The sequence below is a fragment of the Flagellimonas olearia genome (assembly GCF_009184425.1).
In the GTDB taxonomy this organism is placed as follows: domain Bacteria; phylum Bacteroidota; class Bacteroidia; order Flavobacteriales; family Flavobacteriaceae; genus Flagellimonas; species Flagellimonas olearia.
The window spans coordinates 1,107,212-1,164,882 of the sequence record NZ_WELG01000001.1; the positions used below are offsets into that span (position 1 = coordinate 1,107,212).

At 44.8% G+C, this 57,671-nt stretch carries 45 protein-coding genes (2 of these 45 running past the window's edge); 31 read left to right on the plus strand and 14 right to left on the minus strand.

Translation table 11 applies throughout. From position 1 onward, the window contains the following. Nucleotides 1-2,692 carry the 5' portion of an FAD-binding and (Fe-S)-binding domain-containing protein gene (locus F8C76_RS04735; RefSeq protein WP_152130680.1) on the minus strand. The gene continues 224 nt to the left of window position 1, outside the view, so 2,692 of the gene's 2,916 nt are visible here — the first part of the coding sequence; it begins with the start codon at nt 2,690-2,692; the stop codon falls past the left edge of the window. A gap of 91 nt (nt 2,693-2,783) precedes the next feature. Here F8C76_RS04735 and F8C76_RS04740 point away from each other — a divergent pair, with 91 nt between their 5' ends. Next, nucleotides 2,784-3,281: a hypothetical protein gene (locus F8C76_RS04740; RefSeq protein ID WP_129652484.1), complete on the plus strand. Its 498-nt coding sequence runs from the start codon at nt 2,784-2,786 to the stop codon at nt 3,279-3,281. Nucleotides 3,282-3,382: 101 nt separating this feature from the next. Continuing rightward, a complete protein-coding gene (locus tag F8C76_RS04745) occupies nt 3,383-4,498 on the plus strand; it encodes a TlpA disulfide reductase family protein (protein ID WP_152130681.1) in 1,116 nt (371 codons plus the stop codon). A 56-nt stretch (nt 4,499-4,554) separates the two neighbouring features. Here the strand turns inward: F8C76_RS04745 and F8C76_RS04750 are convergent, their stop codons facing one another. Then, nucleotides 4,555-5,205 carry a rhomboid family intramembrane serine protease gene (locus F8C76_RS04750; protein ID WP_129652486.1) on the minus strand — a complete coding sequence of 217 codons (651 nt, stop codon included), beginning with the start codon at nt 5,203-5,205 and terminating at the stop codon, nt 4,555-4,557. A gap of 53 nt (nt 5,206-5,258) precedes the next feature. Between F8C76_RS04750 and F8C76_RS04755 the strand changes: the two genes are divergently transcribed. From F8C76_RS04755 to F8C76_RS04765, 3 genes are all read left to right on the plus strand, one after another. Beyond that, complete coding sequence (locus tag F8C76_RS04755) at nt 5,259-6,170, plus strand: lysophospholipid acyltransferase family protein (protein ID WP_152130682.1); 912 nt, start codon at nt 5,259-5,261, stop codon at nt 6,168-6,170. Between the two features lie 101 nt (nt 6,171-6,271). After that, the gene (locus tag F8C76_RS04760; protein WP_152130683.1) at nt 6,272-7,261 is read left to right on the plus strand and encodes a sterol desaturase family protein; all 990 of its coding nucleotides are present in this window, start codon (nt 6,272-6,274) and stop codon (nt 7,259-7,261) included. Between the two features lie 117 nt (nt 7,262-7,378). Continuing rightward, nucleotides 7,379-7,918, plus strand: a complete 540-nt coding sequence (locus F8C76_RS04765) for a YybH family protein (protein ID WP_152130684.1) — start codon at nt 7,379-7,381, stop codon at nt 7,916-7,918. On the opposite strand, the gene glmM is transcribed toward F8C76_RS04765, so the two are convergent. Further along, nucleotides 7,915-9,306 carry a phosphoglucosamine mutase gene (gene glmM / locus F8C76_RS04770; protein ID WP_152130685.1) on the minus strand — a complete coding sequence of 464 codons (1,392 nt, stop codon included), beginning with the start codon at nt 9,304-9,306 and terminating at the stop codon, nt 7,915-7,917. The genes F8C76_RS04765 and glmM overlap by 4 nt on opposite strands. Before the next feature lie 90 nt (nt 9,307-9,396). Between glmM and F8C76_RS04775 the strand changes: the two genes are divergently transcribed. Genes F8C76_RS04775 through F8C76_RS04785 form a run of 3 tightly spaced genes read left to right on the plus strand, consistent with a single transcriptional unit; the run spans nt 9,397 to nt 12,587 of the window. Next, nucleotides 9,397-9,990, plus strand: a complete 594-nt coding sequence (locus F8C76_RS04775; protein WP_152131473.1) for an acyl carrier protein phosphodiesterase — start codon at nt 9,397-9,399, stop codon at nt 9,988-9,990. After that, nucleotides 9,978-11,660, plus strand: coding sequence for a gamma-glutamyltransferase (gene ggt, locus F8C76_RS04780; protein WP_152130686.1), 1,683 nt, complete (start codon nt 9,978-9,980; stop codon nt 11,658-11,660). The genes F8C76_RS04775 and ggt overlap by 13 nt, the downstream gene beginning before the upstream one ends. Nucleotides 11,661-11,669: 9 nt before the next feature. Then, a complete protein-coding gene (locus F8C76_RS04785) occupies nt 11,670-12,587 on the plus strand; it encodes an ATP-grasp domain-containing protein (RefSeq protein WP_152130687.1) in 918 nt (305 codons plus the stop codon). A gap of 3 nt (nt 12,588-12,590) precedes the next feature. Here F8C76_RS04785 and F8C76_RS04790 read toward each other — a convergent pair whose 3' ends face one another. Continuing rightward, a complete protein-coding gene (locus tag F8C76_RS04790; RefSeq protein WP_129652493.1) occupies nt 12,591-13,352 on the minus strand; it encodes an XRE family transcriptional regulator in 762 nt (253 codons plus the stop codon). 193 nt (nt 13,353-13,545) lie between these two features. On the opposite strand from F8C76_RS04790, the gene F8C76_RS04795 reads away from it, so the two are divergent. Both F8C76_RS04795 and F8C76_RS04800 read left to right on the plus strand, forming a co-directional pair. Beyond that, entirely contained in the window at nt 13,546-14,808 is a 1,263-nt protein-coding gene (locus F8C76_RS04795) for a putative DNA modification/repair radical SAM protein (protein WP_152130688.1), read from the plus strand. Between the two features lie 160 nt (nt 14,809-14,968). Continuing rightward, the gene (locus tag F8C76_RS04800) at nt 14,969-15,745 is read left to right on the plus strand and encodes a TIGR03915 family putative DNA repair protein (RefSeq protein WP_152130689.1); all 777 of its coding nucleotides are present in this window, start codon (nt 14,969-14,971) and stop codon (nt 15,743-15,745) included. 29 nt (nt 15,746-15,774) lie between these two features. On the opposite strand, the gene F8C76_RS04805 is transcribed toward F8C76_RS04800, so the two are convergent. Continuing rightward, nucleotides 15,775-16,299 (minus strand): DUF8685 domain-containing protein, encoded by a 525-nt coding sequence (locus F8C76_RS04805; protein WP_152130690.1) that lies wholly within the window; start codon nt 16,297-16,299, stop codon nt 15,775-15,777. Nucleotides 16,300-16,382: 83 nt separating this feature from the next. Between F8C76_RS04805 and F8C76_RS04810 the strand changes: the two genes are divergently transcribed. From F8C76_RS04810 to F8C76_RS04835, 6 genes are all read left to right on the plus strand, one after another. Next, the gene (locus F8C76_RS04810; RefSeq protein WP_152130691.1) at nt 16,383-18,131 is read left to right on the plus strand and encodes an APC family permease; all 1,749 of its coding nucleotides are present in this window, start codon (nt 16,383-16,385) and stop codon (nt 18,129-18,131) included. Nucleotides 18,132-18,236: 105 nt separating this feature from the next. Further along, nucleotides 18,237-21,098, plus strand: coding sequence for an excinuclease ABC subunit UvrA (uvrA, locus tag F8C76_RS04815; RefSeq protein WP_152131474.1), 2,862 nt, complete (start codon nt 18,237-18,239; stop codon nt 21,096-21,098). A gap of 15 nt (nt 21,099-21,113) precedes the next feature. Next, on the plus strand, nt 21,114-21,800 hold the full coding sequence (locus F8C76_RS04820) for an LOG family protein (RefSeq protein ID WP_129653325.1): 687 nt from the start codon (nt 21,114-21,116) through the stop codon (nt 21,798-21,800). 128 nt (nt 21,801-21,928) lie between these two features. After that, the gene (locus F8C76_RS04825; protein WP_249042384.1) at nt 21,929-24,643 is read left to right on the plus strand and encodes a gluzincin family metallopeptidase; all 2,715 of its coding nucleotides are present in this window, start codon (nt 21,929-21,931) and stop codon (nt 24,641-24,643) included. Nucleotides 24,644-24,802: 159 nt separating this feature from the next. Next, nucleotides 24,803-27,214: an alpha-ketoacid dehydrogenase subunit alpha/beta gene (locus F8C76_RS04830; RefSeq protein WP_152130693.1), complete on the plus strand. Its 2,412-nt coding sequence runs from the start codon at nt 24,803-24,805 to the stop codon at nt 27,212-27,214. 103 nt (nt 27,215-27,317) lie between these two features. Continuing rightward, nucleotides 27,318-27,695, plus strand: coding sequence for a DoxX family protein (locus F8C76_RS04835; protein WP_129652500.1), 378 nt, complete (start codon nt 27,318-27,320; stop codon nt 27,693-27,695). Between the two features lie 2 nt (nt 27,696-27,697). Here F8C76_RS04835 and holA read toward each other — a convergent pair whose 3' ends face one another. Next, entirely contained in the window at nt 27,698-28,699 is a 1,002-nt protein-coding gene (holA, locus tag F8C76_RS04840; RefSeq protein WP_152130694.1) for a DNA polymerase III subunit delta, read from the minus strand. 27 nt (nt 28,700-28,726) lie between these two features. Between holA and F8C76_RS04845 the strand changes: the two genes are divergently transcribed. The 3 genes from F8C76_RS04845 to F8C76_RS04855 all read left to right on the plus strand — a co-directional run bounded on the left by F8C76_RS04845 (nt 28,727) and on the right by F8C76_RS04855 (nt 31,158). Beyond that, entirely contained in the window at nt 28,727-29,173 is a 447-nt protein-coding gene (locus tag F8C76_RS04845) for a type I restriction enzyme HsdR N-terminal domain-containing protein (RefSeq protein ID WP_152130695.1), read from the plus strand. A 12-nt stretch (nt 29,174-29,185) separates the two neighbouring features. After that, nucleotides 29,186-30,187, plus strand: coding sequence for a glycosyltransferase family 2 protein (locus tag F8C76_RS04850; protein ID WP_152130696.1), 1,002 nt, complete (start codon nt 29,186-29,188; stop codon nt 30,185-30,187). Between the two features lie 98 nt (nt 30,188-30,285). Continuing rightward, nucleotides 30,286-31,158, plus strand: coding sequence for an OmpA/MotB family protein (locus tag F8C76_RS04855; RefSeq protein ID WP_116217782.1), 873 nt, complete (start codon nt 30,286-30,288; stop codon nt 31,156-31,158). Nucleotides 31,159-31,210: 52 nt separating this feature from the next. Here the strand turns inward: F8C76_RS04855 and F8C76_RS04860 are convergent, their stop codons facing one another. Both F8C76_RS04860 and F8C76_RS04865 read right to left on the minus strand, forming a co-directional pair. Further along, entirely contained in the window at nt 31,211-31,831 is a 621-nt protein-coding gene (locus F8C76_RS04860; RefSeq protein ID WP_152130697.1) for an L-threonylcarbamoyladenylate synthase, read from the minus strand. 98 nt (nt 31,832-31,929) lie between these two features. Beyond that, nucleotides 31,930-34,260: an ATP-dependent helicase gene (locus F8C76_RS04865; RefSeq protein WP_152130698.1), complete on the minus strand. Its 2,331-nt coding sequence runs from the start codon at nt 34,258-34,260 to the stop codon at nt 31,930-31,932. A 132-nt stretch (nt 34,261-34,392) separates the two neighbouring features. Between F8C76_RS04865 and F8C76_RS04870 the strand changes: the two genes are divergently transcribed. The 5 genes from F8C76_RS04870 (at nt 34,393) to F8C76_RS04890 (ending at nt 39,207) form a co-directional block, all read left to right on the plus strand. Further along, nucleotides 34,393-34,932 (plus strand): DsrE family protein, encoded by a 540-nt coding sequence (locus tag F8C76_RS04870; RefSeq protein WP_152130699.1) that lies wholly within the window; start codon nt 34,393-34,395, stop codon nt 34,930-34,932. Between the two features lie 11 nt (nt 34,933-34,943). Next, nucleotides 34,944-36,218 carry an amidohydrolase gene (locus F8C76_RS04875; RefSeq protein WP_152130700.1) on the plus strand — a complete coding sequence of 425 codons (1,275 nt, stop codon included), beginning with the start codon at nt 34,944-34,946 and terminating at the stop codon, nt 36,216-36,218. A 3-nt stretch (nt 36,219-36,221) separates the two neighbouring features. Continuing rightward, nucleotides 36,222-37,796, plus strand: a complete 1,575-nt coding sequence (locus F8C76_RS04880) for an FMN-binding glutamate synthase family protein (protein WP_152130701.1) — start codon at nt 36,222-36,224, stop codon at nt 37,794-37,796. Nucleotides 37,797-37,836: 40 nt separating this feature from the next. Beyond that, on the plus strand, nt 37,837-38,610 hold the full coding sequence (locus F8C76_RS04885; protein ID WP_152130702.1) for a coiled-coil domain-containing protein: 774 nt from the start codon (nt 37,837-37,839) through the stop codon (nt 38,608-38,610). Nucleotides 38,611-38,685: 75 nt separating this feature from the next. Further along, the gene (locus F8C76_RS04890) at nt 38,686-39,207 is read left to right on the plus strand and encodes a DUF7935 family protein (protein ID WP_129652510.1); all 522 of its coding nucleotides are present in this window, start codon (nt 38,686-38,688) and stop codon (nt 39,205-39,207) included. Between the two features lies 1 nt (nt 39,208). On the opposite strand, the gene F8C76_RS04895 is transcribed toward F8C76_RS04890, so the two are convergent. Both F8C76_RS04895 and F8C76_RS04900 read right to left on the minus strand, forming a co-directional pair. Continuing rightward, nucleotides 39,209-40,123, minus strand: coding sequence for a patatin-like phospholipase family protein (locus F8C76_RS04895; protein WP_129652511.1), 915 nt, complete (start codon nt 40,121-40,123; stop codon nt 39,209-39,211). Next, a complete protein-coding gene (locus F8C76_RS04900; RefSeq protein WP_152130703.1) occupies nt 40,120-42,210 on the minus strand; it encodes a M1 family metallopeptidase in 2,091 nt (696 codons plus the stop codon). The genes F8C76_RS04895 and F8C76_RS04900 overlap by 4 nt, the downstream gene beginning before the upstream one ends. Before the next feature lie 46 nt (nt 42,211-42,256). Between F8C76_RS04900 and recG the strand changes: the two genes are divergently transcribed. Continuing rightward, nucleotides 42,257-44,362, plus strand: a complete 2,106-nt coding sequence (recG, locus tag F8C76_RS04905; protein WP_152130704.1) for an ATP-dependent DNA helicase RecG — start codon at nt 42,257-42,259, stop codon at nt 44,360-44,362. Between the two features lie 46 nt (nt 44,363-44,408). Here the strand turns inward: recG and F8C76_RS04910 are convergent, their stop codons facing one another. Then, nucleotides 44,409-45,521 (minus strand): DUF2911 domain-containing protein, encoded by a 1,113-nt coding sequence (locus F8C76_RS04910; RefSeq protein WP_152130705.1) that lies wholly within the window; start codon nt 45,519-45,521, stop codon nt 44,409-44,411. Nucleotides 45,522-45,832: 311 nt separating this feature from the next. Here F8C76_RS04910 and leuC point away from each other — a divergent pair, with 311 nt between their 5' ends. The 6 genes from leuC (at nt 45,833) to F8C76_RS04940 (ending at nt 53,191) form a co-directional block, all read left to right on the plus strand. Continuing rightward, a complete protein-coding gene (gene leuC / locus F8C76_RS04915) occupies nt 45,833-47,242 on the plus strand; it encodes a 3-isopropylmalate dehydratase large subunit (RefSeq protein ID WP_129652515.1) in 1,410 nt (469 codons plus the stop codon). 81 nt (nt 47,243-47,323) lie between these two features. Next, a complete protein-coding gene (leuD, locus tag F8C76_RS04920) occupies nt 47,324-47,920 on the plus strand; it encodes a 3-isopropylmalate dehydratase small subunit (protein WP_152130706.1) in 597 nt (198 codons plus the stop codon). Nucleotides 47,921-47,944: 24 nt separating this feature from the next. Continuing rightward, on the plus strand, nt 47,945-49,462 hold the full coding sequence (locus F8C76_RS04925; protein ID WP_152130707.1) for a hydroxymethylglutaryl-CoA lyase-like TIM-barrel protein: 1,518 nt from the start codon (nt 47,945-47,947) through the stop codon (nt 49,460-49,462). A 35-nt stretch (nt 49,463-49,497) separates the two neighbouring features. Further along, nucleotides 49,498-50,553: a 3-isopropylmalate dehydrogenase gene (gene leuB, locus F8C76_RS04930; RefSeq protein ID WP_152130708.1), complete on the plus strand. Its 1,056-nt coding sequence runs from the start codon at nt 49,498-49,500 to the stop codon at nt 50,551-50,553. Between the two features lie 197 nt (nt 50,554-50,750). Further along, a complete protein-coding gene (locus F8C76_RS04935; RefSeq protein ID WP_152130709.1) occupies nt 50,751-51,509 on the plus strand; it encodes a methyltransferase family protein in 759 nt (252 codons plus the stop codon). Nucleotides 51,510-51,955: 446 nt separating this feature from the next. Further along, nucleotides 51,956-53,191, plus strand: a complete 1,236-nt coding sequence (locus tag F8C76_RS04940; RefSeq protein WP_152130710.1) for a hypothetical protein — start codon at nt 51,956-51,958, stop codon at nt 53,189-53,191. A 189-nt stretch (nt 53,192-53,380) separates the two neighbouring features. Here F8C76_RS04940 and F8C76_RS04945 read toward each other — a convergent pair whose 3' ends face one another. The 3 genes from F8C76_RS04945 to ilvC all read right to left on the minus strand — a co-directional run. Continuing rightward, nucleotides 53,381-54,973, minus strand: coding sequence for an NADP-dependent glyceraldehyde-3-phosphate dehydrogenase (locus F8C76_RS04945; protein ID WP_152130711.1), 1,593 nt, complete (start codon nt 54,971-54,973; stop codon nt 53,381-53,383). Between the two features lie 160 nt (nt 54,974-55,133). Further along, complete coding sequence (gene ilvA, locus F8C76_RS04950; RefSeq protein WP_152130712.1) at nt 55,134-56,399, minus strand: threonine ammonia-lyase IlvA; 1,266 nt, start codon at nt 56,397-56,399, stop codon at nt 55,134-55,136. Between the two features lie 17 nt (nt 56,400-56,416). Further along, on the minus strand, nt 56,417-57,671 hold the 3' portion of the coding sequence (ilvC, locus tag F8C76_RS04955; RefSeq protein WP_129652523.1) for a ketol-acid reductoisomerase. 221 nt of this gene lie beyond the right edge of the window; the window shows 1,255 of its 1,476 coding nt (coding positions 222-1,476); its start codon lies off the right edge, out of view; it ends in the stop codon at nt 56,417-56,419.

The following is a 57,671-nucleotide window of genomic DNA, read 5'->3' on the forward strand; positions in this document are numbered from 1 at the left end:
CGATGATGGAAACCTTGTAGTTTTTGGGCAGATTAAGCACATCAAACGTAACCTTTTGGTTACTCAATGCCTTTTGATGGCAATGGCTGTGAATTTTTACCGTTCGCTCTTCTTGGGTGAAACTATCCGAGGTAATATGTCCTGCGGCAATTTCCGAAGCCAAGAATTCCTCTATCAAAAATGACTTGGATGCCAACTTTTCCAAGAGGGGTTTATCTTCGTAAAGTCTTTGGTACTCATCCCGGAACGAGAGAATTGCTGAAGGCTCCAATCCCACAATAGGGATATCCCGGTCCAAAATTCCCCTCAGTCCCTCCATATTTTTTGCCACCAACCTCTTGGCCTGTTTTAAAAAGCCCTTGGATAAATACGTTCTACCGCTTTCCGCATAAAACAACTCCACATCATAGCCTAGTTTACACAACAATTCTATGGCATCCTTGCCCACTTCAATATCCAGATACTTGGTAAACTCATCCAAATACAAAACCACCTTCTTCTTGGAAAGGTCCGTATTTTTCAAGTTGAATTGCTTCAAATGCTTCTCAAAATTGAATCGATATACTTTGGGTAAACTACGCTCTTGGGCCACTCCCGAAGTTTTCTTTATAAATCCTCCGATAAGCTTGGAATCGTACATAGCATTGGTCAAACCGGAGAGTTGACTCCCCAAGGCATTCAGTTTGGTGTTGTAGGCAAACAGCTTGCCGCGCAACGGATATCCGTTGCTTTCTTGATACTGATACAAAAATTCAGCCTTTAATGTTGCCACGTCCACATTACTGGGACATTCGCTGGCACAAGCCTTACAGCTCAAGCAAAGGTCAAAAACTTCTTTGAGTTCTTTTTGATCAAACCGATTGGTTTTCTCCGTATTCGTCAAAAACTCACGTAACGCATTGGCCCTTCCCCGCGTAGTATCTTTTTCATTTTTGGTGGCGTGGAAACTGGGGCACATCCCTCCGGACATATGATGACTCTTTCGACAATCCCCACTTCCATTACATTTTTCCGCCGCCTTTAGGATACCTTCACTATCTGAAAAGTCCATCAAGGTATCCACTTCCGGTTCCTTTCGGTCCACTTTATACCTCAGAGATTCATCCATGGGGTAGGCATCCACAATTTTCCCTGGGTTGAAAATATTATTGGGATCGAACAACGATTTCACCCGTTTGAGCAATTCGTAATTTTGTTCCCCGATCATCAAAGGGATAAACTCGGCACGCACAATACCGTCTCCATGCTCCCCGCTGAAACTTCCTTTATATTTTTTGGTGAGTTTGGCCACATCGGTGGTGATGGAACGAAACAACACCACATCCTCTGACTTTTTCAGGTTGAGAATGGGCCTTAAATGCAGCTCCCCCGCTCCTGCATGGGCATAATACACCGCATCTTGGTTGTATCCTTTCATAATCTGGGAAAATTCGCCAATGAAATCTTTCAAATCTTCCAAGGCCACCGCAGTATCCTCAATACATGCCACCGCTTTGCGGTCCCCTACCATATTCCCCAAAAGCCCCAAGCCCGCTTTGCGGAGCTCAATGGCCTTGTTGATATCATCTCCCATCAAAACAGGGCTGGCATAGCTCAATCCTGATTTTTCTATGGTATCCAATAAACCTTTGAGTTGTTTTTGAAGCTCTTCCTCGGTATGGGCCCTCACCTCCAACATGAGAATGCCTGCCGGATCCCCATCTACAAAAAACCGATTGGCCAACTGCGCCCTGTTATTCTTGGTGCAATCCAAAATAACCTTGTCCATCATCTCACAGGTGTGCAGATTGTGCTGCATTACAGGAGCCACATCACTTAAACAATCCTCCAAAGTACTGTAATGCGTCGCTACCATAGCAGACATTGGCGGAGGTAAGTCATCCACCTGTAGTGTAATCTCTGTGGTGAAAGCCAAAGTACCTTCACTCCCGGACAGTAACTTGCACAAATTAAAGTCTTCCTTAAACTCACCGAACAAGTTGTTTTTCAACAATTCGTCCACTGCGTATCCCGTATTTCTACGGTGAATACTGGCTTTGGGGAATTCTGCCTCAATGTTGTCCCGATTCTGTTTATTGGAAAGTTCTTTCTCCAGATTAGCATGGATGGTCCCTTCCAAAGAATCTTCCTGCTTTTTCTTGTCAAATGTTTCTTTTGAAATTTCAGCAAAAGAAGCTTCACTGCCATCGGATAAGATACAGTTCAAAGCTACTACCTTGTCCCTAGTAACCCCGTATTGAATGGAAGTTGTTCCGGAAGAGTTGTTTCCGACCATCCCTCCGATCATACATCGATTGGAGGTGGATGTGTTAGGCCCAAAAAACAAACCAAATGGTTTTAAAAATTGGTTAAGCTCGTCCCTAACCACCCCAGGCTGCACACGTACTTGCTTCTTTTCCTTGTCCAGATGAAGAATCTGTGTGAAATTCCGCGATACATCCACAACAATACCTTCACCCACACATTGCCCCGCCAATGAGGTTCCTGCGGTTCGAGGAATCAAACCTACATTATGGGTATTGGCAAAATGAATCAAAGCCTTGATATCATCTATATTTTTCGGGTAAGCCACCGCAGTGGGCAATTTTCGGTACACCGAAGCATCCGTGGCATACAAGGCCCTGCTAAGGTCGTCCATCAACAATTCTCCATCCAATTTATCCGACAGAGATTTTAACAAAGATTTATCCAATCTGGAACAATTTTTGGTGACTGAAAGAGTTTCAAAAGTGTCATATAGACACTACAAAATTATTTTAATTTTAATTAAAAAAGAGAACCTCATGAAAATTACCTCATTATTTGCTATGCTTTTTTTATTTGCCGCAACCGCAGTGAGTGCGCAAGATATTGCCAATCACGCCCTTGGACTCCGTTTAGGGGATAGCGACGGCTTTGGGGCAGAAATATCATATCAGAAATCCATTGCGCAGTACAATAGGGCGGAATTTAACTTAGGCTGGAGGGACAGCCGTCATTTTGACGCATTCAAACTCAGTGGTGTATACCAGTGGGTACATCAGTTAGACGGCAACTTTAACTGGTATTACGGTGTTGGTGGCGGACTTGGAAGTGTAGACTTTGACCCAGAACCCAACTTTGACAATGACAACGATGGCGTCTTTGTCTTCGCTGCCGGGGATATTGGGGTGGAATACAACTTTGACATTCCATTGCTCCTTTCGCTGGACTTTAGACCCGAAGTGGGCCTAGTGGGCTACGATGGGTTCAGTGATAACTTTGACTTTGACATTGCGTTAGGTATACGATACCAATTCTAAAAAAGAGAACTTTACAGATATTGACCCTTGGCGCTTTACAAATGCCAAGGGTTTTTTTATGCCATAAGGAATGAATACCTTAGCAGCTTAAACAACAAAACATGAGAAACGCATTAGCAATCTTCCTAGCAGTTTTATTTTTAGCCTCGTGCCAATCGAAACCTAAAGGATATACCCTAAATGTTACCGTAACCGGAGAACCTGAAAATGGGACTACCGTCTTTCTACGAACTACGGACTCCCTTAACCAATTGGTGGACTTGGATACCACCACCATTGAAAATGGAGCTTTCAGCTTTACGGGAACACAAGCCGAACCCAGACTATCCTATATTTTTCTGGAATCTGGAAGAGGAAATGTTCCTTTGATCTTAGAGAATGGGGATATCAAAATCAGGTTTCCAAAAGACAGTATGACCTATGCCAAATTAGAAGGCACACATCAAAATGATCTTTTCATGAACTTCTTGGAAGAGTCCAGGCTATTGTCGGAAAAAGCCATGTCCATGCAAAATGACATGCGGATGGCCGCTCAACAGAGGGATACGGCAACGGTAACGGCCTTACGTGAAGAGTTCATAGAATTTCAAGAAGAGGCCAAAAGTTTCAACGTGGAGTTTGCGAAAAACAATCCAGATGCTTTGATATCGGTATTAATCATTGGTAATTTAATGGCCAGCAAAGCATTGCCCCAAGAAGAGATAAAGGCTATGTTCGAAGGACTTTCCCCAGAAATAAAAGCTTCTGAGCCAGGAAAACAAATTAAAGAACAATTGGACAGGATGAAATCCACGGAAGTTGGCGTGAAGGCTCCCGATTTCTCCGCTCCCACTCCAGATGGGGATGTATTGGCCTTGAGCGATGTAACCGCCAAAGGCAAACTCACTTTGGTCGATTTTTGGGCCGCATGGTGTAGACCTTGCCGTGCCGAAAACCCAAACATTGTTTCTGTATACAACAAGTACAAGGACAAAGGCTTTAATGTAATCGGGGTTTCCCTGGACAATCGTGCAGAAGACTGGAAACAAGCCATTGAGTCCGATGGATTGGCTTGGAACCATATCTCCAACCTAAAGCGGTTTCAAGACCCTATTGCCCAATTGTACAATATCAATGCCATTCCTGCTGCGTTCCTTTTGGATGAAAACGGGGTAATCATTGCCAAAGACCTTCGCGGTCCTGCCTTGGAACAAAAAGTGGCCGAAGTTCTTAACTAAAGAAATACTCCACTCAGATAATAAAAAGGCCCCTGATCAGGGGCCTTTTTATTGGATTATATTTTTCCCAGTTTCTCCAAAATAAAGAGAATCACTATAGGCACGGCCAATAAAACCACGATAAAGGTGTCGGTCACAAAAAGTTCGGGCATAAAGAGCAAGGTAACCAAATAGCCTCCTATGGCCCCTCCAAAGTGTGCGGTGTGCCCTATGTTCCCCAATCTACTTTTCATCCCGTAGATGGAGTACAAGAGATACCCGATCCCCAACACATAGGCCGGCAGTGGAATGGGAATGAACATAATTCCCAACTGCATGTCCGGGTTCAACAAAATTGCGGAATACAGAATTCCTGTGACGGCACCGCTGGCCCCCACGGCACTGTAATAAGGTTCATCCTTATGAAAAAACATGGCCAACAGACTCCCTGCTATCAAACTGATAAAATAAATGATCAAAAATTTTCCGGGACCAAACCACCCGATCACCACATTGGCAAAAAAGTACAGGGTAAACATGTTAAAGAACAAATGGGAAAAGTCCACATGCAAAAAGCCTGAGGTTACAATCCTGTCGCGCTGTCCGGCCCGAATTCCACTGATATTGAACTTATATCGGTCAAAAAAGCCGATATCATTGAATCCCTTAAGGGAAACCATCACATTGGCAGCCATGATGGCAATGGTGGCGATATGTAAATTGAACATGGTTATTAAGGTTTGGGTTCAAATATAGCTATATTTGCACACACGAATCGCCTATGCAATTGACCATATTCATCCTTGCCTATCCCTTGCTCTGGTTGGTCTCCAGACTCCCCTTCAAACTGATTTACTTACTTTCAGATGGTGTGTACGCACTACTGTACCATGTTATTGGATATCGTAAAAAAGTGGTGCGCAGTAACTTAGCCTTGGTTTTTCCAGAAAAGACCCCAGCAGAACGCCTGGTGATAGAAAAAAAGTTCTACAAACATATGTGCGATATGTTTTTGGAAATGATAAAGACCTTGGGCATCAGTAAAAAAGAAATTCAAAAGCGATTTACAGTAAGTAATTTTGAGCTGATCCATGGCCTTGAAGAAAAAGGGACCAACACTATGCTTATGCTTCCCCACTATGCGAGTTGGGAATGGGTTTTGTCGTTAAACCTTCAAATAAAGTCCAAAGGCTATGGAATCTATCAAAAAATAGAGAATAAGTATTTTGATAGACTGATCCGTCAGATTAGGGGGAAATTCAACACCACTTTGATATCAACAAGGGAGTCCAGAAAAATCCTGAAAGCTGCCAAAGAGAGCAATGAGTTGTTGATGGTGGGCATAATCAGTGATCAATCCCCCATGGTCAGCAGGGCAAAATATTGGACTGATTTTATGGGAATTGTGGTTCCTGCCCACGTTGGAGGTGAGGAAATCTGTAAAGCCAATGACATTGTGCCAGTATACCTTAAGGTTAAAAAGAAGAAAAGAGGATATTACGAAGGCACTTTCAAAATACTTTCCGAAAACCCTGCTGAAGTAGAGAATTACAAGATAACAGATGCTTTTTTAAGAGAGACTGAAAAATCCATACGGGAAGCTCCAGAGTACTATTTCTGGACGCATAAACGCTGGAAACACAGAAATAAGGTTCCCTTAGAGTTTCAGAATCAGCAGGTAAGGTCAAAATAACCCTTTGCTCGACGTAGGTGGGATGCAATTTGTTGTTGGTCGAAATTTTATAGAATATTTTTCCTAGTTTTCTACTTTCTAAACCAACTAAACAAACTTTCATGGAATTATTGCAAACACTTTACAACGAGATTGTAGGCTTTCTGGGCATCTCACAGGCATGGGAAATACTGAGTTCAGGCGATTATTCATCGTTCACGACCTATGATGGTATTGTTTCCCTGATCTATCCCATTATTCCCCTTCTGCTTATCCTTGAACTTATCATGGGATTGGTGTACAAGAAACCCCAGGCCAAGGTGTATAAGGTGAATTTTCTGATCTACATCTTCAATCGGGTTGTAGGACGGTTCATTGCCATTGCCATGGTTGCCCTTTGTATTGGCTTGTTCCAGAAATATGCGCCTTTTCAGACCACAATGACCTGGTATTGGTTCATCTACGGATATATCGTTTGGGAATTGGGCCATTTTGTCTATCACTATCTGGGGCATAAGGTTCGATTGTTCTGGTGCCTCCACTCTACGCACCACGCCCCGGAGGACATGAATCTGTCCGTGACCCATGCCCACTTTTTCCTGGAGGCACCCTATGCCGATACCATCCGAACCACCATCTGCATTCTATTGGGTGTACAGCCCGAATTACTGTTTCTGATCATGTTCATTGATGGCACCTATGGTGCTTTCATCCATATTGGGGAGAATTTATTGAAAAATGGTCGATTGGGCTTTTTGAATAAAATCATTCTGACCCCTTCTCACCACAGGGTACACCACGCCAAGAACCCACTTTATATGGATACCAATTTTTGCAACCTGCTCAACATCTGGGACAAGGTATTCAAGACCTATCAGGAAGAACAACACGATATCCAAATTGAGTATGGCATCACCCGTGAAATGGACTCAGGTAACTTTCTGGATGTATATTTTGGTGAGATAGTGGCCTTGGCCAAGGATGTATGGAATGCTCCGGGTATCCTCAACAAGTTTCGCTATCTGGTCATGCCCCCAGGATGGAGCCACACCGGCGACCACAAAACCGCCAAAGTGGTCAGAGGCGCCTATTTGGAGTCGGTACATAGCTAAATCATTTAGAGGCCTGCTCCTTTATTGGACAGCATCCAAAATCATATACTTTTCTTAAAAGAGAACCGCAAGTTGGTTCTCTTTTTTTATATTCAACAATCATTCAATCAACAAAAAATGAAACAGTTAACTGCTATGGTGCTCTTCTGCACTTTTGTGCTGTCTTATGGACAGCGACCTCCTAAAGACATTCCTCAGGAAGTTTTGGAAGCCATTAAAACAGAGGTTTGGATTCCTTTTATGGAAGCCTATGACCAATCTGACTCCCAAAAATTAAAGTCCATCCATACCCAAGATATTTTTAGGGTGACCCAAGATCAAAACCAAATTGAGACCGGGGAAAGTTATTTGGAGGAATTTGGGAATTTTGTGGAAACCGTAAAGGCCCGGGGCAGCCAAATAGGGATTGCCTTTGCCATTCGTTCCACAGCACTCAACGATGCCGGTGACATGGCCTACCAAACAGGATACTATCGTTTCAGCTCCAAAAGAAGTGATGATGAAAGCCTGGTGGTAAGGGGGTATGGTGAATTCAATGTGGGATTGCGCAAGGAAAACGGCACATGGAAAATATGGCTGGATGCGGACAAGCACATCCAGCTATCGCCAGAAGATTTCAATGCGGAGGAAATCGTATACGAGTTGGGGAAATCCTAACTCAATCCTGCCACTTCCTTGATTTCATCAATGATCCTATCGGCAAGACCATCGGCTTCCGCTTGGGATTTGGCCTCCGTATAGATTCGGATTATAGGTTCCGTGTTGGATTTTCGCAAATGCACCCAATTTTCAGGAAAGTCAATCTTTACCCCATCAATAGTGGATACTTCTTCGTCTTTGTACTTGTTGTGCATGGCATCCAGAAGCGCATCCACATCCAACTCGGGAGTAAGCTCTATTTTCTTTTTGCTCATGAAATAGCTAGGGTAATTGGCCCTAAGTTCGGCCACTGTGCCTCCTCTTTCGGACATCAACATTAAAAAGAGGGCTGTGCCCACCAAGGCGTCCCGACCGTAATGGCTTTCAGGATAAATAATCCCTCCATTGCCTTCACCACCAATGATGGCATTATTGGCCTTCATTTTGGTCACCACATTCACCTCTCCTACCGCAGCTGCCTCATAGACACCCCCATGCTTTTCAGTGACATCGCGCAAAGCCCGTGACGAGGATAGATTGGACACCGTATTTCCTTTGGTTTTCCCCAAAACATAATCAGCACAAGCCACCAAGGTATATTCCTCGCCGAACATTTCACCGTCATTGCTGATAAATGCCAAACGGTCCACGTCAGGGTCCACCACAATACCAAAATCGGCTTTTTCCTCAACCACTTTTTTACAGATGTCCCCTAAATGTTCCTTCAAAGGTTCTGGATTATGTGGAAAATGCCCCGTAGGGTCGCAATACAATTTCACCACTTCAACCCCCAGTTCTTCCAACAATTTTGGAATGGCAATACCTCCGGTGGAGTTTACACCATCGACTACCACTTTGAATTTTTTTTCTCTGATGACATCGGCATCCACTAAGGAGAGTTCCAATACTTCATCAATATGAATGTCGATATAGGAATCGTTTTTGGTGATGGTCCCCAAATCATCCACTTCAACAAAGTTGAAATCCTCTTTTTCGGCCAAGGTCAATATTTTCGCACCTTGTTCAGCATCCAAAAACTCACCCCGTTCGTTCAACAACTTTAAGGCGTTCCACTGCTTGGGATTATGACTGGCGGTCAAAATAATACCTCCATCGGCTTTTTCAAGGGGAACTGCAATTTCCACCGTAGGGGTTGTGGAAAGCCCCAAATCAATCACATCAATGCCCAATCCCACCAAGGTAGAGACTACCAAATTTTGGATCATCTCACCGGACAAACGGGCATCCCTACCAATCACCACGGTCAATTTCTCTTTTTGGGAATACGCCTTCAACCATGTGCCATAGGCCGCCGCAAATTTTACGGCATCCACCGGGGTCAGATTCTCATTGGTTCGTCCTCCTATAGTTCCTCGTATTCCAGAAATTGATTTGATCAGTGTCATAGTGTTAAAAAAGTTTTTGCAAATATATAGGGCCCATCCGTATTCCATGTTTGGAATTTGTAAATTTCGATGGAAAAGAAATTTGCCTCGATGAACTTCCTCGCCCACATCTATCTGTCCTTTGATGACAAGGAAATTACCTTGGGAAATTTCTTTGCCGATCATATCCGAGGCAATAAATACAAACACTTCCCGGAACGAATCCAAAAAGGCATCTTGTTGCACCGGGAAATCGATACCTATACGGACTCCCACCCTATTCCCAAACAAAGCAGTAAGCGACTTCATAAGAATTACAGCCACTACAGCCGTGTTATCGTGGATATTTTTTACGACCACTTTTTGGCCAAAAACTGGAGCGATTATTCAGAAGTTTCCCTTGAAGACTATGTGGATAACTTTTATGACCTATTGGAGGACAACTACGACCTGCTTCCACTGGGTACCAAACGGATGATGCCCTATATGATTACGGACAATTGGCTGCTCAATTATGCCAATCTTGCAGGTATTGGGCGAGTCCTCAATGGAATGAACCGCAGGACGCAGAATAGGTCGAAAATGAATTTCGCCATTTTGGACCTCGAAGAACATTATGCTGACTTTGAAACGGAGTTCACCGCTTTTTTTGAAGAATTGATTACCTTTTCCAAGCAAAAATTCATTTCCCTATGCGAAGAATAATACTCCTTGCTCCCCTTTTCCTGTTCTTGAACTGTAAGCAGCAACCTGCGGTCCCTACGGGACTGGTCGCGGAAAAGGCTATTGTGGTCTCGGCCCGTGAAGAAGCCTCGAAAATTGGAACGGACATCATGAAAAAAGGCGGGAATGCCTTTGACGCCATGGTGGCCACAGAACTGGCTCTCGCGGTCGCCTATCCCTTTGCCGGAAATCTCGGCGGCGGTGGTTTTATGGTCTACCGAAAGAACAACGGCGATATCGGTGGTATCGACTATCGTGAAAAAGCCCCGCTTGCCGCCCACAAGGATATGTATCTGGATTCCCTTGGGAATGTGATTCCGAATATGAGCATTGTTGGAGCCACTGCGGTTGGCATCCCCGGAACCGTGGCCGGAGTCATGGAAGTACATAAAAAATTTGGCTCCCTACCCCTGTCCGATATTATGGAACCTGTAATCGCTTTGGCCCAAAAAGGTGTGGTGGTTACCGCAAAACAAGCCAAACGATTGGAAGGTTACAAAGAACGGTTTATAGAAGTTAATGGGGATAGCACCAAATTTGCTGCCAATTTCAAGGAAGGGGACACCATAAAATATCCTGAACTGGCCAATACCCTTAAGAAGATTCTCGATAAAGGAAAAGATGGTTTCTATAAAGGTGAAGTTGCTCAAAAACTGGCTGCCTTTGTACAGGAAAAGGGAGGCTATATGACCGAAGAAGATTTGGCGCGGTATGAAGCCAAGTGGCGTGACCCGATTGTCTTCAACTATAAGGACCTACGCATCATTTCCATGAGTCCACCCAGTAGTGGTGGGGTCACCATCAACCAAATCTTTAAGATGATGGAACCCCATGACGTTTCCAAGTTTGGTCACAATTCCGTGAAAACCATTCAACTCTTCACCGAAGCAGCGCGACGTGCCTACGCGGACCGAAATTATTTCTTGGGCGATCCTGATTTTGTGGATATTCCCTTGGAAACATTGCTCAGCGATGCCTATTTACAAGAACGCATGGCCAACTTTTCATTTGACCAAGCCACTCCTTCTTCGGAAGTGAGTCATGGGGAGGTTGAAATTGTGGAAAGCTCGGAAACCACCCACTATTCCATTGTGGACAGTGAGGGCAATGCCATTTCGGCCACCACCACCTTGAATGGTGGGTTTGGCTCCAAGCTCTATGTAGATGAATTAGGGTTCTTTTTGAACAACGAAATGGACGATTTCAGCGCAAAACCCGGAGTACCCAATATGTTTGGATTGATCGGTGCCGAAGCCAACAGCATTGCTCCTGAAAAGCGCATGTTGAGCAGTATGACCCCGACCCTAGTGGAAAAGGACGGAAAGCTCTATATGGTCGTTGGCACACCAGGGGGCTCCACCATCATTACCGCAGTGGCCCAAACCATCCTTAATGTGTATGAGTTCAATCTGAGCATGCAAGAAGCGGTAAATGCCCCTCGGTTCCATCACCAATGGTTACCCGACATGATCATCTTTGAACCCGAAGGGTTTCCCGAAACCCTTACGGACGAACTGAAATCGAAAGGGTACATCATCAATGAGGAAAGAACGCCCATTATTGGGAAAGTGGATGCCATCCGTGTGTTGGACGATGGCCGATTGGAAGGCGGAGCCGATAAGAGAGGGGACGATACCGCTGTTGGATTTTAAGGTTTGCGTATGAGTTTTGATGTCGTTGTACTGACCGACCCAAGATATATCAATCCCAAAAAGGAAAGCACCTACATTCAGAATGTCCTTCTGGAAGACTGTTTGGTTTTGGAAGCACTGCAACGCCTTGGGTTGAATGCCACAAGAAAGTCGTGGGATGATCCACACTTTGATTGGTCGTCCACCAAATATGCGTTGTTCAGGACCACTTGGGATTATTTTGACCGATACCAAGAGTTCTCCAAATGGTTGGAATCTGCTTCAAAACAGACGAAATTTATCAATTCCAAGAGCCTCATTTATTGGAACATTGACAAACACTACCTAAAGGACTTATCGAATAAAGGGGTGAACGTCCCCAAAACCATTTTTATTGAAAAAGGGACCAAAACCACACTTGAAGACACCATTGAAGATGCGCTCAAAAGTCAAGGGTTCATGGATGACATATTTATCCTAAAACCTTGCGTTTCCGGAGCGGCCCGCCATACCTACAAAATCCTAAAGGAAGACATTCCAAAGTACGGAGCCATCTTTCAAGAGTTGATTGGCGAAGAAGCCATGATGCTCCAAGAATTTCAGGAAAACATTGTTAAGGAAGGAGAAATCTCCATGATGGTATTCAATGGGAAATTCACCCATGCGGTGCTCAAAATTGCCAAACCGGGGGATTTTAGGGTGCAGGATGATTTTGGTGGCACCGTACACGATTATATTCCCTCCAAAGAACAGATTGCCTTCGCCGAAAAAGCGGCTCATGCGGCACTGGAGCTTCCACTATATGCAAGAGTGGATATTTTTAAGGACAATAACGGGGAATGGGCCTTGGCCGAGCTCGAAATTTTTGAACCGGAGCTTTGGTTCCGATTATATCCTGAAGCGGCCAATATTCTTGCTAAAAACATTAAGGAGAGGTATTTCGGGTAACTTTTAGGTGTTCACCTGCCCCATCTGGCGTTTCAGCTCTTCCATGGACTGCTGCAACTGCTTCAGCAAACCAGTTTCGGTGGTGGCATCCACATTAAAGGTCAATTTGCTGCTCACTTCCCAAATTTCTTGAATTTGGAAGGGCTTAATATCGTAAGGCGGGTATGCTTCGTTCAAGGAAACCAAGGTAATGTTGTTGGAATTCGGGCGTTTCTCAATCTTTTTGACCATCACCGAATCCTGAAGCACCACCACGTACATTTTATTCGGGCTCACATGATCTATGTGTTCAATGGCACGGGCCAATACCCAATCATTGGGCTTTAGATTGGGCAACATACTGTCGCCTTCGACTTGAAAACCACGATAGGTGGCATTTCTAAACTCCGGAATGGGCAGGTCAAACGCCGGTAATTGTTGATACCAACTGGTATCTGCAATATTTTGGGGATACCCCGCTGCGGCCCGGGCATTCACCAATACCATATTGTCTTGGTCTGAATTGTCAACAGTGACCACTTTGGGAATCACACTGGTTTTGGAGGTGTCCAGATGTTTCTGATCACTTTCCCCGAACAACCACATGGGATTGATTTTGAACTGTTTTAACAGTTCGGTCACCACTTTTCCCGAAAGCTTGGTCCTTCCCCGTTCAATATCGGCCGTGGTATTCTTCACGCCCAATAATTGGGCAAACTCCGCTTGGGTAAATCCCAATTCGCGCCGAATATCGGTAAATCGTTTTAAGGTTAGTTCATTTTCCATGTCATCCGTACTTATATGAGATTGAGGCCTGAATTGTTCATTATTCAACCCAAAGAACAAAGACCTCTCGACTGCGCTCGAGGTGACCTTATAATTTCAAATATACACAATTTGGATTATTTCCAAAATATTTAATGGATTATATCCAATAATTGGAATATTTCCATATCTTTGATTGGAATATTTCCAAGTTATGAATTTTGAACGGATACGGGAAAAGTTGAACATTCTGGCAGATGCAGCCAAATATGATGTGTCCTGCGCCAGTAGCGGTAGTGACCGGACCAATAAAAGCCAAGGATTGGGCAATGCCTCTAAAATGGGTATTTGCCATAGCTACACGGAAGACGGCAGATGTATCTCTTTATTGAAGATTCTTTTGACCAACCACTGTATTTTCGATTGCGCCTATTGCGTAACACGAAAAAGCAACGATGTGCAACGTGCCGCTTTCAAAATCCAAGAAGTGGTGGACCTCACCATCAATTTTTATCGCAGGAACTATATCGAGGGGCTGTTCTTGAGTTCCGGAATTTTTAAAGATGCGGATTACACCATGGAACGTTTGGTGGCCGTGGCCAAAAAGCTGCGGGAAGAGGAAAATTTCAACGGATACATCCATTTAAAATCCATTCCCGGGGCCAGTGATGAGCTCATGTACGAAGCCGGACTGTATGCAGACCGACTTTCCGTGAACATTGAGGTACCCACCATTTCGGGATTAAAGCTATTGGCTCCCGACAAAAAACATGAGGATTTCACCAAACCCATGCTCAAGGTGAAAAATGAAATTGTCCGCTACAAGGCTGAACGAAAAATCATCAAGAGCACTCCAAAATATGCCCCTGCAGGACAAAGCACCCAGATGATTGTGGGCGCTTCCGGGGAAACCGACAAGGACATCATGTATTCTGCAGTCCATTATTACAAGAATTACCAAATGCGCAGGGTCTATTATTCGGGCTATGTTCCCGTAGCAGATGATATGAGACTGCCCGCCATAGGTTCACAAGTACCCATGTTGCGGGAAAACCGACTGTACCAAACAGATTGGCTCCTTCGGTTTTATGGCTTTGCCATTAACGAAATCCTGAACAAGGAACATCCCAATCTGGATATGGATGTAGACCCCAAACTCTCATGGGCGTTACGCAATCTGCACCATTTTCCAGTGGATGTGAACAGCGCGGACAAGACCATATTGGCGCGAATCCCGGGAATTGGGATGCGTTCCGTGGATAAAATCCTAAAAGCACGCCGCTTTAGAAGACTGAACTGGGACCACCTTAAAAAAATCGGGGTGGCCCTCAACCGTGCCCAATACTTTATGGTATGTGATTCCCGCCATTGGGAACGTAGGGATTTGGATGCGGAGAAAATCAAGGGCATGATTCTACAGACTTCTTCGGGCAAGTTTCGGAATCAGTATAGCACCCAATTGTCCTTGTTCAACTAACAATGTGCAATTACCAACAGGAGTATGCCGGTACTAATGCATATAAGGAATCTAGATTTCTCAGTCGTAAACTCCTTCGAAATGACACTAAGTACAAATTGTCAGTTCGAGCGCAGTCGAGAACTAAAACTTGGAATTAAAAAAATTAAAAGTGAACACTATGCAACCTTCAAAAACCCTAATTTACGATGGTAGCTTCAATGGCTTTCTTACTGCCGTCTTTGTCGCCTTCGATGAAAAAATCAATGTGGCCGATATCCAAGAAAACGGTCAAGGCCAAAATGGATTGTTTTCCGAATCAGAAACCATCTTTACCCATGTGGATAAGGCCAAACGGGTCTGGAACGGAATCAGAAACAAGAGCCATAATGCCATTGCCAATGTATATTTTGCTTTTTTGAGCGAAACCGAAGGGGTAGAATTAATCCTCTACACTTATATTCAAAAATTGATGGCTACCCATAATGGAAAGCAAATGGATTATTCCGATGGGATTGTCCTCCATATTGACCAATTGGCCAAAAAAGTGGGTCGCGAAAAACACCGAATGGAGGCCTTTGTCCGCTTCCAACTGACCAAGGACGACATCTATTTTGCAAACATTGAACCTGATTTTGATGTATTGCCCCTGATTTCAAAACATTTTCGCAACCGCTACGCAGATCAACAATGGTTGATCTATGATGTGAAACGCAACTACGGCATCTACTACAATCTGGACCACGTGGAAATGGTTTCCCTCAATCTCAAAGAAATCCATTTTAATAAAATCCATAAAAGTGATGCCTTTGTGAGCGAAGAATACGATTACCAGACCCTATGGAACGATTATTTCAAAAGTACCGGTATCAAATCCCGCATCAATCCAAAATTGCACACGCAGCATGTACCCAAACGCTATTGGAAATACCTGAGTGAGAAAAAGCAGGCGGTTTAATACGGCTAAGAGATCTCTCTAAACCAATATCACTTGCTCTTCTCCCCTACAAAATGGTCGGTTTTGTTTTTGAACAGCACATTAAAGCTGGTCAAACTACCATAAACACGGGTGATGTATTGTTGCAGGTCAACTTTCTCCTGATCGTCCAGATTTTTACTGCTGTTGATTTTTTGTTCCATCACACGGATGCGGTCACGGACCATCACGATCTTATGGAAAAAGGTCTCAATGGGCATTTCCTTGTTCTGGGTGGCATCATCAGGTTGCAAAATCAACTTTCCGCCCTTCCATTTATCGGCAATGGCCACTTTCTCATGGGTATCACTCCATTTTTCCAAAATCTTCACCAAGGAACGCTCCACATCAAAAAAACTCACCGTATCCACTTCATCCTCTACTGCTTCAATCACCTCAAATTCGGAATCCAAATCAATCGTTTCCAATCCATTTTCCAAAAAAGTGACCCAATAGTGCTTGGATGATACGTTGGTCACCACCCCTTTTCCATATTCAGGGTGGTCTATACGGGAACCAATACCCAATAATTTCATAAATCCGATTTTTTATTGTCCACAAATTTAGAATTTTTGAAACTTTGCCCTACTTTCATCCTTGGTTTTATAAACCATCTTTCATGGAACCACAAAAACTTAGGGTAAAACTCGGGGAGTTGGCCTCTACTTCCATCAGTGGTAACGACATCAGTTCTTCCTGTCTGTACGTATCCGCTCTGGCTGTACTCCACGCCGGACAATATGCTTGGATTTCCTTATTGATCGTTGGGGTGGTCCTTTTCCTCTTCCGAAAAATCTACGGAGAGGTCGTGGGAGCACTTCCCATGAATGGCGGCGCCTATAATGCCCTTTTGAACACCACCAGTAAAGGAATGGCATCGTTGGCCGCTTCGCTTACCCTGCTTTCCTACATGGCCACGGCAGTAATTTCCGCCAATGAGGCTATGGCCTATCTAAAAAACATCGTACCGCATTTACCTGTTATTTTGGCCACCGTTGGTCTTTTGGCCATTTTTATGGGGTTGGTCATTATCGGAATCGGGGAATCTTCCAAAGTAGCCATTGGGATTTTTATTTTCCATTTGTCCTCTTTGGTATTGCTTTCCTCATTTGCAGGAATCTATCTCTTTGAGCACGGATGGCAAGTGTTTACCGAAAATAATGCGCTTCCAGTAAAGCACGGAGCGTTGCCCATGGCTCTGTTCTTTGGTTTTTCGGCGGCCATGTTGGGAATCAGCGGATTTGAGAGTTCTGCCAATTTTGTAGAAGAACAGAAAAAGGGCGTTTTTCCAAAAACCCTCAGAAATATGTGGGTAGTGGTCACCATTTTTAATCCATTGATTGCGTTTTTGGCTCTGGCCGTTCTCCCTATTCCCGAAATTGAAGGTAACCGGGAAGCCCTGTTGTCCATCATGGGCAATCAGGTCAGTGGCTCTTGGCTCTCCTTTCTGGTTTCCATAGATGCCGTTTTGGTACTTAGCGGCGCCGTGCTTACCTCCTTTGTTGGGGTTTCCGGTCTTGTGGAACGGATAACCTTGGACCGTATCCTGCCTCCATTTCTTTTAAAACGGAATAAGAATGGAAGCACCTACCGAATCGCCATTGTATTTTTTCTGCTATGTGTTTCCATCTTGTTGATCACCGAAGGAAACTTGGAAGCACTTGCCGGAGTCTATACCATTGCCTTTCTAGCCGTGATGGCCTTATTTGGGATAGGTAATATTTTGTTGAAGGTACGGCGCAAACATCTACCCCGGCCCGAACGCTCCGGTTGGTTGTCGCTCTTTATTGCCATCGTAGCCGTAATAACGGCCTTGGCGGGGAACATCATCCTCAATCCGGATTACTTGGCCGTATTCATGGAGTATTTTATCCCCACGATTTCCGTGATTCTGATCATGCTCAATCGTACCGCACTGTTGAAATTACTCCTCCGTTTGATTCGTTATTTTTTAGACCCCATCAACCGCGTTTTGGTAAAATCGTATAGGGATATCAACCGAACCATAGACCGTATCAACGCCCAAGAGTTTGTGTACTTCACCAAAAAAGATGATGTGGCGGCCCTCAATAAAGTATTGCTCTACATCCGAAACAACGAGCATACCCGAAAGCTTAAAATTGTGTCCGTTTTTCCCAAAGGTGAACAGGCCACTCCAAATTTTGTATCAGACTTGGATGTGCTGGATCGAGAGTATCCTGAAATCAAAGTGGAGTACATTCAACTCCACGGGACCTTCACCCCTTCCTTGATCAAAAAACTCTCCGTGGAATGGGATATTCCCATCAATTTTATGTTCATTGGGAGTCCTAGCGAAAAGTTTCCCTATCCACTTCAGGAACTTGGCGGGGTGCGGTTGATCATCTAATTGGGATTGAATTGGTCAGCGTGTTCGTATTTAACAGAAACGAAACCTACACCTCTTTCTTTTTTACAGGTCAAATCGCTACTTTTGAAGCTTTGCTATGATTTTATGGTTAACTACGAAGAACATATTGAGGTTAAAGGCGCCAGAGTCCATAACCTGAAAAATATTGACGTTACCATTCCCCGCGAAAAACTCGTAGTGATCACCGGTCTTTCGGGCAGTGGAAAATCCTCTTTGGCCTTTGATACCATTTATGCCGAAGGCCAGCGACGCTACATAGAAACCTTCTCGGCCTATGCCCGACAGTTCTTGGGCGGATTGGAACGTCCTGATGTGGATAAGATTGATGGTCTGTCCCCAGTGATTGCCATTGAACAGAAAACCACCTCAAAATCACCCCGCTCCACGGTGGGGACCATTACCGAGGTATACGACTTTCTTCGCCTGCTTTTTGCGCGGGCCGGTGATGCCTATAGTTACAATACCGGCGAAAAGATGGTAAGCTATAGTGATGAGCAAATCAAAGATTTGATCATTGAAGCCTACCTCGATAAAAAAATCAACGTATTGGCCCCCGTGGTCAAATCCAGGAAGGGACATTATCGGGAATTGTTTGAACAGATCGGCAAACAGGGATTTGTAAAAGTACGGGTTGATGGGGATATCCTGGACATCACCAAGGGAATGAAGGTGGATCGCTACAAGACCCATGATATAGAGATTGTCATTGACCGATTGAAAGTTTCGGAAAGTGAAGATTTCCATAAACGTTTGGGCGAGACCATCAACACGGCCATGTACAGTGGCGACAATGTACTCATGGTCTTGGAAGAAGGGGAAACCGTACCCCGCTATTTCAGTCGGGACCTTATGTGTCCCTCCACGGGCATCTCCTACCCCACTCCGGAGCCCAACACCTTTTCCTTCAATTCCCCAAAAGGTATGTGCCCAGAATGCAATGGTTTGGGACATGTTCATGAAATCAACGAACAAAAAATCATCCCCAATCCAAAACTGTCCATTAAAGCAGGTGGATTGGCACCACTGGGCGAATACAAGAAATCTTGGGCCTTCAAGCAATTGGAGACGATTGCCCAACGATATGGTTTTGAGTTGACCGACCCCATTGAAAAAATCCCTGCGGAAGCCATGGAAATCATTTTGAACGGCGGAAAAGAAAGTTTTGAGATAGATTCCAAAACTTTAGGGGTAAAACGACAATACAAAATTGATTACGAAGGCATTTCCAACTTTATAAAGACCCAATTCGAAGAGGCCAACTCCACATCCATCAGGCGATGGGCCAAAGAGTATATGGACAAGGCCCAATGCCCTTCCTGTGAAGGGGCACGACTACGGAAAGAATCGCTTTATTTTAAGATTGGGGAGAAAAACATTGCCGAACTGGCCCAAATGGACATTGCCGAACTGGCCACTTTTTTTGAAAAGCTTGAAAGTTCCTTAGAGGGTAACCAAAAGATCATAGCCGAGGAAATCATCAAGGAAATCAAGACCCGGGTCCAATTTTTATTGGATGTGGGGCTGGATTACCTTTCCTTGAACCGAAGCTCCAAATCGCTTTCTGGTGGTGAGGCACAGCGGATCCGTTTGGCCACACAGATCGGCTCCCAATTGGTGGGTGTCCTTTACATTTTGGACGAACCCAGTATTGGTCTGCACCAACGGGATAACGAACGATTGATCCATTCCTTGGAATCCCTTCGAGATATTGGAAACTCCGTAATTGTGGTGGAACACGACCGCGATATGATCGAACATGCGGACCACGTCATCGATATTGGTCCAAAAGCGGGCCGTCATGGAGGGGAGATCATTTCTGAAGGTACCCCTACAGAACTTAGAAACCACCATACCCTAACCGCACAATACATTACTGGGGAGCTAGAGATTCCCGTTCCTGCAGAACGTAGGAAAGGAACCGGGAAAAAGATTGTGCTTTCCGGGTGCACTGGGAACAATCTAAAAAATGTCACTGCCGAGTTCCCTTTGGGAAAACTGATAGGCGTTACGGGGGTATCGGGCAGTGGAAAGTCCACCTTGATCAACGAGACCCTCTACCCCATCATGAACGCCCACTACTTCAACGGAGTCAAAAAACCTATGCCCTATAAAAAAATTACAGGGCTCCAGCATATCGACAAGGTCATTGATATCAACCAATCTCCCATTGGGCGTACACCACGCTCCAATCCAGCTACTTATACGGGTGTTTTTAGTGAGATTCGAGCCCTCTTTGCCAAGACCACTGAAGCCACTATCCGAGGATACAAACCAGGACGGTTTAGCTTTAATGTGGCCGGGGGACGATGTGAAACCTGCCAAGGTGGCGGCCTAAAGGTGATTGAAATGAACTTTTTGCCCGATGTCTATGTGGAATGCGAAACCTGCAATGGGAAGCGTTTCAACCGGGAAACCTTGGAAATTCGATATAAAGGCAAGTCCATTGCCGATGTTTTGGATATGACCATCAATGAAGCCGTAGATTTTTTTGAGAATATCCCCAAAATTTATCGTAAACTAAAGACAATAAAAGATGTAGGATTGGGTTATATATCCCTAGGACAACAGTCCACCACCCTTTCCGGTGGAGAGGCACAACGGGTAAAGTTGGCCACAGAGCTTTCCAAGCGCGATACCGGAAACACTTTTTATATCCTCGACGAACCTACAACTGGATTACATTTTGAAGACATCCGGGTGCTCATGGAAGTACTTGACCAATTGGTGGACAAAGGAAACACCATTTTGGTCATTGAACATAACATGGATGTGATTAAAATGATGGACCACATCATAGACATTGGCTATGAAGGTGGTCGCGGTGGAGGAATAGTCGTAGCCACCGGAACTCCTGAGGAAGTGGCCAAGGATACGAAAAGCTATACAGCCAAGTTTTTGAAGAAAGAACTGGAAAATACAAAACAGAAGATTGCACGGGCAGTTTAAATTATTATTATGCAGATGCGAAAAGAACAACACACCAAAGGGTGGAACGAGATAAAGACAAACGACTCATGGGCCATATTCAAGATTATGGGCGAGTTTGTCAACGGATTTGAGAAAATGAGCCAGATAGGTCCCTGCGTATCCATATTCGGCTCCGCTAGAACCCGTCCGGGTCAACCGTATTACGACTTGGCCGTCAAAATCTCCCAAAAAGTGGCCGAATCCGGATACGGCATCATTACTGGAGGTGGCCCTGGCATCATGGAGGCTGGAAACAAAGGAGCCAACATGGCGGGAGGAACTTCGGTGGGCTTGAACATTGACCTACCCTTCGAGCAACATGACAATCCGTTTATCGATGAAGACAAGAGCTTGGATTTTGACTATTTCTTCGTAAGGAAGGTAATGTTCGTAAAATACTCCCAAGGGTTTGTGGTCATGCCAGGGGGCTTTGGCACCTTGGATGAGCTTTTTGAGGCCATCACCCTCATCCAGACGCATAAAATACAGAAGTTTCCCATTATTTTGGTGGGCACGGAATTTTGGAAGGGATTACTGGATTGGATCAAGAATACCATGCTGGAAGCAGGTAATATTAGTCCAACCGATCTAGATCTCATCCAACTGGTGGACTCCGAGGAAGAGGTCGTTGAAATACTCGATGCATTTTACAAAGGGCACGATCTTAGCCCCAACTTCTAAAAAATTCCTACTTGACGGCGCGTTTCTCTTTCATCCGGATTTCTTTGCTGTTCTTTTCAGTATGTTCCTCTTTATGGGGGCAACATACCAATGACATTACGGCAATTCTGGAGGATGAAACCCAAGAGATGCATATACGGCAAGAGTTCACCTACGTCAATACTTCCCAAAATGGGGTTTCCACTCTCTATTTCAATGATTGGAACCATGCTTACGCCAATAAAAACACCGCATTGGCCAAGCGCTTTGCCGAAGAATTCAACCGAAGCCTACATTTGGCCAAGGACAAAGAGCGTGGCTTTACCAATATAAAAACCATTGTTGGCAATGACTATTCCGGACTGGATTGGGAACGTGTGAAAAACAAGGATGTCATCGCCGTTAAATTGGACCATGATTTAAAGCCTGGGGAATCCATCCAATTGTTCTTCACCTATACCGTACAATTGCCCAGTGCCAAATTTACTTCTTATGGATTTACAGGTCTGGGGTACAACCTTAAGGATTGGTATTTAACTCCTGCGGTTTTGAATGGGGAATGGCATTTATACGACAACATCAATCTGGATGATTTGTACACGGATGTCACCAATACCACAATCAACTTTACCTATTCGGATAAATTGTTTTTGGCCACCAATTTTGATGAATCAAACGCAACCAAATTTCCCGGAGGGCAATACGTAACCCTTTCTGGAGAAAATCGGAAAAGCTGCGAGATCATTTTAAGCCCCTACAAAAAATTCACCAAACATATCACACCCTACCTCACAGTGACTTCGGATTTGGAGTCCAACAAATATGATGAGATATCCCAGGGGATTTCCATAAACAAGGTGGCCCAATTTCTGGAAGAAAATCTAGGGAAATACCCCCATGGCAATTTATTGGTGAGCGAGTTTGATTACAACAAGGCCCCTTTGTACGGTATCAACCAACTTCCCTCTTTCATAAGACCGTATGAAGAGCGCTTCCAATTTGAAATGAAGTTTCTCAAAACGGCCATTAACAGCTATCTCAAAGAGACTTTGTTCCTTGACCCCAGAAAAGAGCGTTGGGTAAATGATGCCATTGCGTATTACCTCATGATCAAATATGTGGAGGACCATTATCCCAAACAGAAATTGGCCGGAAAGCTCTCCAAGGTATGGGGAATTCGAGGTTTTCACCTGGCGCAAATGGACTTTAATGAACAATATGCTTTGTTAAGCATGTTGCCCATCCGCAAAAACATTGATCAAGCCTTGACCGTTCGTAATGATTCCTTGATCAAGTTCAATCAAAAAATCGCCAACGGGTACAAAGCAGGTTTGGGCATGTCCTACCTCTCGGAATATTTGGGAGGAAAAAAGGTAGACAGCAGTATCATTGCATTCTACAAGCAACATCGTCTTGAGTCCAAAGTGGACGCCAGGGATTTCAGAAAAACCTTGGAACAGTTTGCGGACAAGGACATAGAGTGGTTTTTTGATGAATATGTGGGTACGGACAAAAAGATTGATTTTAAGATCAAAAGCGTGGACAAGACGGAAGATTCCATCTCTTTGGTCCTAAAGAACAAGAGAGGCACCAATGTTCCGATTTCCTTGTTCGGCCTTCAAAAAGATTCTGTTGTTTCGGAATATTGGTTCACGGACATCGACTCCATCAAGACCGTGACCATTCCTAGAAATGGGGAGGATCGGATGGTACTGAACTACGACCAAAAAATACCGGAATTCAACCAACGGGACAATTGGAAAACCCTCAATGGCTTTTTCTCCAGCAACAAAAAGCTGAAATTCCAATTTTTCAAGGATACCGAAGACCCCTATTACAATCAGGTTTTCTATGTGCCCATAGCCAATTTCAACATTTATGATGGGATTACCCCTGGAATGCGCATCTACAACAAAACCTTTTTGGAACGCCCTTTTCAGTACGATATTTCCCCCACCTATTCCTTTTTGGAACGCACCATGGTAGGGAAGGCAACCTTCCATTACAGAAAATATCATCAGAAAACAGGGTTGTACGTGACCAATTATTCCATTACCGGTTCCACTTCCCATTTTCAGGTAAACTCTAGGTTCTCTACCCTTACCCCAGCAGTAAGCTTTGGGTGGCGACCCAATGACCTGCTTTCCAATCGCAGACAAAGTTTGCTTTTTAGATATAGGAATGTCTTTAGGAGTATCGATGACAATATTGCAGATCAAATTGATACCGAGCCTGATTATAGCGTGATGAACGTCCGCTTCATTGATGTGGACAACAATATTCTAAACTATAATTCTTGGTTTTTGGATGCCCAGCACTCCAGTGATTTCACCAAGCTTGCTTTTGAAATGGAGTATCGGAAACTTTTTCAGAGTAATAGACAATTGAACCTAAGGTTATATGCAGGAAAGTTTTTACGCAACACAACCGAATCCAATTTCTTCAGCTTTGCCTTGGACCGACCAACCGATTATATGTTCGATCTAAGTTATTTGGGACGATCCGAAAGCACTGGGCTGTATAGTCAGCAAATCATCATATCCGAAGGAGGATTTAAATCAAAGCTGGACAACCCGTTTGCCAACGATTGGATTGTGACCACCAATGCCAGTACAAACATTTGGAGATGGATTGAAGCCTATGGCGATTTGGGTTATCTTAAAAACAAAGGGGAGGACGCCCGCTTTGTCTATGACTCCGGGATACGACTCAATTTGGTCACGGATTATTTTGAACTCTATTTCCCTATTTACTCCAATAGAGGCTGGGAAATTGCCCAAAACAACTATGAGGAACGTATCCGTTTTATAGTTACCATCAGTCCCAAGACTCTTGTGGGCCTCTTTACCCGTAAATGGTTTTAATTTTATCAAATTCCCAAAAAACACCTTAAAAAAAAGGTTAGTTTTAATATATGTTTATTTTTTAAACATATATTTATGGAATTGTCATTTTATTAACAGGGTTTCATATTGCTGTTTTGATTGTATTTTAGTACTTTCGCAGAAATCTTCAGATTGCCCATGAAACCTGACCCAAGCACAAGCAACGATATTTCTTTTGATGACTTTCAAACCCAAATCCTTCAGGATTATGAGGTTGCGGTCACCAGCAGGGAATGTAGCTTGCTCGGAAGACGGGAAGTATTATCTGGAAAAGCCAAATTTGGCATATTTGGGGACGGCAAAGAGCTGCCGCAGCTTGCCATGGCAAGGGCCTTTCAGGATGGGGATTTTAGAAGTGGGTATTACCGGGACCAAACCTTTATGATGGCTCTCGGGTACCTCAATCCAAAGGAATTCTTCCACGGTCTTTATGCCACCACTGATCTGGAAAAGGAACCCATGAGTGCCGGAAGACAAATGGGAGGGCATTTTGTGACTCACAGCCTTAACGAGGATGGCTCCTGGAAAGACCTCACCAAACAAAAGAACAGCAGTGCCGATATTTCCTGTACGGCCGGACAAATGCCCCGTCTGTTGGGGTTGGCGCAGGCCTCAAAGATGTATCGGAATGTAAAGGAAATGGATCAGACCAACTTTTCCAACAACGGGAATGAGGTCGCTTGGGGCACCATTGGAAATGCAAGTACCAGTGAAGGTCACTTCTTTGAGACGGTAAACGCCGCCGGGGTAATGCAAGTCCCCATGGTCATCTGCATTTGGGACGACGAATATGGTATTTCCGTACCCTCGGAATTCCATACGACCAAAGGAGATATTTCCGAAATGCTAAAAGGTCTGCAGCGCGATGAACATACGGCAGGATATGAAATATTGAAAGTAAAGGGATGGGATTATACCGCCTTGACCCATACTTTTGAAAATGCTTCGGACATAGCCCGTGACAACCATGTTCCCGTGCTTATCCACGTTACCGAACTCACCCAACCCCAAGGACACTCCACTTCCGGTTCCCATGAACGATACAAGTCTGCAGAACGCTTGCAATGGGAACGCGAAAATGATTGCAACAAGCGGTTCAGGGAGTGGATCTTGGAAAATGGAATCAGTACCGAGGAAGCGCTCAAAAAAATGGAGCGGGAAATAAAACAAAAAGTCCGTGCCGCAAAAAAGGAAGCTTGGACCGAGTTTTTAAAACCGCATTTGATTGCCAAAAAACAGCTTGTACAATTACTGGCCAACGCTGCGGAGAAGAGCCCGAACCGGGTTTTCATCAACAAGATCAAAAACGACCTGATTGCCGTTGACGAACCGCTCAAAAAAGATTTGGCCTCAAAGTCCAGAACGGCTCTCCGTTATCTTTTGGGAGAGAACACTCCGGAAAGACAACAACTTCTACAGTGGGTACAAAACTTTTTGGACGACTCCCAACCCAAGTACAGCTCGCATCTATATAGCGAACTTGGCAGCAATGCCACCCAAATTGAATCCGTGACCCCCACCTACCCTGAAAAGGCGGAAGAAGTGGACGGCCGTATCATTTTACGGGACAATTTTGATGCCCTGTTCACCAAATACCCCAAAACCATGGTCTTTGGGGAAGACACCGGAAACATTGGTGATGTAAACCAAGGACTGGAAGGTCTACAGAAAAAATTCGGGGAACTTCGTGTGGCCGATACGGGTATTCGGGAAACCTCTATTATTGGACAAGGTATTGGATTGGCTTTGAGAGGGTTAAGGCCCATTGCCGAAATACAATATTTAGATTACATCCTTTACGGAATCCAGACCTTGAGCGATGATTTGGCATCTTTGATGTACAGAACCGTGGGAAAACAGAAAGCACCATTGATTGTCCGCACCAGAGGACATAGACTGGAGGGTATTTGGCATTCCGGGTCCCCAATGGGAGGTTTGATCCACTTGCTTCGAGGTATGTACATTTTAACCCCAAGAAACATGACCCAGGCGGCTGGATTCTATAACACCTTGCTAAAAAGCGACGAACCCGCATTGATCATAGAAAGTCTCAACGGATATCGCCTAAAGGAAAGGAAACCTTCCAATTTAGGGGAGTTTTGCACGCCAATCGGGCAGGTAGAAACCCTAAAAGAAGGAACAGACATTACGCTATTATCTTACGGTTCCACGTTACGAATTGTTGAGAAAGTAGCAAAGGAACTACTGGAAGTGGGTATAGATGCCGAAGTGATCGATGCGCAATCCCTACTCCCGTTTGACTTGAACCATGATGTTGTGAAAAGCCTTGAGAAAACCAATCGCTTGTTGATTATCGATGAAGATGTGCCTGGAGGGTGCTCTGCCTATTTATTGCAAGAGATTTTGGAGAAACAGGAAGGATATCGCTATTTGGACAGCGCCCCCCAAACCTTGACCTCAAAAGCACATAGACCAGCCTACGCATCGGACGGGGATTATTTTTCCAAACCCAATGCGGAGGACATTTTTGAAAAGGTCTACCAAATCATGCATGAAGCTGACCCCACCTCCTTTCCAAGCCTGAGGTAAATCGGTTTTTGTCGAAAATATGGATTAAGGACGTATATTTATGCATCAATGTTGCATCGATTAAAAACATAATTAATATTTTCACGTCTGTAAAAACCCCCAAATGAAAAACAACACCTTAGTCCACTTGGGATTGGCACTGCTCCGAATAGTACCTTCAGTGTTCATGATTACCCATGGGTATCCAAAACTTTTAAAACTTATCAACGGGAATACAGAATTTGCCAACCCCTTTGGTATTGGCGAAGCACCTTCCCTGTTTTTGGCGGTCATCGGTGAATTTATTTGTCCACTTTTAATGATCATTGGTTTTAAAACCAGATGGGCTGCCATCCCGACTGCGATTACCATGGCAGTGGCCGGTTTTTTCATCCATAGTGCCGATCCTTTTGGTACCAAGGAAAAAGCCCTACTCTATTTCGTGGTCTTTTTGGTGATTTTTCTTTTGGGTCCAGGTAAGTATAGTGTAGATAAGAAATAGCACTATATAATTTCCGAAAGAAGTTCTTTCAACAAGTCGGCCTGATCCATATTATTGGCCCCTACTCCTTTACCCTTTAAATCCAATTCACGAAGGCTGGACACGATACCACTTACCCGTTTCATGGGATAGTTTTTGGCAGCAACGGTATATTCCTTCACAAAATAAGGGTTCACACCCAATACCTTGGCCACATTCCCGGGGGAATGGTCGCTCAAACCATGGTATTGCAATAATTGGGTGAAAAAGGTGTTCAAGAGGGTTACGGTAACCACAAAAGGGTTGTCCTTGGGGTTTTGCGCAAAATAATCCACAATCCGGGAAGCTTTGGCCACATCCCTTTCCCCAATGGCCTTCTTCAGCTCAAAGTTGTTGAAATCCTTACTGATTCCGATATGTTCTTCGATGACTTCTGGGGTAATCTCCACACTTGGAGGCACCACCAAGGTCAATTTGTCCAATTCGTTATTGATTTTTCCCAAATCGGTTCCCAAAAACTCCACCAACAAGATACAGGCCTTGGGTGAAATCCTGTATTTTTTGCTGGCCAAGGTCTTCCGGATCCATTCCGACACTTGGTTTTCATAAAGTTTTTTGCTCTCGAAAAGCTCGCCTTTCTTTTGAATGGCTTTATAGAGCTTCTTTCGCTTGTCCAATTTCTTGTACTTGTAGCAAAGCACCAATATGGTGGTGGGTTGTGGATTTTCGGCATAGGAAACCAAATTCTCTATGGTACGGGACAGGTGCTGGGCCTCTTTTACGATCACCACCTGATATTCTGCCATCATGGGGAAACGTTTGGCATTCGCGACCACCTCGTCCACACTGGTGTCCTTTCCATACAGAACCATCTGATTGAAACCTTTTTCATCTTCGGTAAGAACATTGTCCGATATGTACTTTGAAATCCTATCGATATAATAGGGCTCCTCCCCCATCAAAAAATAGATAGGCTTGGGGTTTCCCGCATCAATCTCAGCTACAATTTCCTTTATTCCGTCCATTCAGAAAAAAATCATCAAATTTGCCCAATGCAGTCATTGAACTTCCCAGCGTATTCATTCCGAATCAAAAATAGCCAAAATAGACACTACATTTTTGACGGTATCCGTAAAAAATTTGTGGTGCTCCAACCTGAGGAATGGGTACGCCAACATGTACTCCATTTTTTGGTCTTCACCAAAAATTACCCCAAAAGCCTCATCAACGTAGAGAAACAACTGACCGTGAACCAATTAAAAAAGCGGTACGACGTGGTGGTCTTTAATCCGGATGGATCCATATTCCTGCTTGTGGAGTGTAAAGCACCGGAAGTAGCCATTGACCAGTCCACCTTTGACCAAATAGCCCGATATAATCTTCAATTGCAATCCGATTACCTCATGGTGACCAACGGACTGGAACACTACTATTGTAAAATGGACCATGCTGAGGAAAAATATAGGTTTTTAAAGGAAATTCCTGATTTTAGCCGTTAATTTGCTGCCGTTTTGAAAGTCGCCGTAGTCATACTCAATTGGAATGGGGAAACCTTGTTGGAAAGGTTCCTTCCTTCCGTTGTAAGCTATTCGGAAGGAGCAGACATTTATGTGGTGGACAACGCCAGCTCCGATGGTTCCGTAGCCTTTTTAAAAAAAGCCTACCCAAACATCCGTGTCATCCAGAATGAAGAGAACGGAGGATTTGCCAAAGGGTACAATGATGGTCTACAGACCGTGGATGCCGATATCTTTTGCCTGCTAAATTCAGATGTGGAAGTGACCCCCGGTTGGTTGGCACCCATTATGGACTTGTTTCAATCCCATTCCGACATAGCCATTGTTCAGCCCAAAATTTTGGATTTGAACCAAAAAGACCATTTTGAGTACGCAGGTGCGGCCGGAGGGTACATTGATATGTTGGGGTATCCCTTCTGCCGCGGCAGAATATTCCAGGCCCTGGAAAGGGACGAAGGCCAATATAACGACACCAAGGAAATCTTTTGGGCCACGGGCGCCTGTATGTTCATTCGACGAAACGTGTTTGAATCACTCCATGGCTTTGATGAGGACTACTTTGCCCATCAAGAAGAAGTGGACCTATGCTGGCGTGCCAAAAATGCTGGTCATAAAGTGTATTATGTGGGGCATAGCCATGTGTACCATTTGGGAGGTTCCACTTTGAAGAACATGAATCCCAAAAAAACCTTCCTCAATTTCAGGAACTCTTTGTATTCCATTACCAAGAACCTTCCCCGAAAAAAAGCGTTTCCCATTATCATCTTGCGCTTGATCTTGGATGGCATTGCAGCCCTACGTTTTATCTTTCAATTAAAATTTGACCATTGTTGGGCCATTCTGCGTGCACATGTCAGTTTTTATGGTAACTTTATAAAAATGTACAAAAAGCGGGAAAAAGCTAATTTTTTATTAAAGTATCATACTACGACATCCATTGTATGGTCGCATTTCGTAAATCATATAAAGAATTTTAACATTTTAGTAAAAGATTAACTATACCTCAATGTAGAAAATTTGCATTTTATCTAATTTTGGTCGAGTTCTATTACTATGAAATATCTAACAATCCTTAAATTATACTCTGAACTATTATGAAAAAAGTTTTTCTAGGAACATTGGCGATGACTGTTCTACTATCATCTTGTGTATCATCAAAGAAATATGCGGATCTGGAAGCCAAACAAAAAGAAACCCAAGATTTATTAAACTCTGCCACTGTTAAGTTAAACGACTGCTTGGAAGAAAAAGCAACGGCAGACTCAAGACTTCAGACCCTCGAAGATCAAAACGCCTTCCTTAAGGCCAATAACCAAGAGCTCATCAACAACATGGGCAACTTGACCACCCTTACCACAAAAGGTGCCGAGAACCTTGAAAAATCTTTGGAAAGCCTGCGCGAAAAAGACCTTACCATCAGAAAATTGCAAGATGCCGTTACAAGAAGGGATTCTGTTAACCTTTCTTTGGTACAGAGCTTGAAAGGTGTATTGGGCAATTTGGATGACGAAGACATCGAAATCAGTGTTGAGAAAGGTGTTGTATTTGTTTCCATTTCTGACAAACTATTGTTCAGAAGCGGTAGCTACAACGTAACCAGCGCTGCCAAGGAAGTATTGGGCAAAGTGGCCAAAGTTGTAAACAACAAGCCTGACTTTGAATTTATGGTAGAAGGTCACACAGACAACGTACCTTACAGAAGCGGTGTTCTATTGGACAACTGGGATTTGAGTGCCAAAAGAGCAACTTCAGTGGTTCGTATCCTACAAAACGATTTTGGTGTTGACCCAGCTAGGATGACTGCTGCCGGACGTAGCTACTACATTCCTTTGGTAAGCAACGAAACCTCTGCCAACAGAGCCAAAAACAGAAGAACCCGTATCGTGGTACTTCCAAAAATCGATCAGTTCTACAGCATGATCGAAGAAGGCATGAAAGATCCTGCCATCGGTGGAAGTGGAAAATAAGAAATCAGTTTTTGACTGAATCAAAAAGCGGCCCAATGGGCCGCTTTTTATTTTAAAATATATCCAGTTCTCCTTTACCTTCCCTAACCACTTCAGGAACACCGGTTGAAACATCAATGACCGTAGACGCCACGTTGTCCCCGTAGCCCCCATCAATGACCACATCTACCAAATTCTGCCATTTCTCAAAAATGAGCTCGGGGTCGGTGGTATATTCCAAGATGCCATCCTCATCATGAATGGATGTGGAAACAATGGGATTGCCCAATTCCGTGACCAATGCCCGGGCGATGTTGTTATCGGGCACCCTTATCCCCACGGTTTTCTTTTTTTTGAAATCCTTTGGTAAGTTGTTGTTGCCGGGCAAAATAAAGGTATAAGGACCCGGAAGCGCCCTTTTCAATATTTTGAAGGTAGCGGAGTCTATCTGCCGCACATAATCCGATAAGTTGCTTAAATCTGCGCAAACAAAGGACCAGTTGGCCTTTTCCAATTTTATACCCTTGATGCGGGCAATGCGTTGCAATGCCTTGGAATTTGTAATGTCACAGCCTAGGCCATATACCGTATCCGTAGGATAGATGATCAGCCCTCCTTTCCTGAGTACGTTGCCAATTTTCTCGACCTGCCTCGGGTTGGGGTTTTCCTCATAAAGTTTGATGAACTCTGCCATATACCTCTAAAAATGGCTCCAATGCCAATCACAATGCAAGGTAACAAAGTTTACATTGAAAACATAAGCCTGAAAAAATGGGTGATGGATTATGGACATCAGTCCTTAATCACCTCTAGCTTGGCAAAACGGAGCAGTAGTTTTTTGATTCCGCCCTGATCAAAAAGGATTTCCGCTTTCTTATCGTTCCCCACCCCTTCAATTTTAACCACCTTGCCCCTTCCAAAACGAGTATGGTTTACCAAAGCACCTTCGGCCAGATCAGAATCCGCTACCGGATTGCTTGACGAAGGAGAAGCCAAATCAGGTTTCAGCTTTCTAAGTTTGCGCAATTGATTCTCATTGGGGCGTTGTGTACTGGGAGGTGTTCCATTGCTTGGTTTCACCTGCCGCAGTTTACTCTTGTCCACCTCGCCGAAAATATTGGCGTTGATCATGGATTTATACCGATACACATCGTTTACCGGGGTAAGGTTTTCCACATACTGCTCATCTATCTCCTCCAAAAACCTACTGGGTTCGGCATCGATCAATTTCCCCCATCGGTATCTATTTTGGGTATAGGTAAGGAAAGCCTGCTTTTCAGCACGGGTCAAAGCCACATAAAACAATCGTCTTTCTTCTTCCAGTTCGCTACGGGTGTTCATGCTCATGGCCGATGGAAAGAGGTCTTCCTCCATTCCCACAACGTATACATAAGGGAACTCCAAGCCTTTGGCCAAGTGGATGGTCATCAACGCCACCCGGTCATCGTCTCCCACATCTTTGTCCATATCCGTGGCAAGGGCCACATCTTCCAAAAACTCGGTCAAGCTTCCCGTGGCGTCTGCCAATTCCTTTTGTCCTTCCACAAAATCCTTGATACCGTTCAAGAGCTCTTCAATGTTTTCCATTTTGGCAATTCCCTCTGGGGTTCCATCTTTTTTGAACTCCAACAGTAAACCGGTCTTCTTGGACACATGTTCGGCCAAGGTAAACGCATCGGAACCTTCGTTCATGATCTGGAAACTCTTGATCATGGTCACAAAATCCTGCAACTTACGCTTGGTCCCGGCATTAATGTTCAGATTGAGTTTTTCCAAATGCTCCATGACCTCATAGATGGAACGACCGTAATGATTGGCCGCAACAATAAGCTTGTCAATGGTGGTCTGCCCAATACCCCTGGCCGGAAAGTTGATGACCCGCTTCAGGGCCTCTTCATCCTTGGGATTCACGATCAACCGCAAATAGGCCAACACATCCTTGATCTCCTTGCGCTGATAAAACGAAAGTCCCCCGTAAATCCGGTAAGGGATGTCACGTTTACGCAGTGCATCCTCAATGGCCCTGGATTGCGAATTGGTACGGTACAACACAGCAAATTCCCCATTCTGCATCTGATGTTGCATCTTGTTCTCGAAAATGGAGCCTGCCACATACCGCCCCTCCTCTGCATCGGTAATGCTACGATGGATGATTATCTTATTGCCCGCATCATTGGAGGTCCACACCACCTTTTCCAACTGGTCCTTGTTTTTTTCGATGATGGAGTTGGCTGCATTGACAATGTTCTTGGTAGATCGATAGTTTTGTTCCAGTCGATACACAGCCACATCGTCATAATCCCTTTGGAAATTAAGGATGTTGCTGATGTTGGCCCCTCGGAACGAATAGATACTCTGGGCATCGTCCCCCACCACACAAATATTTTGGTAACGGTCCGATAAGGCCTTTACAATCAGGTATTGCGAATGATTGGTATCTTGGTACTCATCCACCAATATGTAGCGGAACCGATCCTGGTATTTCATCAGAACCTCCGGGAAACGCGTCAACAACTCATTGGTGCGAAGTAAAAGATCATCAAAATCCATGGCCCCCGCCTTAAAACAGCGGTCCACATAATTCTTATAGATTTCCCCCAATCGTGGGCGTTTGGCCATGGCATCGGCCTCTACCAGTTCCGGGTTCTGGAAATAGGCCTTCACGGTGATCAAACTGTTCTTATACGAGGATATCCTGTTTTGGATCTGCTTGTACTTGTAGATGTCCTTGTCCAACCCCATCTCCTTGATGATGGAAGCGATCAAACGTTGGGAATCTTGGGTGTCATAAATAGTAAAATTACTCGGGTATCCCAATTTATCTCCGTCAAACCGCAACAACTTTGCAAAAACCGAGTGGAAGGTTCCCATCCAAAGGTTTTTGGCCTCTGAGGTGCCCACAATATCCGAAATCCGCTTTTTCATTTCTCGAGCCGCCTTATTGGTGAAGGTCAAGGCCAAAATATTGAACGAATCCACCCCCTGGTTCATCAAATGGGCTATGCGAAAGGTAAGTACACGGGTCTTTCCCGATCCAGCACCGGCAATGACCATCAACGGACCGTCCTTGTGCAATACAGGAGCCCGTTGCGCATCATTCAATTCATCCAAAAAATCACTCAAAAGCTCAGAAATTTAAAAGTAGGCGTGAAATTAGCCAATAATGCCCTCATGCTAAAATCAACCTATCAATATTTATAAACACGGAGGAGTTTTGAATTGAATTGAATATATTTAGCAACTCAACTTTTACTAATGAAATATTCCTTCTTGTTAACCATTTCCCTTATGGCCATGGTATCCCTAGGATTCTCCCAAGAAAAAAAAGCAGGACCTGTACTTGAAAATTATGGCGAGGTCTGGACCGTGGAAAATCCAGATTTCAAAACCGATACAAGTGCAGAATTCAAATTGGTGTTTGATATTATGGAGAGTCCCGAATCCCACACCGAAATCAACAAAAAAATAGAAACAGCGGCACGTTTTCTGAACATGCATGCCCAAAGTGGGGTCCCGGTATCCCAACTTAAGGCGGCCTTGGTATTGCATGGAACAGCTGCCAAGGACATTATACACAATGAGGCTTACCAAGCTCGTTTTGGAACCGTGAATCCCAATTATGACCTGGTCAAGGAGTTGCTGAATGCCGGAGTGGAGGTCATTTTGTGCGGGCAGTCCTCAAAATCGCGCAACTACCCCAAAGAAGACCTTATTCCGGGCAGTAAGATTGCCCTTTCGGCCATGACGGCCCTTATTCAATTGCAAAACCAAGGATATCGACTAATAAAATTTTAAACTGATTTCTTATGAACAAAATGATCACCTTCGTGTTTTTGGTGTCCGGTCTAGGCCTTTGGGCACAGGACGCCAAATTGGAAAAAGACTATCAAGCCATTGAAAGCAAAGTCATTGAATGGCGGCGTGATATCCACCAAAATCCGGAGCTCAGCAACCGGGAGTTCAAAACAGCGGAAAAAATTGCGGCACACCTGAAATCCCTGGGGATTGAAGTACAAACTGGCGTAGCCCACACGGGAGTGGTAGGTCTGCTGAAAGGAAAAAAACCAGGCAAGGTAGTCGCCCTTAGGGCAGATATTGATGCCCTTCCTGTGACCGAACGCAACGACCTTCCGTTCAAGTCTACCGTAAAATCTGAATTTTTGGGTACAGAAGTCGGGGTGATGCATGCCTGTGGGCACGATACACACACCGCCATTTTAATGGGTGTTGCCGAAGTGCTGTCCAAAAACAAGGATAAAATAAAGGGTACGGTAAAGTTTATCTTTCAACCTGCTGAGGAAGGAGCGCCTCCAGGTGAAGAAGGCGGTGCCAAACTCATGGTCAAGGAAGGCGTACTTCAAAATCCGGATGTGGATGCCATTTTTGGACTTCACATCAACTCCCAAACGCCCATCAACACCATCAAGTACAAACCGGGAGGTGCATTGGCATCCGCCCAGCGCTTTGTAATCAATGTGAAAGGAAAGCAAACCCATGGGTCTCAGCCTTGGGCAGGGATTGACCCCATCATGATCAGCGCCAAGATTATCGATGGCCTTCAGACCATTATCAGCCGCGAGACCAACCTTACCAACGAAGCTGCGGTCATTTCCGTGGGCAAGATCACCAGTGGGGTCCGGTTCAACATCATCCCTGAAAGTGCTGAAATGATCGGTACTATTCGAACCTTGGATTACGATATGCAGAAACACATCAATACACGTATGGAAGAAATGGTTCCTGCTATTGCCAAAGCCTATGGTGCTGAAGCAACAATCGAGATCACGACATCTACAGCTATTACATTCAATGATTTGGATTTGACCGCACAAATGGCCCCTACGCTTGAAAAAGTGGCAGGAAAGGAGAATGTTACCATTCACAAGGCCATTACGGGTGCCGAAGATTTCAGCTACTTCCAAGAGAAAGTGCCCGGTATGTTTTTCCTTTTGGGAGGAATGACCCCAGGGACCACGGAGTCCTTTCCGCACCATACCCCCGATTTCAAAATTGATGACAGTGGACTACTCTTGGGCGTAAAGACCATGACCCAATTGACTTTGGATTATTTGAACAAGTAAAACATGGAACCTATATTGGATTTTCTTGGAAGCATCCCATGGTGGGGATGGATTCTCATCTTTCTATTGCTGGTTGCCCTTCGGGATATCTTTTTCCAAAGAGCGCATACCATTAGCCATAATTTCCCCGTGGTGGGCCATTTGCGATACTGGTTGGAGAGCATTGGCCCAGAAATGCGACAGTATTTTGTGGCCAATAATCGCGAGGAACTCCCCTTCAACCGGATTGAACGGGGCTGGATCTATGCATCGGCCAAAAAGGAGAACAATTATGAAGGTTTTGGTACGGAAAGGGATATCTATGCCCATCAGCATATTTTTGTGAAGAACGCCATGATGGCCTACCAAATGCCACAAGGTCACCCCAATATCGACAATCCTTATTTCTTGCCCTGCGCCAAGGTCATTGGCGGCTACAACAAACGCAGAAAACCTTTCCGACCGGCTTCCATCATCAATATTTCCGCCATGAGTTTTGGCTCCCTTTCCGCTGCGGCGGTAACAGCCATGAACCAAGGGGTGGAAAAATGTGACGCCTATCACAATACCGGGGAAGGTGGGCTATCCCCCTATCACAAACAAGGCGGGGACGTTATTTTTCACTTTGGGACCGGCTATTTTGGGGTGCGATCCCGGGACGGCAACTTTTCCATGGATAAACTAAAAATATTGGTGGATGAAAATCCTGCCATAAAAGGAGTCGAAATCAAACTTTCGCAGGGAGCCAAACCTGGAAAGGGCGGTGTTTTACCCGGCGCCAAAATCACCCATGAAATTGCCGAGATACGGGGTGTTGAAGTAGGAAAGGATGTACTCTCTCCTTCAACACACAAAGCATTTAGTTCTATTCCTGAGCTTTTGGAACTTATCGAGTCCATCGCAGAGGAAACCGGATTACCTGTGGGCATCAAGGGTGCCATAGGAAAGCTGGACCAATGGGAAGAGCTGGCCGACTTGATGAAAAAATCAGGCAAAGGCCCTGATTTCATTACCATTGATGGTGGAGAAGGCGGCACAGGAGCAGCTCCACCCAGTTTTGCAGACCATGTTTCCCTACCATGGACCTACGGTTTTTCATCGGTTTATAAAGTTTTTGCGGACCGGGGGCTCACGGAACGGATCGTATTTATTGGAAGTGGAAAATTGGGCTTCCCCGCCAAAGCGGCCATGGCCTTTGCCATGGGGGTGGACTGCATCAATGTAGCCCGGGAAGCCATGATGAGCATCGGTTGCATCCAAGCCCAGGTATGCCATACCAATCGTTGTCCTGCTGGTGTGGCCACACAGAGTAAATGGCTGCAAAAAGGCATTGACGTACCCTTAAAATCAGATAGATTGGCCCAATACTTTAAAACATTCCGAAAAGAATTTTTGGAAATTACGCATGCGGCCGGTTACGAACACCCTTGTCAATTTACCATGAACGACATCCAACTAAACGTGGATCATGACTATCTGAGCAGTGACCTGGAAGCCATTTATCGCTATAAAAAAACGCAGGTCCCTTTCGAGTCCATGCAAAACCTATATGATTGCGTACATTTGGGCGGAAAGCCAGTTCTAAAAAAAACATCATAATTTAGCAATCCATAAATAAACGACCATATATACACCACACATGAGAAAAAAGTTACCCCTAATTGTATTCTTAGCCTTGACCACCACCATGTTTTCCCAAAGAAAAAGTGACCTTTTGGCTGAGATCGACAACCTAAAATCGCAAATTTCAAGCGTTGAGCAGGATTTGGCCAAAGCCAAGCGCGAAATATCCTCCAGCAATGCCAAGGCAGAAACCTTGGAAGTGGAGAATGCTGGGCTACGGGATGCCAATGCCACCCTTTTGGGCAACTTGAGCAACTTCTCTGAGCTTTCCAAGCAAAATTCTGAGAATGTGAACCGGGCCATGGCCGCATTGGCCAGAAAAGAAAAACAGCTTAGTGGTATCAACGATATGATATCGGCAAACGATTCCACGGCCATTGTTTCCTTGACCCGCATTAAACAAACCTTGGGTGAGAATGCAAAAGTAGCTGTTGGTGATGGAGTGATCGTTATCTCCAATAGCCTAAGCAGCCTTTTTGGTTCTGACACCTCCACTACCCTGACCGATGCCGGAAAGGAATGGCTTGCAAACGTTTCAAAGGTCATTTTGACCAACCCAAATTTCACCACAGAAGTTGAGGGACTCAATATTACGGGAGAGTTTGGCCCTACTTACGATCAAGCCGCAACGGTTTCCAAAGAATTGGTGACTGTTCTGGGGGTGCCCAGTGGCAGTGTGTCCATCTCTGCCAAGGATGGCAATTTCAAGGAAGGGATAAACATTAAGTTGCAACCGGACTTTAAAGCATTTTACGCCAAGGCCAAGGAAAGTGCCAAAGCGGTCCAATAATCTCATGGGATAAATACTTTTTAAAAGTTTGGTTCGTTCTTGTTGTGTAAAATCAATAAAAAACCAAACTATCCCATGACTGGAGACAATATCCTTCAACTTTTCGCCTATTTGTTGCCCGCTGTTGTAACCGGGGCCGTTGCTTTTTATTTTTTTAGACTGCATACCCGGAACGAAGATGGTAGACGACGATTTCTTTTACATAAAGATTCCCAAAAAGACACCTTGCCTGTCCGTTTGCAGGCGTATGAGCGAATGGTGCTCTTCTTGGAGCGGATTGCCATCAATAGCCTAGTGGTCCGTGTGGCACCCAAGGGAAAAAGCAAGAGTGACTATGAGAATTTGCTCATCAAACAGATTGAAACCGAATTTGAGCACAATCTTTCCCAGCAGATATACATGAGCGATGAATGCTGGAACATCATCAAAGCGGCCAAAAATGCCACCATACAGATCATCCGTTCCGCTGGCATGAGCGAAACCGATTCTCCGGACAAGTTACGGGAAGACATCCTTAACCAAACCATGGAAAAGCAATCACCTTCCAATACGGCCTTGGCCTATGTAAAAAAAGAGGTGAGCGAACTTTGGGATTGATCTACTCCTGATGCTCGGGATCTATAGGACTGGTTTCCTCATTTTTATTCTTGGCATACAAATATCCCCGCTTCCACCACAGCGTCATACGTTCTTTATTGAACACCAGTGAATTGGTGGTCAATACCGTGGGGGTATAATAAAAGTTTATGATGGCATCCTTTTGACCAGCCACCAATTTCCCGATCCTAATGTTCTGGTTCTCTATCCGATCTAGCATAAAACTGAAGATGGTGGTGATTAAATCGAATGGGTTTTTGGAAGACATCCGGTTGAGGTAGTTCACTTCCGTATGAAGAACCACTACATCCACTTCGGTGGCACCACGGTTTAGGGCCTCCTCAATGGGTACGAGAGTTCCCAGCCCCCCATCGGCATACTCACAGCCTTCCTTTTTGACCAAGCTCATAAAGGGCGTGTAGTTGGATGAAATCCAAATCCAATCACAAAACTCATCATAGGTGCAATCATTGATGGACTTGTACTCCACCTGGTTCAAGGAGAGGTTGGATACCGTAACCACGACGTCCATTTCACTTTCCTTCAATTCTTCAAACTCCTCAACGGTAATGGATTCCCTGATCAATTTTCGAAGGTTCTCACTTTCCCCGAATGTCTTTTTACCCTTGATAAAGTTTTTCACCACATTCCAGTGGTTGATGGCAATGATCTCTACTCCGTGCTTTTTTTTAATGAGAAAAGGGCAATTGTTGAAGATACTATCCTGGTTAACCGAAGAATAAATTTCCTTGATTTTGTCCAGCTTGTTGAGCGCCAAATGGGAAATCAGTAAACTTCCTGTGGATGTGCCCACAAAAATGTCGTATTTGTGTTGGGCCTCTTGGATCAGAAACTGCGCAACACCTCCTGCAAAAGCGCCCTTGCTTCCTCCTCCCGAAATGACCAATGCCCTCATTTGCCCAAAGTTTTGTCCAAATATTGCTGTTCTTCTTGGTTTAACAAAGGATAAATCGCTTTTAATCGTGCGGTACTGCCTTCGCTTTTCAAGAATTCCTTTAACATGTTCCGGGATGTCTTTTTAAAATGCCACACATGATGGCCGCAGGACTCTATCAAGTTACGCAAGGTTTCATCATTGAAACCGCCAATGTTCTTCAAATATTGAAACGCCAACAACCGAACCTCAAAATGATGGTTGGAACTGGTATAAGAGCTCAATTCCTTAAAAAGCGCCGGTTTTGAATCCATTCGGTATTCAGGGGTCACCAAGGCCAATGTCAACCATAGCAAGCGGATATTTTTGTTGGGAAACCCAATGATGCCGTCTGTTTTGTCCAGATACGCTGCCCGCTTTTCGGGAAAATCCGTCCAAAGCCGGTACAATGTGGGTTCCAAGGTTGCATAGCTCTTGTCCAGCAACAACGTCTCAAAATCCATCTGAAGCCCTTGTGGCACCTTGGGCAAGGTAAGTGCCACCGCTTGACGGGCCTTTTCATCCTCTGTTTTTAAGACTTTTGCAATAAAACTTATAGGCAATACATCCCCATAATCCAACAATAAGCGATGTTTCAGTTTGCTGGAATGCCATGCGCCCCATTTATTCTCCAATATGGTAGGAGCACTATTCCTGGACTCCCCTATGGTTTCCTTGATCTCAAAATAGGTTTTGATGGATGGGCTCTTCTCCACCAAAAAAGCCTTTACTTGTTCGAATGGGAAATCTGACTCTTGTAGCCAAAGATTTTCAAAATTGGAGAGATTCTTCCCAGAGGCTTTTTCCATCTCCCCCATAAAATCGGGGATGGTTACATTTTGAAAAGCATACTTGACCAAATAATCCTTTATCCCATGTTTAAAACTGGCATCCCCCACTTGATCACGGAGCATGACCAATGCCCACGCCCCTTTTTCATAAAACGTCAGACTACCTGCTCCCGAATTGGTAAGCTCCTCCCCGCTGCCATCTTGGGAAAACCTTTTCAAGGCTTCTGCTGTTTCCAATAAGTGCCAGTAGAAATATTCCTCCCCGAAAATATCCTTCTCTGCCAAGTAGGCATAATAGGTGGCAAATCCCTCATGCAGCCAATGGTGGTTTCCACTCTGCTCCGTCACCAAATTCCCAAACCATTGATGGGCGAGTTCATGGGCATTGACATTTACGTAGTTTTTATCCGCAAAAGCCACAGAATCCACCACAAAGGTGTTGGAAAAGATGGTTGCCCCGGTATTTTCCATCCCTGCATACAAAAAATCCTGTACCGGAACCTGTTTATAGTTCTGCCAAGGATAAGGCACTCCGATTTCCTGCTCTAAAAAGTCAAAAATATGTTGGGTGTATCTATAGGTCGGTTCCGCCTTTACACTGTCTTTGGGTTCATAATACAGCTCTATGGGCACCCCAGATGTGGAAAGAATGGTCTCCTTTTTAAAATTACCTATCGCAAAAGCCACCAAATAGCTACTCATGGGTTTTTGCATATCAAACTGCCACAAATATCCTTTTGCATCGGGCAAGGTTTCCTTTTTGACCATCTTTCCGTTGGCAATCACGGTATAGTCCTGCTTTAGGATGATATCAAGGTTAAACTCCACCTTTTCGGTCATGTCGTCCAGACTGGGCAGCCAATGACTGGTATACTTGCCTTGACCCTGCGTCCAAATCTGTTCATTTCCTTCAATAGCATCGTCCCAACCCAAAAAATAAACGGTCTGTTTGGGACGGGCCACATAATCCAAGGATAGAATATGGGAGCCTCTTTTCTTCATCTTTTTTTTGATGACAAGCTTTCTCCCGTTGTATTCGTAGTCTGCTTTGTTCCCATCCAAATACACCGCGGAAAAATCAAGGTTTACCGCATCAAGAAATATGGAATCCACATCTTCAATCACATTATATTGATAGGCTGCACTTCCATTTATGCGACCTTCAGACGGAGTGGGTTCAATCAAAACTTCGGCCCGGATAAAGTCCACCTTATCCTGAACCTGGGCAGAAAGCAACTGTATAAAGAGAAAAAAAATAAGTGCGGGGGTAAGCTTCATACCATCATCCTATCAAAAGTCCTTCCAAATTACATATTTTAGTTCGATGAATCCCAATTTTCTGCAAACTCCCATCCCATATTTAAAAGGTGTCGGCCCCAATCGGGCGGACACCCTTAAGGCAGAACTGGGCATAGAGACCTATCGAGACTTACTCCATCTGTTCCCCAATCGGTATTTGGACCGGACCCAATATTACAAAATCGCCCAGCTGCAACCCAGCGGTGCCGATGTCCAGATTGTTGGGAAGATCATCCATCTTAAAACCGTGGAACAGAAACGGGGAAAACGCTTGGTGGCCACTTTTGTGGACGAAACAGGACAAATGGAACTGGTCTGGTTCCGCGGCCACAAATGGATAAGGGAGAATCTGAAAATCAATGAACCATATGTGGTCTTTGGGCGGATTTCCAAGTATGGAAGCACTTTTTCCATGCCCCACCCCGAAATGGAACTCCTGTCCGAGCACCAACAAGGGGTTAAAATTGCCATGCAGCCCATCTACCCTTCCACGGAAAAACTTGTTGCCAAAGGCATTACCAATCGGGTTGTGGGAAAAATGATGCAGCAGTTGTTCATCGAATCCAAGGGGCAATTTCCTGAATCACTATCCAACAGTATTTTGGAAGAGTTACGGTTGATTTCCAAAAGTGAGGCCCTTTTCAACATACACTTTCCCAAAAACCAGAATTTACTGGCCAAGGCGCAGTTTCGACTCAAGTTTGAGGAACTGTTTTTTGTGCAAATGCAACTTATCTCAAAAAAACTGCTTCGCAAACAAAAAATCAAGGGGATGCCTTTTGAAGCGGTTGGTGAAAAATTCACCGGCTTCTTTGAAAACCACCTTCCCTTTCAACTCACCAAGGCCCAAAAACGGGTCATCAAGGAAATACGAAACGATTTGGGAAGCAATGCCCAAATGAATCGACTCTTGCAGGGCGATGTGGGTTCGGGAAAGACCATTGTGGCCCTCATGTGCATGTTGCTGGCCATAGACAATGGGTTTCAGGCCTGTTTAATGGCACCCACGGAGATTCTGGCCAGTCAGCACTATACAGGTTTAAAGGAATTATTGGGCAATATGGATGTGAAAATTGCCCTATTGACCGGTTCCACAAAAAAATCGGAACGGACCTTATTGCACAATCAATTGGAAAATGGCAACCTGAATATTTTGGTGGGTACCCATGCGGTTTTGGAGGATAAAGTGCAGTTTAAAAACCTAGGTTTGGCCATTGTGGACGAACAACACCGGTTTGGTGTGGCGCAACGCTCCAAGTTGTGGCACAAAAATGAAATCCCTCCCCATGTTTTGGTGATGACGGCCACGCCCATTCCCCGAACCTTGGCCATGAGCCTATACGGGGATTTGGATGTTTCCGTGATTGATGAGCTTCCCCCGGGTCGAAAAGCCATTAAAACGGTCCATAGATATGATGGCAATCGATTGAAAGTCTTTGGGTTCATCAAAGATGAAATCCAAAAAGGACGGCAGGTTTATATCGTATACCCCTTGATCCAGGAATCCGAAGCTTTGGACTATAAAGACTTAATGGACGGATACGAAAGCATTGTCCGGGATTTTCCGCAACCAGAATACCAGATTTCCATTGTACATGGAAAAATGAAGCCCGCGGACAAGGATTATGAAATGGAACGTTTTGTAAAAGGCGAAACCCAAATCATGGTGGCTACCACAGTAATCGAAGTTGGGGTGAACGTGCCCAATGCCTCGGTCATGATCATTGAGAGTGCGGAACGCTTTGGACTTTCCCAACTGCACCAGCTTCGCGGACGTGTGGGCCGTGGTGCGGAACAAAGTTTCTGTATTTTGATGACGGGGCACAAACTTTCCGAAGAGGCCAAAACCCGACTACAGACCATGGTGCGCACCAACGATGGTTTTGAAATTGCCGAAGTAGACCTCAAGCTTCGTGGTCCGGGGGATTTAATGGGCACCCAACAAAGTGGTATGCTCAATCTTAAGATTGCCGACATCGTCAAGGACAACCAGATCTTAAAAACGGCACGTTACCACGCCCTACAATTGCTCAAGGAAGACCCAAGATTGGAAAAAGAAGAAAACATCCCCATCAGAAAGGCTTACTCCCGAATGATGCAAAACAAGACTATTTGGAATTATATTAGCTAAAAAAAGCCCGACATTGGTCAGGCTTTATCTTTTCATCAACTGGTTTTTAGTTGATATCCGTGCCTTCTTGCAGTCTGGTAATGTAGGCTGCAATGGCATCCTTATTGGGTTGGTCCGGAGCCCTACCCTCTGCTATTTTGAGGTGTTTTAGGGCCGTTTTATACTCTCCAACCGCAGAATACCCTCTGGCCAACCCAAAATCAACAGGCCAAGTATTTTTATGGTTTTTGGCATTCCATTGGAACACCGCCAAGGCCTCATCCTTTTTTCCCTGGGCAATCAACTGCCGTCCATAGGTATGGATTTCCAGAACGGTGCCCAAGGGCATGGCCTCATCCATGACCGCTTTGGCCTCAGCTGTTTTTCCCTGTCGTTCCAAAATCTGGGATTTGATGCTAAGGTTGTTGAAGTTTTTCTGACTGAAAAACTGTCCTTCAATGGCCGAGTTGACCCACCCAAGGGCCTCATCCAAATCGCCTCCATTGTTCAGCGCGTAGTTGGCCGCCTGCTCCCAGCTTTGCCTATTGAAGCCCGGCGAGGTCTGCAATTGTTGACGGATTTCCGCCAAAACATTTTGGGTGACATCAGTTTCAACCGTAAAAGGTATCTTCTTTTTCTCCCAACTCAATGATGCTACAGCCGAATTGGCATCCACCTGGTCAAAACCAAAGGTCAACTGCTCCACATGGGAAACTTCTTGGGTTTCAACATCCACGCGAAGGGCATCTTCAGCAGGATCATAAAAGTAACTGCCCCAAGCCCCATGGTTATTGGAAAAAATAACGGTAGCCGTATTATTCTCATTGACGATCATGTGCAGCCCATATTCCCCTGCGGGAAGTGTTTTACCTCCAATGGTGAGGTCATGGGTGGTCTTGAATATGGTGTTCTCATTGGCTCCTGCCCTCCAAGGGGATTCGGCTGCCGTTCCAAATCCAAGGTTGTTCATGCCATAGGGGACCAATGCACCCCAAACTTCCCTATCGTTGACGCTGGGCCTGGAATAGACGATGGTGACATCTGTAGTTCCTATCCGTTGGGACACCTTTGCCATCTGGCTGCCCCTCGGCAAAAAGTCCAGCTGTGCAAAAGCGGTACTGGACATAAGAAATACGGTCATTAGAATTGTGGCCGAAATGGCCGTGTAAAATTTTCTCATGGTTCGTTTTTTTGATGTAGTTAATGAATAAACTTTTAAGTTGATGCCCTAAAGTATGTTGCTTCAGGTTGGGATAGCGTTACAACAATGTTAAATAAAATTGGAACGTGTTAAATTTCAATTAGTTACCATATTCAATTCAAAATCAAGGGAATCCATCAGTGATATTTGAAAATACCCCGGCAACTTTTGTTAACATTCCATGTATTCTAGGAAAATGAACGTTGAACATCGTAATTTTACATCCAACCCAAAGGTGGGTTTTTATTGATATTTTAACTTTGTAGGCTTACAAATTATTGAATGTAACGATGAGCAAAACACTATTTGATAAAGTTTGGGATTCCCATGTGGTCCAACATATTGAAAATGGTCCTGATGTCCTATTTATTGACAGGCATTTGGTGCATGAAGTAACCAGTCCCGTAGCCTTTTTGGGATTAAAGAATAGAGGTATCAAGGTATTGTACCCGGAGCGTACGTTTGCCACGGCAGACCACAATACCCCTACCCGGAACCAACATTTGCCCGTCAAGGACAAATTATCGGCCAATCAGCTTAGGGCCCTTGAGGAAAACTCCAAAGCCCATAACATCCCTTATTGGGGGCTTGGGCATAAGAAAAATGGTATTGTTCACGTCATCGGCCCGGAAAACGGGATTACCGTTCCCGGAGCAACCATAGTTTGTGGGGATTCACATACTTCCACCCATGGTGCGTTTGGCGCCATTGCTTTCGGAATTGGAACCAGTGAAGTGGAAATGGTACTTTCCACCCAATGCATTATGCAGCCCAAACCCAAACGGATGCGTATCAATGTGGATGGAGCCCTCAGCAAAGCGGTTACCCCAAAAGATGTGGCCTTGTTCATCATCTCCCAATTGACCACTTCCGGAGCAACCGGATATTTTGTGGAGTATGCTGGCGAGGTGTTCAGGAACATGTCCATGGAAGGTAGAATGACCGTTTGCAATTTGAGTATTGAAATGGGTGCACGAGGTGGTATGATCGCTCCCGATGAAAAGACTTTTGACTATATCAAGGGACGTGAGTACACTCCCAAAGGTCAGGACTGGGATACCGCCATGGAATATTGGAAAACCTTGTATTCGGATGATGATGCTGTTTTTGACAAGGAGCTTTCCTTCAATGCCAGCGATATAGAACCGATGATCACCTATGGTACCAATCCAGGTATGGGTATGGGCATCCAAAAATACATTCCGCTTGCGGAAGCCGTTGAAGGCGGTGTGGCCACCTATAAAAAATCCTTGGAATATATGGATTTCAACGAAGGTGAGGCCATGATTGGAAAACCCATCGATTTCGTTTTCTTAGGAAGCTGCACCAATGGTAGGATAGAGGACTTTAGAGCCTTTGCTTCCATCATCAAAGGAAAAAAGAAAGCAGACCACGTTACGGCATGGTTGGTCCCCGGCTCACACCAAGTGGAAGCAGCCATTAGGGAAGAAGGTATTTTGGACATTCTTCAGGAAGCCGGTTTTGAGCTTCGTGAACCTGGATGTTCTGCCTGTTTGGCCATGAACGATGATAAGATTCCCGCTGGAAAATATGCCGTGAGTACCTCCAACCGAAACTTCGAAGGAAGACAAGGTCCCGGAGCACGTACCCTATTGGCCAGTCCTTTGGTTGCTGCCGCTGCCGCTGTTACCGGTAAGGTCACCGACCCACGGGAACTCATGGAAGAAGCATTCGCATAACAATAAACAATGAACAATTATCAATACACAGCGGAACTATCTACTGTTAATTGGCAATTGTCAACTGAAAATTGAAAAAACATGGCATACGATAAATTCAACATATTAAAAAGTTCGGCGGTACCCATGCCCATTGAAAATGTGGATACCGACCAAATCATCCCAGCCCGATTCCTTAAAGCCACAGAGCGTAAAGGTTTTGGAGACAATTTGTTCCGCGACTGGAGGTACAACTCCGATGACACCCCAAAAGAGCATTTTGTGCTGAACAATCCCATCTACAGTGGACAGATATTGGTAGGTGGAAAAAACTTTGGTTCCGGTTCTTCGCGGGAACACGCCGCATGGGCCGTATACGATTACGGATTCCGCTGTGTGGTATCCAGCTTCTTTGCAGATATTTTCCGAAACAACTGTCTGAATATCGGGGTATTGCCCGTTCAGGTAAGTCCTGAGTTTTTGGACAAGATTTTCACGGCCATTGAGGCCGACCCCAAAGCGGAGTTGGAAGTAAACCTTCCCGAGCAAAAAATCACCATTTTGGCAACTGGGGAAAGCGAAAGCTTTGACATCAACGGGTACAAAAAACAAAATATGCTCAACGGTTTTGATGATATCGACTATTTGTTGAACATTAAAAACGATATTGAGCAGTTTGCCGGGAACACTCCTTTATAGACCCTACCCAACCCTACACTGAAAATGAAAGCACGCACCGTTGAAATCATGGACACCACCCTAAGGGATGGTGAACAGACCTCTGGGGTTTCCTTTTCCGCTTCGGAAAAACTCACTTTGGCCAAACTTCTTTTGGAAGAACTCAAAGTGGACCGTATTGAGGTGGCTTCGGCCCGTGTTTCCGAAGGGGAGTTCAAAGCGGTCAAAAGTATCACCGAGTGGGCCCACAGTGAAGGGTATATCTCTAAAGTCGAGGTGCTAACTTTTGTAGATAATGGGGTTTCTTTGGACTGGATGATAGAGGCTGGCGCCAAGGTGCAAAATTTGTTGACCAAAGGATCGTTGAACCACCTTACCCATCAGCTCAAGAAAACGCCTGAGCAGCATTTTTCAGATATTGCCACGGTCATACAAAAAGCGCAAGAATTGGGCATTGAAACCAATGTGTATCTTGAAGATTGGAGCAATGGCATGCGGAACTCCAAAGAATATGTGTACCAGTTTTTGGATTTTCTTACCACCCAACCCATTAAACGCATTTTGCTTCCCGATACTTTAGGGGTATTGACCCATGGCGAGACCGGCCAGTTTTTTAAGGAGATCATTGAGAAATATCCGAACACGCATTTCGATTTTCACGGGCACAACGATTATGACCTGAGTGTAGCTAATGTCATGGAGGCTCTCAAAGCGGGCGCCCATGGTCTTCACCTTACCGTAAATGGTATGGGGGAACGGGCCGGTAATGCCCCCTTGGCCAGCGTAGTGGCCGTTATCAATGACTTTATGCCCGAGATTTCCATCGGGGTCAAGGAATCCTCGCTGTACAAAGTGAGTAAATTGGTATCGGCTTTTACTGGATTTGGGATTCCGGACAACAAACCTATCGTAGGAGATAATGTGTTTACCCAAACTGCTGGTATACATGCCGATGGAGATAGCAAGAAGAATCTTTACTTTAATGATTTATTACCGGAACGTTTCGGCAGAAAGCGGAAATATGCCCTAGGCAAAACATCAGGTAAGGCCAACATCCAAAAGAACCTTCAGGAACTTGGATTGACCTTAAACGATGAAGAGCTCAAAAAAGTTACCGAGCGTATCATAGAACTGGGCGACAAAAAGGAACGCGTTACCAAGGATGATCTTCCCTATATCATTTCCGATGTGTTGGACAGTGACCTCCATCAGCAAAAAGTGTTTGTGAAATCCTACGTGCTCACCCACTCCAAAGGATTAAAACCCTCCACTACCCTTTCCATCGAAATTGAAGGAAAAAGCTATGAGGAAAATGCACAGGGAGATGGACAATTCGATGCCTTTATCAACGCCTTGAAAAAAGTGTACAAAAAAGAAGGAAGGGAACTGCCCAAGCTGGTGGACTACGCCGTTAGAATCCCCCCAGGGAGTAATTCGGATGCGCTTTGCGAGACCATCATCACCTGGCAGACCAATGAGAACGAATTCACCACACGTGGATTGGATTCCGACCAGACCGTATCGGCCATAAAGGCCACAGAGAAAATGCTCAACCTAGTATAGATAATTGTGTTTATTGAAAACTGATAATTAAAGAAATGAAATTAAACATAGCCCTATTGGCCGGGGATGGAATCGGCCCCGAAGTAATAGACCAAGCCGTAAAAGTATCCAATGCCGTAGCAAAAAAATTCGGACATGAAATCAATTGGACACCTGCACTTACCGGTGCTGCCGCCATTGATGCCGTAGGAGAGCCCTATCCGGACGAAACCCATGAGGTGTGTGCCAATGCCGATGCCGTACTTTTTGGAGCCATAGGACACCCTCGTTTTGACAATGACCCATCCGCCAAGGTACGTCCTGAGCAAGGCTTGTTGAAAATGCGTCAAAAATTGGGTCTTTTCGCCAATGTTCGACCCACATTTACTTTTCCTTCATTGATTGATAAGTCCCCATTGAAAAGAGAACGTATTGAAGGTACGGACCTTATCATTCTTCGTGAGCTTACCGGAGGGGTCTATTTTGGGGAAAGAGGGAGAAAGGATGACGGCAACACTGCCTTTGACACCATGACCTACCAACGCTTTGAAATAGAGCGGCTGGCCCGAAAAGGTTTTGAAATGGCCCTAAAGCGTTCCAAAAAGCTTTGCTGTGTGGATAAGGCCAACGTATTGGAATCTTCTCGTTTGTGGAGGGAAACTGTCCAAAATATGGAAAAAGAATACCCGGAAGTGGAAGTGTCCTATGAATTTGTGGATGCCGTGGCCATGCGTTTGGTACAATGGCCCAAAGCCTACGATGTCATCATTACCGCCAACCTATTTGGGGACATCCTCACCGATGAAGCTTCGGTAATTTCCGGATCCATGGGATTGATGCCTTCTTCTTCCGTAGGAAGCAAGGTGTCGCTTTATGAGCCCATTCACGGTTCCTACCCTCAGGCCGCCGGAAAGAACATTGCCAATCCACTGGCAACGGTATTGTCTGCCGCCATGCTATTCGAGGATTTGAACCTTGCCGATGAAGCTGAGGCCATTCGCGCCGTGGTCAATAAATCATTGGCCGAAGGTGTGGTCACCGAGGATTTGGCCGAAGGCGGCAAATCATTTGGCACCAGTGAGGTGGGTGATTGGTTGGCTTCCAACTTATAATCCATTTCAAAAATAAAATTCCAAGAGCCCCTTTATGGGGCTTTTTTTATGTTAAAAATCCCCATTCCCAGTTCTCCCTTCAATTCAAACCCTGTTTACGTCAATCCATAAGGGGCATCCATCAATTGTACCCTCTTTTTTGATTTGGACCATGATAGTTTTGGTTCCCAACAACAATCTCAAAAAAGGAATTTAAGATGGCACTACAGGAAGAATTTGAACAACAGGGGATTTGGCTGTTCCGGTATCGAAGCTTTTTGCCTTTGGTCATTATCGCAATCGGAATTGGCTTGTACATCAACACAGAAATCCACCCCGAAACCTTTTTTATCAAAGACACTCCTTACGAAATGCATTATGAACTTTTCTGCCTATTTGTGGGGTTGTTAGGTCAGCTTATCCGAATATTCACCATTGGCCACACTCCAAAGAACACTTCTGGTCGAAACGTAAAGGGTCAGGTGGCCGATACGCTCAACACCACTGGCATCTATTCCGTTGTGAGACACCCTCTTTACTTGGGGAACTTCTTCATGTGGTTGGGGCCGGCCTTATTGACCGGCAACTTTTGGTTCGTTACAGCCTTCTGCTTCCTGTTTTGGGTGTATTATGAACGTATCATGTTCGCTGAAGAACAATTTTTGCGTAAAAAGTTCGGGATGACCTATTTGCACTGGTCCGAAAGGGTTCCCGCCTTTATCCCAAATTTTAAACAATATAGGCAACCTATTATGACCTTTAGTTGGAAAAAGGTATTGAAACAGGAAAAAAACGGTCTATTCAACCTGTTCATTATCTTTTTTGCTTTTGACATGACCGGTGAACTCATCAATGGGACCACCAATTTCAACCTGACTTTTCTGATAGGCTTTGTCCTTGCCAGTATTGGTTTTTTGATATTGACATTCTTAAAACGACGAACCGCTGTCCTGAATGAGGAAAATACGTTACGATAAAGAATTTTCATTTGCCTTTACCTATGTATCCCATCAAACTAAGCTCGTGTAAATCCATTACCTAAGAGCGATCAACACCCATCACTTCATAAATATAATCTCCTAGTGTGACAAAAAACACCTTGGAGGAATATCATAGGAGATTTCTCGTCGTCCCGAAAACCGTCGGGACTCACTCGAAATGACATACACCCATATACAGTCATTTCGAACTGTCATCCTAAGCGCAGTCGAAGGGGAATGTGAGAAGTCTGCTGCTATAAATATAGTCCGTACTCAAAAAGTTGCTCACTTTGCCCTCCAGCAACTGCTCAATGGTCTCGTTGCTAATTTTACCCCGTCAACCCAAACCAAGCACACATCAACCCAAACCGGACATCCGTCAATTCCTCCCATAATCCCAGTATGTCTTTGTTTTCCTTTGGAAAAACAATAAAAAATTCACAATGAAACATCCAAAACTCTTGGGGGCCATGGCCTTGGCCCTTTTCCTTGTCTTGAACAACTCTTGCGGCAAGGACGACCCCTGCAAGGAAACCACCTTTTATCTGGACAATGATGGGGATGGCGAAGGCGACTCCGCCAAACCCCAAATGGCCTGTGAAAAGCCGGACAAACATGTGGCCAATGCCAATGACCCGGACGACTCCAACGCCAATATCTTTTCCGGTTGCACCAAAGTGACCTACTATCTGGACAATGACGGCGACTCCTTTGGTGATCCCAACCAGTCTTTGGAACTCTGTGATGGAGTTACAGTACCTGAAAAGTATGTAACTGATAATACCGACCCTAATGATGCTGACAACAACGATCCAGAATGCCAACAAGAAGTAACTTACTATGAGGACAAAGATGGTGATGGGCATGGTAATATTGAAGCGGCACAAACAATTTGTTCCAACTTAGATACTCCATCGGGTTATGTTTCTAACAGTGATGATTGTGATGACCTTAACGGAACTTTTTATCCAGAAGGCCCGGATCATCCCAACGATGGAATTGATTCAAATTGTGATGGTACCGAAGAACCCACTCCTACCGTAACCATATGGAATGGTCAAGATATACAATTTTCCAAAGCATCCAATGCGGATTGGCACCTAACAGAGAATCAGGACCAGTTAACAGCTGACATTATCATCACAAGACAGAATGGTGGCCCTATTTACAATTTCCAGTGGTGGCAAAGTACATTTGGTCAAGATGCCGAGCATGATGTTAATGAAAATTTCTCGGATCTTTTGGCGGACTTTTATGGGGATTCTGATTATGCTGTACTAAACTATGAACAGATTGATGCCTCGGGAGGAACAAAAGGCATCAAATGGGCCTTGCTTGATCCCGGCCTAGGTAACTATCCCAATCAAGCTTGGGAAGATTTTAATTTCTATGGTACTTTAGGAGACCCGACCAACTTTTACAGTTTCAAAAATCTATACAACATTATAAATATGTTACATTATGATGAGAGTATAATGATTGGCATAAAGAATGAATTTCAACTTTTATTGAGCTTAGGCATAGGATATGGTTCAAGATACGATAGACTGGTCGGCAAGCAATTGGCTCTATGGTTGGTTGAAGAAAATATTTACCTTACCTTAACTTTTGAGTCGTTTGACATGTATAATGATACTCCTGGGGGAGCTTTTTCCTATACCCGTTCCACCCCAAATTAGACAAAAGAATTTGAAAGCAAAAAAAAGCCTTGGAAAAATTCCAAGGCTTTTTTTTATATTAAACTTCATTGGAGATTTCTCGTCGTCCCGATCACTATCGGGACTTACTCGAAATGACATACACCCATTTACAGTCATTTCGAACTGTCATCCTGAACGCAGTCGAAGGGGAATGTGAGAAATCTGCTGCTATAAAATATAGTCCGTACTTAAAAAGTTGCTCACCTTGGCCTCCAGCAACTGCTCAATGGTCTCATTGTTGATGTCATTGTCCTTAAAGGCCACAAAAGTCCGTATGGAGAACGAACGCAGGGCATCGTGCACACTCAAGGTGGCCTGTGCGGAATCCTTTCGTCCTGTAAATGGGTACACATCCGGGCCACGTTGGCAAGAACTGTTCAAATTCACACGGCACACCAGATTCGCCAAGGAATCAATAAGTGGCGAAAGGGTGTACACATCTTTTCCGAACAGACTCACCTGCTGTCCGTAGTTGCTTTCGGCCATATCGTCCAAAGGTTCTTCAATATCCTTAAAGGATAGTACCGGAATGACGGGGCCAAACTGTTCCTCCTCATATACCCGCATGTCCTTGGAAACCGGATACAATACCGCCGGCCAGATGTAATTGTCAAAATGCTTTCCCCCTTTTTTGTTTAGGACTTTGGCTCCTTTGGTTTTGGCATCATCCAACAGTTCTTGTATATAGGCCGGCTTTCCAGGTTCTGGCAATGGGGTAAGGCTCACCCCTTCATCCCATGGATTCCCAAACTTGAGGGCATCCACTTTTTCGGAGAAGCGCTTTAAGAATTCTTCCCTGATATCCTCATGTACATAAACCACTTTGAGTGCGGTACACCGTTGCCCGTTAAAGGACAGGGTCCCGGCAATACATTCATTGATGGTAAGGTCCAAATCCGCATCGGGCAATACAATGGCTGGGTTTTTGGCTTCCAAGCCCAATACCAAACGTAATCTGTTGCTCTTGGGGTGCTGTTCCTGTAGCGCATTGGCCGATTTACTATTTCCGATAAGGGCCAATACATCCACCTTTCCGGTTTTCATAATGGGGGCGGCCACAGCCCTTCCCCTGCCGAAAAGAATGTTCACCACACCTTTTGGAAAACTGCTCTTAAAAGCCTCCAAAAGTGGCGTAATCAACAAAACCCCGTGTTTTGCGGGTTTAAATATGGTGGTGTTCCCCATAATAATAGCGGGGATCAACAACGCAAAGGTTTCATTCAAGGGATAATTGTAAGGTCCCAAGCAGAGTACCACCCCTAGCGGTCCCCTGCGGATATGGGCATATACCCCACTGTTTTTTTCAAACTTGGCACTATCCCGATCCAACTGCTTATATTCCTCTATGGTGTCATAGATATACTCCACGGTACGGTCAAACTCCTTGTAGGAATCCGGTTGTGACTTGCCAATTTCCCACATCAACAATTTTACGACCTCCTCGCGCTTTTGCTCCATCTTCTTGACAAAGGACTCCATACATTCAATACGGTCCTTTACCTTCATCGTGGGCCAAACCCCTTGTCCTTTGTCATATGCCGCCAAGGCCGCATCCAAAGCCTCCATGGCCTCGGGTTCCCCCATATCGGGAATGCTGCCCAAGGTAGTAGGTGCATAGTCCTGGGTGGAGGAAATCGTGGAAACCACAGGGGTGGTATTGCCTTCCCATTTGCGAAGTTCCCCATTGACCAAATAGGTCTTTTGGTGAATTTCCTGGGTAATCTGAAATGCTTCCGGTATTCTAGTTTTAGTTGTTGGCATAGGTTGTGAATATTGTTAATAATTATCTAAGAAAACAGTCGTCCATCCATCACAAAGCTAACATAAAAATGACTGGAAACCACTTTGTTTTCAAAGGTTTCCCATCGAAAACGATGGAGTTTGTCCAGTATCAAAACAAGTGCTGGATTTGTGAAGCAGGTCACACCAAATACTGAAAAAGATCAGGCTTATTGTTGAGATAGTCCCCAAAAAAGCTATTGGCCTTCATCCGCTGGATCAAAGGCTCCAAGTCTTCAGATGATTTCAATTCAATGCCCACCACGGCCGGGGCATTCTCCCTACTCGATTTCTTGGAGTATTCAAAGTGGGTAATATCATCATTGGGACCCAAAATATCCACCACAAATTCTTTCAATGCACCTGGACGCTGGGGAAACCTCACAATAAAATAGTGCTTTAAATTGGCGTATAGCAGCGCACGCTCCTTAATCTCTGCGGTGCGGGTAATATCATTGTTGCTTCCGCTGATGATGCAGACCACATTCTTTCCCTTGATCTCTTCTGAAAAATCATCCAATGCAGCTATGGTCAAAGCCCCTGCGGGTTCCACCACAATAGCATCCCGGTTGTACAGATCCAATATGGTCTGGCAGACTTTCCCTTCGGGAACGGTCATCATTTGGTGTAGATAGTCCCTACAAATGGGAAAGGTCAATTGCCCTACTTTCTGTACAGCAGCGCCATCTATAAACTTATCGATCTGTTGCAACTCTACCAGCTCTCCGGCTTCAATGGCCTTTTTCATGGAAGGCGCCCCTTCGGGCTCCACGCCAATGATTTTGGTCTTGGGCGATAGCGCATTGAAGGTCGCACAAAGCCCGGAAGCCAATCCCCCGCCGCCAACGGCTGCAAACACATAATCAATGGGGGCATCAGTCTGTTGAAGTATTTCCAGTCCTACCGTAGCCTGCCCTTCAATGATTTTTTCATCATCAAAAGGGTGCACAAAGGTCTTACCCTCTTCTGCACAGAACAATTGGGCTGCTTTATTGGAGTCATCAAAGGTATCGCCTTCCAACACTACTTTGACCCAATCGCCACCAAACATCTTGGTCTGGTCTATTTTTTGTTTTGGGGTGACCACAGGCATAAAAATCGTGCCCTTGACCTGTAAATGACTACAGGCAAATGCCACGCCTTGGGCATGGTTGCCAGCACTGGCACAGACCACGCCTTTTTCCAGTTCTTCCTTGGAAAGCGAACTGATCTTATTGTAGGCACCGCGAATTTTATAGCTCCGAACACGGTGCAGGTCTTCCCTTTTGAGTAAAATATTGGCCCCATAATTTTTGGAATACCGGATACTCTGCTGCAAAGGCGTCACTTCGGCCACTTGGGCAATGGTCTTCGCTGCTTGGTATATATCCGCTATTTGTGGAAAATAGGCATCCACAGTCTTCTTCATGAGGCCAATATCTGTATTTATCCAATAGGTTTCATAGCGGTCATGGAGGCACGCAAACGCGCTCCAACCACCTCTACGTCATGCTCACGGATCGCTTTGTTCACTGCGATCAACTTGATGTTGTCCACCCCATTGTCTTTTCCTTCACCAAAGTGTTTCCCAATAATATCGGTTTCCACAGTTTTCATGAAGTCGGTCAACAAAGGCTTACAAGCATGGTCGAACAGGTAGCAACCATACTCTGCGGTATCGGAAATTACTCGGTTCATCTCGAACAATTTCTTTCTTGCGATAGTGTTCGCGATCAATGGAGTTTCGTGAAGGGACTCGTAATAAGCGGATTCACCAATGATTCCAGACTCGGTCATGGTTTCATAGGCCAATTCAACACCAGATTTTACAAAAGCGACCATCAACACCCCATTGTCATAGTATGCTTGCTCAGAAATGGACACATCACCAGCTGGAGTCTTCTCAAAAGCAGTTTCTCCAGTAGCGGCACGCCAATCCAATAGGTTTTTATCACCATTGTCCCAATCTTCCATCATGGTCTTGGAAAAATGACCACTCATAATATCATCCATATGTTTTTGGAACAAGGGACGCATGATCACCTTCAACTCCTCGGCCAAGTCAAAAGCCTTGATTTTGGCAGGGTTGGACAAACGGTCCATCATATTGGTGATACCTCCTTGTTTCAATCCTTCGGTAATGGTTTCCCAACCGTATTGTATCAATTTGGAAGCATATCCGGCATCAACACCTTTCTCAATCATTTTATTGAACGAAAGGATGGATCCAGTCTGCAACAATCCACAAAGGATGGTCTGCTCTCCCATCAAATCCGATTTTACCTCGGCCACGAAAGAAGATTCCAAAACACCGGCTCTATCTCCACCTGTTCCGGCGGCATAGGCTTTGGCCTGTTCCAATCCCTTTCCTTCAGGATCGTTCTCTGGGTGCACGGCAATCAGGGTAGGCACCCCAAAACCTCTCTTATATTCTTCGCGTACTTCAGAACCTGGACTCTTGGGAGCAACCATGATCACCGTGATGTCCTCACGCACCTGCATTCCTTCCTCAACAATGTTGAATCCGTGTGAATACGATAGCGTAGCACCTTTTTTCATCAAGGGCATTACCGCACCTACCACTTTGGAGTGTTGCTTGTCCGGAGTTAGGTTGATGACCAAGTCAGCGGTAGGGATCAATTCCTCATAAGTTCCCACGGTGAAATTGTTCTCGGTAGCGTTCTTATATGACTGTCTCTGT

Bases quoted from the DNA above. Each gene is read 5' to 3' on its own strand.
- F8C76_RS04740 (WP_129652484.1), top strand. From the start codon at position 2,784: ATGAAAATTACCTCATTATTTGCTATGCTTTTTTTATTTGCCGCAACC.
- F8C76_RS04745 (WP_152130681.1), top strand. From the start codon at position 3,383: ATGAGAAACGCATTAGCAATCTTCCTAGCAGTTTTATTTTTAGCCTCG.
- F8C76_RS04750 (WP_129652486.1), bottom strand. From the start codon at position 5,205: ATGTTCAATTTACATATCGCCACCATTGCCATCATGGCTGCCAATGTG.
- F8C76_RS04755 (WP_152130682.1), top strand. From the start codon at position 5,259: ATGCAATTGACCATATTCATCCTTGCCTATCCCTTGCTCTGGTTGGTC.
- F8C76_RS04760 (WP_152130683.1), top strand. From the start codon at position 6,272: ATGGAATTATTGCAAACACTTTACAACGAGATTGTAGGCTTTCTGGGC.
- F8C76_RS04765 (WP_152130684.1), top strand. From the start codon at position 7,379: ATGAAACAGTTAACTGCTATGGTGCTCTTCTGCACTTTTGTGCTGTCT.
- glmM (WP_152130685.1), bottom strand. From the start codon at position 9,306: ATGACACTGATCAAATCAATTTCTGGAATACGAGGAACTATAGGAGGA.
- F8C76_RS04775 (WP_152131473.1), top strand. From the start codon at position 9,397: ATGAACTTCCTCGCCCACATCTATCTGTCCTTTGATGACAAGGAAATT.
- ggt (WP_152130686.1), top strand. From the start codon at position 9,978: ATGCGAAGAATAATACTCCTTGCTCCCCTTTTCCTGTTCTTGAACTGT.
- F8C76_RS04785 (WP_152130687.1), top strand. From the start codon at position 11,670: ATGAGTTTTGATGTCGTTGTACTGACCGACCCAAGATATATCAATCCC.
- F8C76_RS04790 (WP_129652493.1), bottom strand. From the start codon at position 13,352: ATGGAAAATGAACTAACCTTAAAACGATTTACCGATATTCGGCGCGAA.
- F8C76_RS04795 (WP_152130688.1), top strand. From the start codon at position 13,546: ATGAATTTTGAACGGATACGGGAAAAGTTGAACATTCTGGCAGATGCA.
- F8C76_RS04800 (WP_152130689.1), top strand. From the start codon at position 14,969: ATGCAACCTTCAAAAACCCTAATTTACGATGGTAGCTTCAATGGCTTT.
- F8C76_RS04805 (WP_152130690.1), bottom strand. From the start codon at position 16,299: ATGAAATTATTGGGTATTGGTTCCCGTATAGACCACCCTGAATATGGA.
- F8C76_RS04810 (WP_152130691.1), top strand. From the start codon at position 16,383: ATGGAACCACAAAAACTTAGGGTAAAACTCGGGGAGTTGGCCTCTACT.
- uvrA (WP_152131474.1), top strand. From the start codon at position 18,237: ATGGTTAACTACGAAGAACATATTGAGGTTAAAGGCGCCAGAGTCCAT.
- F8C76_RS04820 (WP_129653325.1), top strand. From the start codon at position 21,114: ATGCGAAAAGAACAACACACCAAAGGGTGGAACGAGATAAAGACAAAC.
- F8C76_RS04825 (WP_249042384.1), top strand. From the start codon at position 21,929: ATGCATATACGGCAAGAGTTCACCTACGTCAATACTTCCCAAAATGGG.
- F8C76_RS04830 (WP_152130693.1), top strand. From the start codon at position 24,803: ATGAAACCTGACCCAAGCACAAGCAACGATATTTCTTTTGATGACTTT.
- F8C76_RS04835 (WP_129652500.1), top strand. From the start codon at position 27,318: ATGAAAAACAACACCTTAGTCCACTTGGGATTGGCACTGCTCCGAATA.
- holA (WP_152130694.1), bottom strand. From the start codon at position 28,699: ATGGACGGAATAAAGGAAATTGTAGCTGAGATTGATGCGGGAAACCCC.
- F8C76_RS04845 (WP_152130695.1), top strand. From the start codon at position 28,727: ATGCAGTCATTGAACTTCCCAGCGTATTCATTCCGAATCAAAAATAGC.
- F8C76_RS04855 (WP_116217782.1), top strand. From the start codon at position 30,286: ATGAAAAAAGTTTTTCTAGGAACATTGGCGATGACTGTTCTACTATCA.
- F8C76_RS04860 (WP_152130697.1), bottom strand. From the start codon at position 31,831: ATGGCAGAGTTCATCAAACTTTATGAGGAAAACCCCAACCCGAGGCAG.
- F8C76_RS04870 (WP_152130699.1), top strand. From the start codon at position 34,393: ATGAAATATTCCTTCTTGTTAACCATTTCCCTTATGGCCATGGTATCC.
- F8C76_RS04875 (WP_152130700.1), top strand. From the start codon at position 34,944: ATGAACAAAATGATCACCTTCGTGTTTTTGGTGTCCGGTCTAGGCCTT.
- F8C76_RS04880 (WP_152130701.1), top strand. From the start codon at position 36,222: ATGGAACCTATATTGGATTTTCTTGGAAGCATCCCATGGTGGGGATGG.
- F8C76_RS04885 (WP_152130702.1), top strand. From the start codon at position 37,837: ATGAGAAAAAAGTTACCCCTAATTGTATTCTTAGCCTTGACCACCACC.
- F8C76_RS04890 (WP_129652510.1), top strand. From the start codon at position 38,686: ATGACTGGAGACAATATCCTTCAACTTTTCGCCTATTTGTTGCCCGCT.
- F8C76_RS04895 (WP_129652511.1), bottom strand. From the start codon at position 40,123: ATGAGGGCATTGGTCATTTCGGGAGGAGGAAGCAAGGGCGCTTTTGCA.
- F8C76_RS04900 (WP_152130703.1), bottom strand. From the start codon at position 42,210: ATGAAGCTTACCCCCGCACTTATTTTTTTTCTCTTTATACAGTTGCTT.
- recG (WP_152130704.1), top strand. From the start codon at position 42,257: ATGAATCCCAATTTTCTGCAAACTCCCATCCCATATTTAAAAGGTGTC.
- F8C76_RS04910 (WP_152130705.1), bottom strand. From the start codon at position 45,521: ATGAGAAAATTTTACACGGCCATTTCGGCCACAATTCTAATGACCGTA.
- leuC (WP_129652515.1), top strand. From the start codon at position 45,833: ATGAGCAAAACACTATTTGATAAAGTTTGGGATTCCCATGTGGTCCAA.
- leuD (WP_152130706.1), top strand. From the start codon at position 47,324: ATGGCATACGATAAATTCAACATATTAAAAAGTTCGGCGGTACCCATG.
- F8C76_RS04925 (WP_152130707.1), top strand. From the start codon at position 47,945: ATGAAAGCACGCACCGTTGAAATCATGGACACCACCCTAAGGGATGGT.
- leuB (WP_152130708.1), top strand. From the start codon at position 49,498: ATGAAATTAAACATAGCCCTATTGGCCGGGGATGGAATCGGCCCCGAA.
- F8C76_RS04935 (WP_152130709.1), top strand. From the start codon at position 50,751: ATGGCACTACAGGAAGAATTTGAACAACAGGGGATTTGGCTGTTCCGG.
- F8C76_RS04940 (WP_152130710.1), top strand. From the start codon at position 51,956: ATGAAACATCCAAAACTCTTGGGGGCCATGGCCTTGGCCCTTTTCCTT.
- F8C76_RS04945 (WP_152130711.1), bottom strand. From the start codon at position 54,973: ATGCCAACAACTAAAACTAGAATACCGGAAGCATTTCAGATTACCCAG.
- ilvA (WP_152130712.1), bottom strand. From the start codon at position 56,399: ATGAAGAAGACTGTGGATGCCTATTTTCCACAAATAGCGGATATATAC.